The sequence below is a fragment of the Shouchella rhizosphaerae genome, assembly GCF_900142675.1.
Classification (GTDB): domain Bacteria; phylum Bacillota; class Bacilli; order Bacillales; family Bacillaceae_D; genus Shouchella; species Shouchella rhizosphaerae.
The window spans coordinates 346,030-403,700 of record NZ_FRBS01000006.1 but is presented as its reverse complement, the minus strand read 5'-3'; the positions used below and the strand labels follow the sequence as shown (position 1 = coordinate 403,700).

The 57,671-nt window shown below is 44.3% G+C and carries 56 protein-coding genes and 1 pseudogene (2 of these 57 only partly in view); 13 read left to right on the top strand and 44 right to left on the bottom strand.

Annotation, left to right across the window (positions count from 1 at the left end):
* From tcuA to BUC05_RS18235, 3 genes are all read right to left on the bottom strand, one after another.
* A protein-coding gene (gene tcuA / locus BUC05_RS18245) for an FAD-dependent tricarballylate dehydrogenase TcuA (RefSeq protein WP_035205173.1) crosses the window boundary here: on the bottom strand, positions 1 to 261 show its start. Its footprint begins 1,242 nt before the window's first position; only the first 261 of its 1,503 coding nucleotides appear in the window; its start codon is at positions 259 to 261; its stop codon lies beyond the left edge, outside the window.
* 2 nt (positions 262 to 263) lie between these two features.
* The gene (locus tag BUC05_RS18240; protein ID WP_035205174.1) at positions 264 to 1,337 is read right to left on the bottom strand and encodes an isocitrate/isopropylmalate dehydrogenase family protein; all 1,074 of its coding nucleotides are present in this window, start codon (positions 1,335 to 1,337) and stop codon (positions 264 to 266) included.
* Between the two features lie 91 nt (positions 1,338 to 1,428).
* Positions 1,429 to 2,298 carry a LysR family transcriptional regulator gene (locus tag BUC05_RS18235; protein ID WP_011245482.1) on the bottom strand — a complete coding sequence of 290 codons (870 nt, stop codon included), beginning with the start codon at positions 2,296 to 2,298 and terminating at the stop codon, positions 1,429 to 1,431.
* A gap of 143 nt (positions 2,299 to 2,441) precedes the next feature.
* Here BUC05_RS18235 and BUC05_RS18230 point away from each other — a divergent pair, with 143 nt between their 5' ends.
* From BUC05_RS18230 to BUC05_RS18200, 7 genes are all read left to right on the top strand, one after another.
* Positions 2,442 to 3,566: a Bug family tripartite tricarboxylate transporter substrate binding protein gene (locus BUC05_RS18230; protein ID WP_073305653.1), complete on the top strand. Its 1,125-nt coding sequence runs from the start codon at positions 2,442 to 2,444 to the stop codon at positions 3,564 to 3,566.
* 75 nt (positions 3,567 to 3,641) lie between these two features.
* Positions 3,642 to 5,132, top strand: coding sequence for a tripartite tricarboxylate transporter permease (locus tag BUC05_RS18225; protein ID WP_011245480.1), 1,491 nt, complete (start codon positions 3,642 to 3,644; stop codon positions 5,130 to 5,132).
* Positions 5,129 to 5,569 (top strand): tripartite tricarboxylate transporter TctB family protein, encoded by a 441-nt coding sequence (locus BUC05_RS18220; RefSeq protein ID WP_011245479.1) that lies wholly within the window; start codon positions 5,129 to 5,131, stop codon positions 5,567 to 5,569. Before BUC05_RS18225 ends, BUC05_RS18220 begins: the two co-directional genes overlap by 4 nt.
* Positions 5,570 to 5,600: 31 nt before the next feature.
* Positions 5,601 to 6,755, top strand: coding sequence for a 2-methylaconitate cis-trans isomerase PrpF family protein (locus BUC05_RS18215; RefSeq protein ID WP_035205176.1), 1,155 nt, complete (start codon positions 5,601 to 5,603; stop codon positions 6,753 to 6,755).
* Positions 6,756 to 7,041: 286 nt separating this feature from the next.
* Positions 7,042 to 7,416: a GntR family transcriptional regulator gene (locus BUC05_RS18210; protein WP_011245477.1), complete on the top strand. Its 375-nt coding sequence runs from the start codon at positions 7,042 to 7,044 to the stop codon at positions 7,414 to 7,416.
* Complete coding sequence (locus tag BUC05_RS18205; RefSeq protein WP_082369108.1) at positions 7,413 to 8,294, top strand: ATP-binding cassette domain-containing protein; 882 nt, start codon at positions 7,413 to 7,415, stop codon at positions 8,292 to 8,294. Before BUC05_RS18210 ends, BUC05_RS18205 begins: the two co-directional genes overlap by 4 nt.
* The gene (locus tag BUC05_RS18200; RefSeq protein WP_035205178.1) at positions 8,287 to 8,982 is read left to right on the top strand and encodes a hypothetical protein; all 696 of its coding nucleotides are present in this window, start codon (positions 8,287 to 8,289) and stop codon (positions 8,980 to 8,982) included. Before BUC05_RS18205 ends, BUC05_RS18200 begins: the two co-directional genes overlap by 8 nt.
* Positions 8,983 to 9,042: 60 nt before the next feature.
* Here the strand turns inward: BUC05_RS18200 and cysI are convergent, their stop codons facing one another.
* The 16 genes and pseudogenes from cysI to BUC05_RS22160 form a co-directional block, all read right to left on the bottom strand.
* Positions 9,043 to 10,764 (bottom strand): assimilatory sulfite reductase (NADPH) hemoprotein subunit, encoded by a 1,722-nt coding sequence (gene cysI / locus BUC05_RS18195; RefSeq protein WP_011245474.1) that lies wholly within the window; start codon positions 10,762 to 10,764, stop codon positions 9,043 to 9,045.
* Positions 10,765 to 10,779: 15 nt separating this feature from the next.
* Positions 10,780 to 12,603 (bottom strand): assimilatory sulfite reductase (NADPH) flavoprotein subunit, encoded by a 1,824-nt coding sequence (locus tag BUC05_RS18190; protein ID WP_035205180.1) that lies wholly within the window; start codon positions 12,601 to 12,603, stop codon positions 10,780 to 10,782.
* 24 nt (positions 12,604 to 12,627) lie between these two features.
* On the bottom strand, positions 12,628 to 13,257 hold the full coding sequence (locus tag BUC05_RS18185) for an NAD(P)-dependent oxidoreductase (protein WP_035205182.1): 630 nt from the start codon (positions 13,255 to 13,257) through the stop codon (positions 12,628 to 12,630).
* Positions 13,254 to 14,033 carry a sirohydrochlorin chelatase gene (locus BUC05_RS18180; protein WP_035205183.1) on the bottom strand — a complete coding sequence of 260 codons (780 nt, stop codon included), beginning with the start codon at positions 14,031 to 14,033 and terminating at the stop codon, positions 13,254 to 13,256. The genes BUC05_RS18185 and BUC05_RS18180 overlap by 4 nt, the downstream gene beginning before the upstream one ends.
* A complete protein-coding gene (cobA, locus tag BUC05_RS18175; protein ID WP_035205185.1) occupies positions 14,002 to 15,432 on the bottom strand; it encodes a uroporphyrinogen-III C-methyltransferase in 1,431 nt (476 codons plus the stop codon). The genes BUC05_RS18180 and cobA overlap by 32 nt, the downstream gene beginning before the upstream one ends.
* A 36-nt stretch (positions 15,433 to 15,468) precedes the next feature.
* Positions 15,469 to 16,077, bottom strand: a complete 609-nt coding sequence (gene cysC / locus BUC05_RS18170) for an adenylyl-sulfate kinase (protein ID WP_011245469.1) — start codon at positions 16,075 to 16,077, stop codon at positions 15,469 to 15,471.
* A gap of 25 nt (positions 16,078 to 16,102) precedes the next feature.
* Positions 16,103 to 17,179 carry a sulfate permease gene (locus BUC05_RS18165; protein WP_035205188.1) on the bottom strand — a complete coding sequence of 359 codons (1,077 nt, stop codon included), beginning with the start codon at positions 17,177 to 17,179 and terminating at the stop codon, positions 16,103 to 16,105.
* A gap of 33 nt (positions 17,180 to 17,212) precedes the next feature.
* The gene (gene sat / locus BUC05_RS18160) at positions 17,213 to 18,331 is read right to left on the bottom strand and encodes a sulfate adenylyltransferase (protein ID WP_011245467.1); all 1,119 of its coding nucleotides are present in this window, start codon (positions 18,329 to 18,331) and stop codon (positions 17,213 to 17,215) included.
* Positions 18,332 to 19,057: a phosphoadenylyl-sulfate reductase gene (locus BUC05_RS18155; protein ID WP_035205190.1), complete on the bottom strand. Its 726-nt coding sequence runs from the start codon at positions 19,055 to 19,057 to the stop codon at positions 18,332 to 18,334. It lies immediately after the preceding gene.
* Between the two features lie 310 nt (positions 19,058 to 19,367).
* The gene (locus BUC05_RS18150; RefSeq protein WP_011245465.1) at positions 19,368 to 20,672 is read right to left on the bottom strand and encodes a TRAP transporter large permease; all 1,305 of its coding nucleotides are present in this window, start codon (positions 20,670 to 20,672) and stop codon (positions 19,368 to 19,370) included.
* Positions 20,673 to 20,724: 52 nt separating this feature from the next.
* Positions 20,725 to 21,219 carry a TRAP transporter small permease gene (locus tag BUC05_RS18145; protein ID WP_035205191.1) on the bottom strand — a complete coding sequence of 165 codons (495 nt, stop codon included), beginning with the start codon at positions 21,217 to 21,219 and terminating at the stop codon, positions 20,725 to 20,727.
* Between the two features lie 22 nt (positions 21,220 to 21,241).
* A complete protein-coding gene (locus BUC05_RS18140) occupies positions 21,242 to 22,252 on the bottom strand; it encodes a TRAP transporter substrate-binding protein (RefSeq protein ID WP_073305651.1) in 1,011 nt (336 codons plus the stop codon).
* 455 nt (positions 22,253 to 22,707) lie between these two features.
* On the bottom strand, positions 22,708 to 23,805 hold the full coding sequence (locus BUC05_RS18135; RefSeq protein ID WP_035205192.1) for a Gfo/Idh/MocA family protein: 1,098 nt from the start codon (positions 23,803 to 23,805) through the stop codon (positions 22,708 to 22,710).
* A 58-nt stretch (positions 23,806 to 23,863) separates the two neighbouring features.
* The gene (locus BUC05_RS18130) at positions 23,864 to 25,018 is read right to left on the bottom strand and encodes a Gfo/Idh/MocA family protein (RefSeq protein WP_011245462.1); all 1,155 of its coding nucleotides are present in this window, start codon (positions 25,016 to 25,018) and stop codon (positions 23,864 to 23,866) included.
* Between the two features lie 154 nt (positions 25,019 to 25,172).
* Complete coding sequence (locus BUC05_RS18125) at positions 25,173 to 25,856, bottom strand: GntR family transcriptional regulator (protein ID WP_082369109.1); 684 nt, start codon at positions 25,854 to 25,856, stop codon at positions 25,173 to 25,175.
* A 287-nt stretch (positions 25,857 to 26,143) separates the two neighbouring features.
* A pseudogene (locus tag BUC05_RS22160) lies at positions 26,144 to 26,281 on the bottom strand (IS3-like element IS655 family transposase); the annotation flags it as partial.
* 117 nt (positions 26,282 to 26,398) lie between these two features.
* Between BUC05_RS22160 and BUC05_RS18115 the strand changes: the two are divergent.
* Both BUC05_RS18115 and BUC05_RS18110 read left to right on the top strand, forming a co-directional pair.
* Positions 26,399 to 27,250: a sialate O-acetylesterase gene (locus tag BUC05_RS18115; RefSeq protein ID WP_035205198.1), complete on the top strand. Its 852-nt coding sequence runs from the start codon at positions 26,399 to 26,401 to the stop codon at positions 27,248 to 27,250.
* 4 nt (positions 27,251 to 27,254) lie between these two features.
* A complete protein-coding gene (locus tag BUC05_RS18110; RefSeq protein ID WP_035205200.1) occupies positions 27,255 to 27,803 on the top strand; it encodes a PadR family transcriptional regulator in 549 nt (182 codons plus the stop codon).
* Positions 27,804 to 28,035: 232 nt separating this feature from the next.
* On the opposite strand, the gene BUC05_RS18105 is transcribed toward BUC05_RS18110, so the two are convergent.
* The 8 genes from BUC05_RS18105 to BUC05_RS18070 form a co-directional block, all read right to left on the bottom strand.
* On the bottom strand, positions 28,036 to 28,779 hold the full coding sequence (locus BUC05_RS18105; protein WP_011245458.1) for an ABC transporter ATP-binding protein: 744 nt from the start codon (positions 28,777 to 28,779) through the stop codon (positions 28,036 to 28,038).
* Between the two features lie 12 nt (positions 28,780 to 28,791).
* Positions 28,792 to 29,559 carry an ABC transporter permease subunit gene (locus tag BUC05_RS18100; RefSeq protein ID WP_011245457.1) on the bottom strand — a complete coding sequence of 256 codons (768 nt, stop codon included), beginning with the start codon at positions 29,557 to 29,559 and terminating at the stop codon, positions 28,792 to 28,794.
* Positions 29,560 to 29,572: 13 nt separating this feature from the next.
* Positions 29,573 to 30,682 carry an FMNH2-dependent alkanesulfonate monooxygenase gene (ssuD, locus tag BUC05_RS18095; RefSeq protein ID WP_035205211.1) on the bottom strand — a complete coding sequence of 370 codons (1,110 nt, stop codon included), beginning with the start codon at positions 30,680 to 30,682 and terminating at the stop codon, positions 29,573 to 29,575.
* A complete protein-coding gene (locus BUC05_RS18090) occupies positions 30,682 to 31,665 on the bottom strand; it encodes a sulfonate ABC transporter substrate-binding protein (protein ID WP_035205218.1) in 984 nt (327 codons plus the stop codon). The genes ssuD and BUC05_RS18090 overlap by 1 nt, the downstream gene beginning before the upstream one ends.
* Entirely contained in the window at positions 31,655 to 32,200 is a 546-nt protein-coding gene (gene ssuE / locus BUC05_RS18085; RefSeq protein WP_011245454.1) for an NADPH-dependent FMN reductase, read from the bottom strand. Before ssuE ends, BUC05_RS18090 begins: the two co-directional genes overlap by 11 nt.
* A 94-nt stretch (positions 32,201 to 32,294) precedes the next feature.
* Positions 32,295 to 32,456 carry a YezD family protein gene (locus tag BUC05_RS18080; RefSeq protein ID WP_073305650.1) on the bottom strand — a complete coding sequence of 54 codons (162 nt, stop codon included), beginning with the start codon at positions 32,454 to 32,456 and terminating at the stop codon, positions 32,295 to 32,297.
* Positions 32,457 to 33,008: 552 nt separating this feature from the next.
* Positions 33,009 to 33,440: a DUF4871 domain-containing protein gene (locus BUC05_RS18075; protein ID WP_011245452.1), complete on the bottom strand. Its 432-nt coding sequence runs from the start codon at positions 33,438 to 33,440 to the stop codon at positions 33,009 to 33,011.
* Between the two features lie 75 nt (positions 33,441 to 33,515).
* The gene (locus tag BUC05_RS18070; protein ID WP_011245451.1) at positions 33,516 to 34,172 is read right to left on the bottom strand and encodes an MOSC domain-containing protein; all 657 of its coding nucleotides are present in this window, start codon (positions 34,170 to 34,172) and stop codon (positions 33,516 to 33,518) included.
* A 245-nt stretch (positions 34,173 to 34,417) separates the two neighbouring features.
* Between BUC05_RS18070 and BUC05_RS18065 the strand changes: the two genes are divergently transcribed.
* Entirely contained in the window at positions 34,418 to 35,323 is a 906-nt protein-coding gene (locus BUC05_RS18065) for a tetratricopeptide repeat protein (protein ID WP_073305647.1), read from the top strand.
* 43 nt (positions 35,324 to 35,366) lie between these two features.
* Here BUC05_RS18065 and BUC05_RS18060 read toward each other — a convergent pair whose 3' ends face one another.
* Positions 35,367 to 36,539, bottom strand: coding sequence for a hypothetical protein (locus BUC05_RS18060; protein WP_142237585.1), 1,173 nt, complete (start codon positions 36,537 to 36,539; stop codon positions 35,367 to 35,369).
* Between the two features lie 506 nt (positions 36,540 to 37,045).
* Here BUC05_RS18060 and BUC05_RS18055 point away from each other — a divergent pair.
* Complete coding sequence (locus BUC05_RS18055; protein ID WP_011245448.1) at positions 37,046 to 37,810, top strand: hypothetical protein; 765 nt, start codon at positions 37,046 to 37,048, stop codon at positions 37,808 to 37,810.
* 87 nt (positions 37,811 to 37,897) lie between these two features.
* Here the strand turns inward: BUC05_RS18055 and BUC05_RS18050 are convergent, their stop codons facing one another.
* Positions 37,898 to 39,268, bottom strand: coding sequence for a DUF6612 family protein (locus BUC05_RS18050; protein WP_011245447.1), 1,371 nt, complete (start codon positions 39,266 to 39,268; stop codon positions 37,898 to 37,900).
* A 397-nt stretch (positions 39,269 to 39,665) separates the two neighbouring features.
* Between BUC05_RS18050 and BUC05_RS18045 the strand changes: the two genes are divergently transcribed.
* A complete protein-coding gene (locus tag BUC05_RS18045) occupies positions 39,666 to 41,303 on the top strand; it encodes an AMP-binding protein (protein ID WP_437183784.1) in 1,638 nt (545 codons plus the stop codon).
* A 161-nt stretch (positions 41,304 to 41,464) separates the two neighbouring features.
* On the opposite strand, the gene BUC05_RS18040 is transcribed toward BUC05_RS18045, so the two are convergent.
* From BUC05_RS18040 to BUC05_RS17980, 13 genes are all read right to left on the bottom strand, one after another.
* Positions 41,465 to 41,746, bottom strand: a complete 282-nt coding sequence (locus BUC05_RS18040) for a thiamine-binding protein (protein ID WP_011245445.1) — start codon at positions 41,744 to 41,746, stop codon at positions 41,465 to 41,467.
* A gap of 292 nt (positions 41,747 to 42,038) precedes the next feature.
* Positions 42,039 to 43,214: a chromate efflux transporter gene (chrA, locus tag BUC05_RS18035; protein WP_073305646.1), complete on the bottom strand. Its 1,176-nt coding sequence runs from the start codon at positions 43,212 to 43,214 to the stop codon at positions 42,039 to 42,041.
* Between the two features lie 206 nt (positions 43,215 to 43,420).
* Positions 43,421 to 43,630: a 2-hydroxymuconate tautomerase family protein gene (locus tag BUC05_RS18030; RefSeq protein ID WP_035205228.1), complete on the bottom strand. Its 210-nt coding sequence runs from the start codon at positions 43,628 to 43,630 to the stop codon at positions 43,421 to 43,423.
* Positions 43,602 to 44,813 (bottom strand): YbfB/YjiJ family MFS transporter, encoded by a 1,212-nt coding sequence (locus BUC05_RS18025; RefSeq protein ID WP_244153324.1) that lies wholly within the window; start codon positions 44,811 to 44,813, stop codon positions 43,602 to 43,604. The genes BUC05_RS18030 and BUC05_RS18025 overlap by 29 nt, the downstream gene beginning before the upstream one ends.
* A 175-nt stretch (positions 44,814 to 44,988) precedes the next feature.
* On the bottom strand, positions 44,989 to 45,939 hold the full coding sequence (locus BUC05_RS18020; protein WP_073305643.1) for an aminopeptidase: 951 nt from the start codon (positions 45,937 to 45,939) through the stop codon (positions 44,989 to 44,991).
* A 72-nt stretch (positions 45,940 to 46,011) separates the two neighbouring features.
* The gene (locus BUC05_RS18015) at positions 46,012 to 46,665 is read right to left on the bottom strand and encodes an AroM family protein (protein WP_073305641.1); all 654 of its coding nucleotides are present in this window, start codon (positions 46,663 to 46,665) and stop codon (positions 46,012 to 46,014) included.
* Position 46,666: 1 nt separating this feature from the next.
* Positions 46,667 to 47,605, bottom strand: a complete 939-nt coding sequence (locus BUC05_RS18010; protein ID WP_073305639.1) for a DUF1177 domain-containing protein — start codon at positions 47,603 to 47,605, stop codon at positions 46,667 to 46,669.
* Between the two features lie 39 nt (positions 47,606 to 47,644).
* Complete coding sequence (locus BUC05_RS18005; RefSeq protein ID WP_073305637.1) at positions 47,645 to 48,694, bottom strand: S-methyl thiohydantoin desulfurase family protein; 1,050 nt, start codon at positions 48,692 to 48,694, stop codon at positions 47,645 to 47,647.
* 18 nt (positions 48,695 to 48,712) lie between these two features.
* On the bottom strand, positions 48,713 to 50,293 hold the full coding sequence (locus BUC05_RS18000) for an OPT/YSL family transporter (protein WP_073305634.1): 1,581 nt from the start codon (positions 50,291 to 50,293) through the stop codon (positions 48,713 to 48,715).
* 7 nt (positions 50,294 to 50,300) lie between these two features.
* On the bottom strand, positions 50,301 to 50,942 hold the full coding sequence (locus BUC05_RS17995; protein ID WP_073305632.1) for an aspartate/glutamate racemase family protein: 642 nt from the start codon (positions 50,940 to 50,942) through the stop codon (positions 50,301 to 50,303).
* 168 nt (positions 50,943 to 51,110) lie between these two features.
* Positions 51,111 to 52,643 (bottom strand): PucR family transcriptional regulator, encoded by a 1,533-nt coding sequence (locus BUC05_RS17990; RefSeq protein WP_073305630.1) that lies wholly within the window; start codon positions 52,641 to 52,643, stop codon positions 51,111 to 51,113.
* Between the two features lie 181 nt (positions 52,644 to 52,824).
* Complete coding sequence (locus BUC05_RS17985) at positions 52,825 to 54,000, bottom strand: Gfo/Idh/MocA family protein (RefSeq protein ID WP_035205243.1); 1,176 nt, start codon at positions 53,998 to 54,000, stop codon at positions 52,825 to 52,827.
* A 79-nt stretch (positions 54,001 to 54,079) separates the two neighbouring features.
* On the bottom strand, positions 54,080 to 54,730 hold the full coding sequence (locus tag BUC05_RS17980; protein ID WP_011245433.1) for a ThuA domain-containing protein: 651 nt from the start codon (positions 54,728 to 54,730) through the stop codon (positions 54,080 to 54,082).
* A 126-nt stretch (positions 54,731 to 54,856) separates the two neighbouring features.
* Here BUC05_RS17980 and BUC05_RS17975 point away from each other — a divergent pair, with 126 nt between their 5' ends.
* The gene (locus BUC05_RS17975; RefSeq protein ID WP_011245432.1) at positions 54,857 to 56,032 is read left to right on the top strand and encodes an ROK family transcriptional regulator; all 1,176 of its coding nucleotides are present in this window, start codon (positions 54,857 to 54,859) and stop codon (positions 56,030 to 56,032) included.
* A gap of 14 nt (positions 56,033 to 56,046) precedes the next feature.
* Here BUC05_RS17975 and BUC05_RS17970 read toward each other — a convergent pair whose 3' ends face one another.
* Together BUC05_RS17970 and xylB are read right to left on the bottom strand one after the other, a co-directional pair.
* On the bottom strand, positions 56,047 to 57,081 hold the full coding sequence (locus BUC05_RS17970; protein ID WP_073305627.1) for an aldose epimerase family protein: 1,035 nt from the start codon (positions 57,079 to 57,081) through the stop codon (positions 56,047 to 56,049).
* Between the two features lie 13 nt (positions 57,082 to 57,094).
* Positions 57,095 to 57,671, bottom strand: the final stretch of a protein-coding gene (xylB, locus tag BUC05_RS17965; RefSeq protein WP_073305625.1) for a xylulokinase. It continues 923 nt past the right edge of the window; 577 of the gene's 1,500 nt are visible here — the last part of the coding sequence; its start codon lies beyond the right edge, outside the window; the stop codon is at positions 57,095 to 57,097.

The window sequence follows — 57,671 nt, the reverse complement described above, 5'->3', positions numbered from 1 at the left end:
CGCTTCTTCTCCATAGTCAGGCATGCTGATTTGCTGGATCTGCTCCTCATCCAAATCCGGGAGAACAGCCCGTAAATCTTGAAAACGACCATATGCACAACGAATGGCCCCGTCGGTAAAATACGAATTTCCGCCTCTCTTGCTCTTTGGCGCCCGTTCCAACATACATACGCTGGCCCCTTGCTCTTTTGCAGCAATCGCTGCACAAAGGGCGGCATTTCCTGTCCCTAACACAACCACATCGACGTCTGTTTTTTTCATACTCATTCCGCCTCCTCGATCTTCTCGCAAACAACATCTGTAAATTGCTGTGTGCTTGCTGTTCCGCCTAGATCCTTGGTACATACTCCACTTGCCAATGTGTCGGCAACCCCTTGGTTAATTCGTCTCTCGACAGTGCTGCATAATTGGCTTTTATGTTTTTTGCCAATCCAACCTAACAACATTGCACTGGAACGAATCATTCCAATCGGATTGGCCAAACCTAGGCCAGCAATATCAGGCGCTGAGCCGTGTGCCGCTTGTGCCATTGCTTTGCTTTCACTTGCATTGATCGAGCCGGCAAGCCCTAAACTTCCAACAAGTTCTCCAGTAAGATCCGATAAAATATCGCCGAACATATTTTCTGCAACAATGACATCAAACTCAGCAGCGCGCCTAACCAAATGGGCACACATGGCATCGATGTGGTAATCATCAACAGACACATCTGGATAGTGGTGGCCGACCTCTTTGCAAACGTTTAAAAACAAACCAGATCCTAGGGAAATCACATTCGCCTTATGGACAATTGACACTTTTTTTCGTCGTTCCCGAGCAGCACGAAACGCAGCATGGGCAATACGTTCAATCGCTTTGCGCGTAAAGACACCGGCTGTTACAGCAACGTCTGCTGTTACCATCCATTCGCCGATTCCTTTATACATATTGCGGTCAACATAAAACCCTTCTGTATTTTCTCTGTATATAACCAAATCTGCGCGTTCCACCACTCCTTTTACATACGGCTCCGACTTAGCTGGCCTAATGTTGGCATACAAATCGAAATGGTGCCGCAATTCTCCGCTTGGGTTGCGTACGTTTTGTAGCTGTTTTGGGTACGACTGTGAATCATGGGGGCCCATTAGCCACCCATCGAGTTTGTCGAGTGCTTGTACCGTCTCCGCTGGCATGCTTGAACCTGTCTGTTTGATTGCGTCCAGTCCCATTGGCAACACATGCCAGTCAATAGCCAAACCTGATTTTGCGGCGGCAGCGCTTACAATTTTTACAGAAGCACTTACGATTTCATAGCCGATTCCATCCCCGTATAATACGCCTAGCTCTAATGGCTCCATGGCACCCTCCTTAACAAGACTTACCTTTAGGCTACTAGGAAAATGTTATAGAGGGAAATATTGATTTTCTTTGACATTTCATAAAAATTTTTTATGATCGCTCTTGTTGCCACTGGCAGATGTAATCGATAAAATGCCTTACGACTGCCAGCTTTGCTGCCTCCCTGCTCGCTAATAGCCATGTCCGACGCAAAAGTGGCGACCCGTCCAAATAGTAGAGTGGCTCTATGTAAAGCTGGTCTTTTTCTGAAAGGGAAATTCCCGGCACAATCGCGTAGCCTAGCCCGTGTTTGACCATTTCCTTGCATGTTTCAAACCGATCTAAATCCATTTCCGTGTATGGTGGCTCCTCAAATCGGTCGTTCCACCAATGCTGAATCGTATCTTTAAGTGAACTGTCTGTCCGGTAACTTAAATACGGCTTCTCAGGCAATGTACCTAGTTCAAGCTTTTCCTTCGAAATGAGCGCCAGCTGTTCTTCCCCCAGTAGATGCTTTTCTCCTGGCCATGTAAAGTCACTTCGCAAAATGCCGACATGAACAGAAGCACTTTGTAAATGTTCTAATACTTGCGTACTCCACCCTGTCCGGACTTGGAAACGAACATTGGGATAGTGGCTTGAAAACCCTTTGAGCACTTTTGGCAGTAAGTATTGGGCATAATTGCTCGATGCACCAATGCGAAGCGTTCCGCTTACATGCTTTTGCATATGCAGCAACTGGTCTTTTGTTTGTTGGATTTTCTCTAGCATTTCATTTGCGCATTCTGCAAGATATTCTCCTTCTGCCGTAAACCCGATCCCCTTTTTCGTTTTGAAAAACAACTCCACTTGAAATTCTTGTTCCATTCGTTTTAATCGGTAACTCAAGGATGGCTGTGAAACAAATAGCTTTTCTGCTGTCTTGGTTAAATTTTTGTATTTATACAGCGCGTTAATTAACTCCCAATCTTTTTGGTCCATTATGGGCCCCCCTTGCCGTTTTTGTGTGCCTATTATACATGATTATTAAAAATATTTATCGGATTTTATAGAATTCTACTATTTTACTTATGTTTTGCAATCGCTTACAATTCGATTCAAGACATTGCAAAAGAGGTGAAAGAATGAGAAAAACGTTTGGGCTCGTAATAGCTTATTCTGTATTATTGTTTGCAGCTGCAGGCTGTAATACGATTCAAGCAAATGACAAGCAGGCGGACAACGAAGGAAGCGAAGGCGCACTCTATGAAAATGAAGTCATTTCGTTTGTTGTCCCCTACCAGGCCGGCGGTGGTTCCGATGTATTTGCCCGCATTATGGCCAACTACTTTCCTAAACATATTGAAGGCTCCCCACGGGTTCAAGTGGAAAATATTCCTGGAGGAGGCAGCATCACAGGGACCAATGAATATGCACTTTCGCGGCAAGCGAATGGACGAAATATTTTAACAACAAGTGCTTCCACCCATATTCCGTATATTCTCCAACAGCCGTCTGTCAAATACGACTTGTCGAAAATGACGCCAATCATTGGCGCTCCTACAGGTGGCGTTGTCTACACTTCTCCCGAATTAGCGGCATTAGGAATGGACGATCTTTCAAAACAGCAAGGGGCGCTTTTCTATGCCGGCATTTCTCCAACTGGGTTGGACCTTGTGACGCTATTGTCGTTTGAAGTCCTTGGCCTTGACGTCAAGGCTGTGCTTGGCTATGAAGGCAAGGGGCCAGCCCGTGTCGCCTTTGAACAGGGGGAAAGCAACATTGACTACCAAACAACAACGGCCTATAAACGGAATGTCATCCCTTTAGTCGAAGAAGGCAGCGCTGTCCCCCTCTACAGCCTTGGACAAATGAATGAAGACGGTGATTTGGTTAGAGATCCCCAGTTTCCTGACCTGCCCACGATTGAAGAAATCCATTACGACCTATACGGGACAGCACCAGTCGGCGAAGCATGGGAAGCCTATAAACAATTTGTAGGTGCTTCCTTTACGATGCAAAAAGTCATTTGGATCCATGAAGACGCACCAGAACAGCATCAACAACTTTTACAAGCATCGATGGAAACACTTATCCAGGACGAACAATTCATGGCCCAATCAGAGGAAATTTTGGAAAATTATCAGCCTTTGGTCGGTGACGAGCTGCAAACAAGAATTGATTCGATGTTAACGATGTCCCCTGAGACATTAGAATGGGTTTCCCAATTTCTTTTAGATACCTACGATGTAGATATTACTAAACTTTGATTTAATGGGAATGCTTGCTCTATCTATTCAACTTTCTTTTGAAACGACACCATCCATAAAAAGGAGGCGACTGCTATGCTCGAAGCTGCATGGGAAGCATTGCTTATCGTGTTGCACCCATCTAGAATCGGCTTCATGTTTCTTGGCATATTTATTGGTATTTTTGTAGGACTTCTCCCAGGTTTAAGCGGAACGGTAGGCATGTCCTTGCTGCTGCCCTTTGTGTTTGGCCTCGACCCATTTGTCGGCATGGCCTTGCTGATTGGCATGGTTGCTGTCGTCCATACGGGCGATACATTCCCGTCAATCTTGCTTGGCATTCCCGGCACTTCAGGGTCCCAAGCAACGATCATGGACGGTTTTCCTTTAGCTAAACAAGGGCAAGCCTCCCGGGCTATGGGAGCCTCATTCTTTTGTTCCATGGTAGGTGGTGTCATTGGCGGCCTTGCCCTTTATTTAACGATCCCGTTCGCCCGCCCGCTTATCTCTGCTTTTAGTTCACCAGAGTTATTTATGTTGACGATGCTAGGACTTAGCATGGCTGGGCTGCTTGCTGGCAAATCGCCGATGAAAGGGATTATATCAGGACTGCTCGGCTTGCTGATTGGCTCAATCGGCAGCGCCCCAGCTGTCGCAGAATACCGCTACACATTTGGATCACTTTATTTATCAAACGGCGTCTCTTTGCCTGTCGTGGCATTAGCGATCTTCGCTTTCCCGATTATGATCACGATGTTGACCAACAAAGGCGCTGTTTCTAACCATGGCCCTTTAAAAAGAGGCGTTTTAACAGGGGTTATGGACGCGCTGCGCAACAAATTCCTTGTATTTCGCAGCGCTGTTATCGGCACGTTGATTGGTTTTGTTCCAGGACTTGGAGGCAGTGTTGTTGACTGGATTGCTTATGGCGCTGCCCAAAAAACAGTTAAAGGAAATTCATTTGGAAAAGGCGACATTCGCGGCGTCATTGCTCCAGAGAGCGCCAACAACGCCAAAGAAGGCGGCTCCCTTGTGCCAACGCTTTTATTTGGCATCCCTGGCTCTGGGACAACAGCGATCTTGCTAGGCGGGCTTACCTTAATGGGCTTAGAAGCAGGACCAAGAATGCTTGGCGCCGATTTGCCGGTAACGTTATCGATTGTATGGACGCTCGTTTTTGCCAATATTTTTGGCGCACTGCTGTGCATGCTGCTTATCCGGCCAATCTCCAAGATTAGCATGGTGCCTGGAGAAAAAATTGTCCCGTTTCTCATCGTCCTGCTTGTACTAGGCGCTTACCAATCAAACTTCTCATGGGGCGATCTTATTGTTTTCGTCGCCATTGGCCTCCTAGGCTACGTGATGACGATTCTAGATTGGCCACGCCCGCCGCTCTTAATTGGGTTTGTCCTTGCTTTGAGTGCTGAACGCTATTATTGGATATCGATTGAGCGGTACGGTTGGTCGTGGATTAGCAATCCACTTGTCATTGCCCTTGCTCTATTTATTGTTCTATTGTTGTCAGGCGGGGCAATTATGAAAAAGTTTAGTAAATCCGTTGAGTCAGGAAAAGGGGTCTCCTCATGACAAAAGACTTACTTAATATTGGTTTTACTAGTTTCTTGATGCTTGTTTTTGGATTTGCTGTTTTTGGAGCTTTGCAATTTTCACGGTTGGCACAGTTTTTTCCACTGTATGTTTCAATTGCCGGAACCGTTTGTACAGCGATTTACTTAGTTGTTTTAATTATCCGTTATCGAAAAGAAAACGCATCAAGTTCAAGGGCGGTCGTTTCCATCGCCCGGCCACTACGCTATATGGCGTGGCTTCTTGGCTACATTGCGTTCATTTATCTTGTAGGCATGTTGATTGCCACTTCGCTGTTTCTCGTCGCTTTCTTGATGTTTGAATCGAAAATGCCATTTATCAAGACTGCCCTTTCTGTCGCAATCGTACTGATCGGGATTTCAGCCGCTAGCTCCCTGCTCGGTGTTTACTGGCCGACTAACTTGCTTGGGCTGTAAAAAAGAACAATAACCATTAGGAGTGAAAAAGATGAGAGAATATGAACGCATACGCGCTGCCATTATTCGCGGCGGCACAAGTAAAGGTGTCTTTATTTTACAAAACGAGCTGCCAGAAGACCCTAACGTACGCGACCAAGTCATCCTGTCCATCTATGGGCAGGATGCACGGCAAATTGACGGCCTTGGCGGAGCAGACGCCTTAACAAGCAAGTTTGCGATGGTCCGTCCGTCTCCTTTGTCAGCAGCTGACATTGAATATACATTCGGCCAAGTGGGGATTGGCACTGGCCATATCGATTACAATACCAATTGCGGGAACATCCTTAGCGGCGTTGGACCGTTTGCCGTCGACGAAGGGCTTGTTTGCGTGACAGAACCCTATACAAAAGTTCGTATCCATAACACCAATACAGATCGGATCATCATCGCCCATGTGCCCGTAGAAAACGGACGCGCCAAGCAAGTGGGGAACTTTCATATTGACGGCGTCCCCGGCGGCGGTGCTAAAATTATGCTTGATTTTCAAAACGCTGCTGGAGCAAAAACAGGTGCCCTGTTTCCAACAGGCGCACGAAAAGATTGGCTTGATTGCTCGCATGGCAAAATAGAAACGAGCATTGTCGATGTTACTACGCCAGTGGCTTTTATAAACGCTTCTGCAGTAGGAATGACAGGAGTAGAACTTCCTGAGCAGCTGACTCAAGAGCAACTGTTTCTGCTTGAGGAAATACGGGGAGCAGCGGCAACGAAATTAGGTTTTGTCGCCCAACCGTCAGACGCTGCCCACTTGACACCTGCAAGCCCGAAATTAATCATCGTTTCTGAAGCACAAGAATACCAAGCAGCTGCCGGACAGTCTGTTCATAAGGCAAATATTGCTTTCGTTGGCCGAGCAATGTCGATGCAACAGATGCATAAAACATTTCCTGTCACAGGCGGGCTGTGCACGGCTGTTGCTTCTAAACTACAGGGCACTGTCGTCCACGACTGCTGTTCTGATCATGCTCAAATGGAGGAAACCGTCCGTGTGGGACACCCTTCTGGCACAATGGAGTTTCATGTGTCCGTCAAAGAAGCAAACGGCATCGAACCAACGATTGAAAAAGCAGCTGTCGCCAGGACAGCACGGCGTATAATGGAAGGATTTGCGTACGCACCAGCTGCTTTGTTTTGGGGGCACTGATCTGTAAAGGGATTTAGAGATAAATAGACGCTGAAGCAAATCAATTAGACAAATCACATCATCTCTCCCCCATGAGGGAGAGAACACTACTCCAACAAAGATAACGGCAAGCAATCAAGCACCTAAAGCATTACGCTTTGGGTGCTTTCCCTTTCATTTGAGCTTTTTACCCACTTGACAATTAGCCCCTTCTCATATATGGTTAACTACATAACCAACTAACCAAATAACAAACTCCTACTGCCCATCTTCATGCTCTCTACCATTCCAAGAAAGGAGGGGTCACATGAAATCTTCACTGGATGAAAACAAACCTATCTTTCAACAAATACGGGAGATGATTGAAGATGACATTGTGAATGGCACACTGACAGAAGAAGCACAAGTCCCGTCAACGAACCAGCTAGTGGCTGCTTATCAAATCAATCCAGCAACGGTTTTAAAAGGATTTAACCAATTGGTTGACAATGGCATTTTGTACAAGAAAAGAGGCGTTGGCATGTTCGTCAAAAGCGGAGCTAGAAGCACGCTTATTAAAAAGCGAAAACAGGCGTTTAAAGAAAGTTATGTCCGCAGCATGCTGCAAGAAGCACGAAAACTTGGCATTACTGACGGAGAGTTACAAGAAATGATTAAGTCGATAGGAGGCGAAATAGAATGATTGACCCTGTGATTGAAGCGAAACAGCTGACGCTACGTCTTTCGGACAAAACGATTATTGACAATGTCTCGTTTACACTTGAACAGAACAAAATCTATGGATTGCTTGGTCGGAATGGCGCGGGAAAAACGACGCTATTGTCCTTATTGGCGGGATTCCGAAACCCGACAAGTGGAGCGATTACTGTGAATGGCGAGGACGTGTTTGAGAACAGAGCAGTTGTTGAGAACATCAGCTTTATTCGCGATGTCAAAATGGATTCAGATTCAGATCGATTAGAAGATTATTTAAAAGGCGTTGCCCTCTTTCGTCCCCATTTTGATTGGGAATATGCAATGACGCTTGTAGAACGGTTTAAACTGCCTATTGATTCGCCAATGAATAAATTGTCACGGGGGATGCAGTCTGCCGCCCATGTCATCATCGGACTAGCAAGCCGGGCACCCATTACGATATTTGACGAAGCTTATTTAGGGATGGACGCGCCAGCTCGGGATATTTTCTATAAAGAAGTACTCAATGAATATATGGAACGTCCGAGGACGATCATCCTGTCCACACACCTTATTTCCGAAGTAGCTTCGATGCTAGAAGACGTTCTCATTCTTCATCAAGGTTCCCTCATGCTCCATGATCGTACAGAGTCATTGTTGTCGAGGGGAACGACGATTACGGGCGATGCCGCAGCAGTTGATGGATTTACACGAGAAAAGAAAGTACTAAATGAACAGATACTAGGACAGACAAAGTCGGCAATGGTCTATGGAGAGTTAACTGAAACAGAGCGATTACAGGCCGAACGACAAGGTTTGCAAATTGGCCCAGTTGCTTTGCAAGAACTATTTATCCATTTGACAGGGGAGAAGCATAATGAATAAAAGCACACTTGTTGCTAAGGCGACATTGCATACGTTTGTGAAATGGAGTAAATGGTATACGGCAATGTTTATTGGCATCTTTCTCGTTATTGTCGTTTTGCTCAATCATCTATCAACCTATGACTGGTCCCTTCTGCAAGGCTATTTGCAATCAACGCGGATTTTCTTTTTGATTCTTGGTTTGATGTCTATGAGGGGCTTCTTAGAATATTTTGTATCGAACGGCGTTACGCGCAAAGACTACTTTAAAGGCATGGCGTCAGCCAGCGCGCGCTTGGCCATTGTTATGACCATAGCTGGACTTATCTTGTACGGCCTGGAACGGCTCGTCTACTTCGTTGCCGGTTGGGAACTCAGTCATACGTGGCCCTTTATGGAACAATCGCTTTTCATCCAAACTGTAGCGATGCTTTCGACTTTTTTCCTGTTCTACTTGTTAGGTTGGTTCATTAGCGCCGGGTACTATAAATTTAACCCTTATGCTGGTTTTGGCATGGTCATGCTTTGTGTTGCAGTCGTCATTGTCCACAATCGCTTTTGGGGCTTAGACGTGCCAGATCCCGTGGTTACTTGGAGCGATGGCCTCGCGTCTTCTCCCTTTTTGTCGATTCTTCTCACTGCAGCGTTCATTGCTGGTTTGCTATGGTTGCTGCGGCAGATGACGAAAAATATGGAAATCACCGCTTGACTTCTCTCTGGCATAAAAAGAAGCCGCCACTAAGCTCAGTGCTTATGGCAGCTTCTCTTTTTATTGATGGAAATCGGTTCCCGACTCGACTGCTTTTACATAGCCTTTGCGGATGACAAAATCGCCAAAATGCTCGCCTTCTTCTCGTTCTTTCGCATAAGCAAATAGGATCGGTTCCAATGTTTCTAAAATTTCCGCCTCGCCGATATTTTCTTTGTACATTTTGCTCAAGCGTTCCCCAGCAAATCCCCCGCCAAGATAAAGGTTATACTTACCTGGCGCTTTACCAATAAAACCGATTTCGGCTAATGCAGCACGTGAGCAGCCATTAGGACAGCCAGCCATGCGGATGACGATGTCTTCTTCGCGGATGCCCGCTTCATCGAGGATAAATTCCAGTTTATCAATGAGCGAAGGCAAATACCGTTCTGATTCAGCCATTGCTAAGCCACATGTCGGAAAAGCAACGCAAGCCATCGAGTTTCGGCGCAATGCTGAGACATGTTGGCCGTCTGTCAGCCGATAGGTTTCGACAATGGCTTGAATCGCTTTTTTCTTCGCGGCCGTTATGTTGCTAATGATCACATTTTGATTGCCAGTCAAACGAAATTCTCCTGTATGAATTTTAGCAATCTCGCGCAAGCCAGTCATTAGTTGGTAATCGTCTGTATCTTGAATCCGGCCATTTTGGATAAATAACGTCAAGTGCCAACGCCCTTTTACTCCTTTCGTCCAGCCATAGCGATCACCGTTATGATCAAACTGAAAGGGGCGTGCTTCTCCTAGCTCCCAGCCAAGGCGTGCGTGCAACTCGTTTTTTAACCAGTCTAAGCCACGGCGATCAATCGTGTACTTAAATCGGGCATACTTCCGAACGGAACGGTTGCCATAATCCCGTTGAATCGTAATCAATTTTTCAGCAACATCCATGATTTGCTGAGGCTCGCAAAAGCCAATAATACGGCCAAGTTGCGGGTAGGTTTTTGTATCGCCGTGTGTCATGCCCATTCCTCCACCGCACGCAACATTAAAACCGGTTAGCTTGCCTTCTTCCAAAATGGCTATAAAACCAATGTCTTGTGAAAAGATATCCACATCATTTGCAGGTGGAACGGCAACGCCAATTTTAAATTTTCTTGGCAAATAAAGAGGTCCGTACATCGGTTCTACTTCATCTTGCTGAGGCGTGCCCGCGACTTTTTCTTCGTCAAGCCAAATTTCATGATAAGCCCTTGTTTTTGGCAATAGCGCTTCACTCAATTTTTTCGCCCAGTCGTAGACTTCACCATGGACTTCAGATTGGTACGGATTGGGCGTGCTCATCACATTTCGATTGACGTCGCCGCAAGCAGCAATCGTATCCATTAAAGCAGCATTAATGCCTTGGATGTTTTTCTTCATATTCCATTTTAAAATGCCATGCATTTGGAACGTTTGCCGTGTCGTTAGCCGAAGCGTGCCATTGCCGTATCGATGGGCTAGATCATCCATAGCCAGCCATTGTTTCGGTGTGGCGACCCCTCCAGGAAGACGGACGCGCACCATAAATTGATAGGCCGGCTCAAGCTTTTGTCGGCGCCGCTCTTCACGCAAATCACGGTCATCTTGCAAATAACTGCCATGGAATTTCATTAACCGGTTATCGTCGTCTGGGATGCCGGCGCTTAATGGTTCGTTTAATGATTCTGCTAAAGTGCCACGTAAATAATTGCTTTCTTCTTTAATGCGTTCGACATCACTAGGAGGTCCATCTTGTGTCGGTGCAAATTTTTGGTCTGCCATTATTTTCTCCCTCCATTAATACACGTCGCGCTGGTAACGGTTATTTTGCTGTAAGTGACTGAGATAGGCTTCTGCTTCTTCTTCGCTGCGGTTGCCTTGTTGGGCGATAATCGAAACGAGCGTTTTATGGACATCTTTCGCCATTTGTTTTTCATCGCCACAAATATAAAGAACAGCGCCATCTTCTAGCCATTGGAACACTTCATCGGCTTTTTCTAACATTTTGTGCTGCACATAGACTTTTTCGTCCTGGTCACGGGAGAAAGCGACATCCATTTTCGTTAATACGCCTTCTTTCATCCAGCGCTGCCAATCCGTTTGGTATAGAAAGTCAGTCGAAAAATGCTGATCTCCAAAAAATAGCCAAGCGGGCCCCTCTGCCCCCGTCTCTTCCCGTTCTTCCAAAAAGGCTCGAAAAGGGGCTACTCCTGTTCCTGGACCGACCATTAAAATCGGTGTGCTCCCATTCTCAGGCAAGCGAAAATTCGGATTACGCTGAATAAAAATGGGTAATGTCTCCCCTGGCGCTTTGCGCTCAGCGCATTGTACGGAGCAAACACCTGCCCGTTTACGCCCATGAGCGTCATAGCGGACAGCGCCAACAGTTAAATGGACTTCGTCTTCATTTGCACGGTAGCTGCTAGCAATCGAATACAGACGTGGCGGGATTTTGCGGAGAATAGCGGTAAAGTCTCCTGCTGTTCCTTCCCATGGAGCGAAATCCCTAACCAAATCAAGAATGTCCCGTCCTTCTAGGTAAGCTCGAAGCTGCTGTTCATTGCCAGCTGCCACTAATTCCTTTAAAGCATTGTTTTTGGAAAGCAGCGACGCTTTTTCGAGCAAAGGCTTTGTTAAAACCGTTATTTCAAAATGACGGATTAGCGCCTCCCGCAATGGCAACACATCGCCTTGCTTGCCAATTGGCACCGATTCATCACCGTTCCAACCCATTTCGGCAATCAACTGATCAGCCAATTCACTGTCATTTTCCGGAAAAATACCAACCGAGTCGCCAGGCTCAAATGTAAATCCCGACCCTTCAAGAGAAAGCTCCAAGTGGCGCGTCTCCTTGTTTGAACCACGGCCATTTAAATTGATATTTTCAAGTATTTCTGCTTGATAAGGATTTGTACGGCTGTAAGCAGTAGCCGTGGTATCTGGTGATAGCAGAGCTGTGGAACTCGCCGACGATTTACCCGTTGCTTTTTCAAGGCCAGCAAGAACACCTGCCATCCATTCAGCTGCATCCTCGTCAAAATCAATGTCACAATCAACACGAGGATACAAGCGCGTTCCTCCAAGCTCCTCTAAGCGTTGGTCCAACTCTTTGCCTGTTTGACAGAAAAATTCATAAGATGAGTCCCCTAAAGCGAGCACTGAAAAATGCAAATCCGCCAATTTCGGCGCCTTGCGCCCAAGCAGAAATTCGTGGAAAGCAATAGCGTTATCTGGCGGTTCGCCTTCACCATGCGTACTAACAATAAGAAGTAAATTCGTAACGTCTTTTATGTTTTTTGGCTTATATGTATGCATCGATGCCAATGTCACATGATACGCTTTGTCTTCCAGTTTGCGGCTAATTTCTTCAGCAAGCTGTTGGCTATTTCCTGTTTGTGAACCGTATAACACAGTCACTTCTTTGTTTTCCTGGGCAGCTTCGCTCGGTGCGCTAAGTTCAGCTGGTACCGTTGTCGCTGCTTCACTAAGAACCGTGTTTGCTGTTGCTGCCAAATAACCGCTTATCCAGCTTTTCTGCGTAGCGGTTAGCGTTGGCAGCAACTTATTTAAAAGCTCTATTTGTTCTTGGCTGAATGGGCTGTTTGTCGTCTGGAGCTGCACCACAATCCACCTCTCGTATCGTCTTCATTTTTGGTTATCTTCGGCTATCCGTCGCAGTTGGTCATCTAGCCATTGCTCGCGCCTTTCATCTTGCAGGCGTTCTGGTGAAGCAAGCTCTTGCAAAAGCGCGCGTTTTTCCCCGTTTCCACCATTGCTCGCTAATACAAGCTCCCGTGCTTTCTGGAGAAATGCAAGTTCTTCGGCAGCATGCTCTGGCAACATGTTCGCGATTTGCCCCTTTATTCGTTTGGTGTAACTTGGGCTTGCTCCTGCTGTTGAGATGCTAACAGTGAGCAACCCTTTTTCAATTTTAGCTGGCACATAAACATGGCCTGCTTGTGCTTGGTCGCCAACATAAACGAGCTGACGCGGGGCACGGTTTTGCAACAACTGTTGGTGCAAAAGTGGCTGATCGGTACAGAGGAAAAGCAAATCAGCGAGAAAGCATTCATCTCCACTTACATAACGTGCTTCCCAACGCAGTTTTTCGGCTAACGCTAACGCGTGTAGCTGCGGATGAAGTGTGGGCGCCACAACAGTTACATGTCCGCCTGCTTCAATGATGCTTAACGCCCGCTTATAAGCAAGCTGCCCCCCGCCGACTATGACGGTATTTAACATGCTTAGCTCGAGCATAAACGGCAACGCACTCATCCGCATCCCCCTTTTATTTCACGAAGCGCCTCATTGACGCGGCCTACCAGAACAGGGGCCAGCCCGTCATCGCTCCCAAGGAATTCGCATAACACATAAGCAGTGTCTGTGTTTCCTTTTCTGTCTGCCAACGTATCCGCCAATTCGTTCATTAAAATGCCGGTAAAGAGCAAATACGGAAGCACATAAACACGCTGCGCACCAAGTTTCTCCACTTTGGCTAACCCTTGGGCCACTGTCGGCGTTGTTGCTGCCATAAAACACGTTTCGACATTGTCACATGCTGTTTTCTCATAGAGCAAACGGGCAATTTTAGCGACATCACTTGGTTGATTGCCGTCACTCGATCCTCTGCCGACCACAAGAACAGTCGTACCTTCTTGCCGTTTGCCTTCCTCCGCAAGCAGTGGCAGCCCTGCATCAGCAAGCCGCTTTAAAGCAACATCAACGACATCCGCTTGAATGCCAAACGGTTTGCCATAGGCAAATACAATGTCGGGATATTTCCTCTTAGCCGCTTGTATTTCCTGTGGGATGTCCATATTCGCATGGTTGGCCGTCAATAACAATACAGGAATGACGGCAATTGCCGTTGCCCCGTTTTGTACACACCGATCAATCCCTTCGGCAATCGTCGGTTTACTCAATTCAATAAACGCTTCCGTTTGGAAATAATCGCCGGAAAAATCGCTTTTGGCTTTTTTAATAAAAGCACGAAACTGGTCATTTCCCTCTTTGACTCGGCTACCGTGGCCCACATATAAAATCGCCTGCATAGTTCCCCTCCATCCATGCCGACAGTACCGATTGCTTAATTTGCGGCGACAAACCATAGGAAATCGCTGCTTTTTCCGCTTCATCGCTTAAACAAAGCACAGTTAACTCGCTTATCTCCTTCTCTCTGCCAATCGCAGCAAACGCTTCACAAAAACATTCAACGGACTCACGGCTTAAAAAGACAAGATCAGTCAAGTGCCCTTCATCGAGTAGACGGTTTATCGTCGTTTGCGTGGATGGGGCAACGGTTCGCTCCCGTGTTTGAATGTGTTTCCAGCCAGGCTTGCCACCTAAGCCCCCTCGGCTTAAAAAGAGTCGGTCTGACCCTATTGGTCTGCTCCCCTGAACAGGGGCAAGCCCACGTTGTTGAAGAGCCTGCACCGCCGAATCCGTTTCACCGCTAAATTGGGCAGAGAGGGTACGGATATCAAGTCCTCTTTTTTGGAGCCATCGAAAAAAGACAATGACATCCTTCTCATCATAGAAGGCAATGTCTGTAGCCGTTTCCCAATGAATAAGCGGGGCTTCCTCCTCTACCTCATGGAAACGGGGGTATACAAACGTTTCAGCCCCTTCTTCTTTTAATAAAGATGCAAGCTGGGCAGCACCGTCACTATTGGCAATTAGCGGAAACGAACCAAACAATGGTTTACGCTCAAACCAACTTTTTCCTTGGTTAAGGCCTGCAACATCACCAATGAGGGCAATCGCCGGATTCGTGAACTGTTCCGCTTCTGCTTTTCGGGCAATCGTGCCTAAGTCGGCGGTAAGAGTCCGCTGTTTGCTCGTTGTCCCCCATTGAATTAACAACACTTTTTCGTCCTTTGGGCGGCCATGTGTGATTAAATTTTCTGCAATGGTGGGCAAGTGTTTAATGCCCATATAAAAAGCAACCGTGTCGATGGAGGCAAGCCCATTCCAATCGATTTCAGGCAAGCCGGTGTCTCTGCGGCTATGCCCTGTCGCAATGGCAAAGTTGGCGCCGTGAAGGCGATGGGTTACGGGAACGCCTGCATAAGCCGGCGCCGCAATTCCTGCTGTCACCCCAGGAACGATTTCGTAAGGTATGGCGTATTCGTCGAGAAAGGCTGCTTCTTCGCCAACGCGCCCAAATACGCTTGGATCGCCGCCTTTTAAACGGACGACGCATTTTCCTTTTTGGGCATGGCGCACCATTTCGTCATGAATCGCTTCTTGGCGAAGAATATGGCGGTTCGGCAGCTTGCCTGCATACAGCAGCTCAGCCCCTGGTTTGGTTTCTTCTAGCAAAAGTGGGTTGACAAGACGGTCGTATAATAAAACGTCCGCCTGGCGAAGAATGTCAAGCCCCTTTGCCGTCAATAAACCACAATCGCCCGGCCCTGCACCAATTAAATAAACCGTTCCCTTTTGTGCCATTGCTATCACTGCCTTCCGTTTACTTTGCCTGCCTGTTCACCGAGTGAGAATATGATGCTTTTCTAGCCAGCCAATGATTTGTTCTACTGATTCTTCCACTGTTTGTACGCTCGTATCGACGGTAATTTCAGGCGTTTCCGGCTCCTCATAAGGGGAACTAATGCCAGTAAATTGAGGTATTTCCCCATTACGCGCTTTTTTATAAAGTCCTTTGACATCACGGCGCTCACACTCTTCAAGGGGGCATTTCACGTACACTTCTACAAATTCGCCGTCTGCCAGTAGAGCCCTTGCCTGGTCTCTATCCGATTGAAACGGCGAAATAAAGGCTGTCGATACAATTGTACCAGCATCAACAAACAATTTGGCAACTTCTCCAATACGGCGGATGTTTTCCTGCCGATCTCTATCGGAAAAACCTAAGTCCTTATTTAAGCCATGGCGGATGTTGTCGCCGTCTAGTACGTATGTTGACAGCCCTGCATCAAACAATGAACGGTCTAAAGCGTTGGCGAGCGTCGATTTTCCTGAGCCTGAAAGTCCTGTAAACCAAAGCACGCAGCCTTTATGGTTATGGCGTGCATGCCTTTCCTGTTTGCTGACACTTGCTTCATGCCAAACAAGATTTGAATTCGTTTTTGTCATTGCTAAGTCCCCTTATGTAAAATGTTTATATGCCTTCCCCATCACGCATCGTTTGTTCTTTGTCTTGGCGGACGGAACGGTATAAGCTGATTGCGCCTACTGTCGCGATAAAAACGCTGACAATTACAACAAGCGTATAATAGTCTTGCGAGCGGAAAAGCAAAATCAAGCTATAGGAAACAGCCAACGCAAACAAAGGTGATACAATCCAAACTTTAATAATCCGTCTTATGACAGACTTCTGCCATAAGACAAATCCGTTTTCCGCTGTGCCGATGCCGACAATGGCCGCAGTCGTAATTTGCGTCAGGGGCACAGGAAGACCAAAAATCGAAGCAATGATCACAAGCGCTCCACCCGTAAAGGAGACTGTACTTCCTTGCAGCAGCGAAAGATTGGTAATGTGTTTGCCATTGGTCTCGAGCACTTTTCCGCCGAGCAACAAGGCGCCAAGGGCAACAAAAAATCCACCAGCAATAACAGCCGTTGTCACATCTAGCGCCCCTACCCCGACAAGAGGGCCGACAGCATTGGCCACATTGTTCATCCCAGCTGAGAAAGCTTCAAGGCAACCACAAGCAATTAAAATGAAGGTGAGAGGCTTATGCCATTTTCCATCGCCACGCAAAAAGGGCAAATGGGCTTGATACTTTTTGATCGTTTTTCCAGCCCCGAATGCGAGAAAAAACGCGGCAAACGGGATGACAATCCAAAAGCTCACAATCACAAGCAAGTACTGCCAATATAGAGCTTGGTACGCAAGGCCAGCCCCAACAAGGGAGCCGACAACGACTTCGCTCGTTGACAAGGGAATGCCAATTAGGTTGGCAAAAAATAAGGTAAAACAAGCCGCAGCTAACACAATAACAACGACTTCCATTTGCATCACGGTAGGCGGCAGAATCCCTTCGCCGATCGTACGCACGACTTCGCCACCTGCTAGCGCGCCAAGCCAAGCGCAAGCGCCCACAAGAAGCATCGCCACTCGTTTCCTTTTAATCGCTCCACTTCCGTAAGCAGGGCCCATCGCTGCCGCTGTTCCGCTTGCGCCGATATTCATTGCGAAGAAAAAAGCAATCGCAAATGCTGCCGCCTCTATCATTGACGCTCCCTCTTTCTCTATTTTTCTATCGCCCTATCCACGCATCAACACTTCAACCACTTCTTTGCGGCTGAATTCTTGTGGAGGAAGCACGCCTTCTTTTAACATTTGCCGCACTTTGGTCCCCGATAAAATAACATGGTGCTCAGAATCATGAGGGCATGTTTTTTGCGAAGCCATGTTGCCGCAAGCTTTGCAATAAAAACTATGTTCAAAAAACAACGGCTTAATGCCAAGCTCGCCTTCTTCAAATTCTTTGAAAATCTCTTGTGCGTCGTAAGTACCATAATAATTGCCGACACCTGCATGGTCGCGGCCAACAATAAAATGAGTACAACCGTAATTTTTACGAACTAACGCATGAAAAATAGCTTCCCGGGGACCGGCATAACGCATCGCTGCCGGGAACACCGATAAATGGACACGGTTTTTTGGATAATAGTTTTTAAGCAACACTTCATAGCTTTCCATGCGCACATCGGCTGGAATGTCCCCTGCCTTTGTTTCCCCGACAAGTGGATTCAAGAACAGTCCGTCAACCGTTTCAAGGGCTGCTTTTTGAATGTATTCATGGGCGCGGTGCACCGGATTTCGCGTTTGGAAGCCAACGACCGTCTTCCAGCCCTTTTCAGCAAAAATCCGCCGCGTGTCGATTGGATCGATATAGTAAGAGGCAAAGCGTTCATAATTGACACGTTTTGTTAATACAATCGGCCCGCCTACATAAATCGGAGGACGTGCATACATCTTCGCTACCCCAGGGTGGGCTTCGTCGGTCGTACGGTATACTTCCTGAGCTTCGACTTTCTTATCAGGTGTATAAATTGATTCGATTTCAATGACGCCGTAAATGTCATTCTTGTAAACGAGCTTTGCACGTTCGCCAACGCGCAAGGCAGAAGCCTGGTCGGCGCTAACAGGCAGTGAAATCGGAATGCTCCAAGGCGCTCCATTCGCTAATCTCATTGACTTGACAACAGAATGGTAATCGTCTTCGTTTAAAAAGCCTGTTAGCGGCGTAAAACCACCAATGCCAAGCAACTCCAAGTCAGAGAGAGCAAAACCATCGAGTGCAATCTCGTTTGTGATGCCCGTTGTATCATACGCCGGATCATATCGGTGAACCAGTTCTGTTTCTTTTACTGCTTCCATTCATGAATCTCCTTTCGTTGGTGCATGCAACCCGCATTCCGTTTTTCCTGTTCCCGCCCAGCGGCCGCTTCGAGTATCTTCCCCAGGCATGACCGCTTTCGTGCAGTACGTACAGCCAATGCTCGGATAGTGCTGGTCGTGCAACTCATTGTAGGGCAATTGATGCAATTTGATGTACATCCATATTTCTTCTTCCGTCCAATGAATCAACGGACAAACCTTCACCTTTTTAAAGCGCTTATCCTGATTAACAAACTCGGTATTTGCTCGTGTTGGAGACTGCTCACGCCTTAAGCCTGAAAGCCAAGCATCGTAAGGCTCAAGCTCACGGGCCAGCACATCCAATTTTCGAATTTGACAGCACTGGTCTGGATTTTTAAGCCATAGTTCATCGCCGTAACGTTCCGCTTGTTCCTCTGGAGACAAAGCAGGTTTAGCCATGTTAATACGAAATGTCGGGTATCGTTCTTTTACACGTTCGATCAATTCGTACGTTTCGGCAAAATGAAAATCTGTATCTAAAAACAAAATGTGGGCTTCTTTTTGTATTTTTGACAACAAGTCAAGCAGCACCATGGCCTCGGCTCCAAAACTGCAAGCATACACGAGCTTTTCACCATACGTTTGATTCGCCCAGCGCAAAATATCCAGGCTATCCCGATTTTTCAACTTGGTATTTACCTTTTCATAGTCGGTAGCCTCCATTTGCTCAAAAACGTAAGCCATTACTCTCCCCTTTCTCCTCTACAGACAAACCCATGTAAGTTGATATGATTTATAAAAATTCTAACTGTGTTCGAATAGACTGTCAATGGCAGATTTTCAATCCTAGAACTGCTTTAAACATGAAATAAGCGCCAACGCCTTCTGATTGTACGTGTTTTTTAAATAATGGATACGAAACAGGGGCATAAAAATAGCCAGCAAAAAAACCGCCTTGTAGAAAAACAAAACGGTTTTTGGCTATGACCCATTTGTAGGTACGAGAGAAACAACCATCGGCAAGAGAAAAAATGCTTTGTTTATCCTTTTATGTTTATAACAGGTTAAAAAGTTTAGGGATAATTAGACTAATGGAAGGGATATAAACCACTATAAATAATGCTGCAACAAGCGCTATAAAGAAATAGCTCAAAGGTTTTATCACTTCTTCAATGGACACTTTCCCTACGCTACAACCTATAAATAAAACACTCCCTACCGGTGGTGTCATAGCACCAATAGCCAGATTAAATACAAGCATGATTCCAAAATGGACAGGGTCTACCCCCATTTGCACAACAATCGGCAAGAAAATAGGTGTGAAAATGAGTACTGCTGGCGTGAGGTCCATAAAAATGCCAACGACTAATAAAATCAACATCATAATCAACAATACAATATAGCGATTATCTGAAATACTTAAAAGCCCGTTACTAATAGCTGCCGGCATGCCTGTTAATGCCATTGCCCATGACATGATAGAAGAGACAGCAACTAAAAATAAAACAATTCCTGTCATCACAATTGTTTCTTTGAAAATTTTAGGAATATGGGCCCACGTTAAGGAGCGATAAATCAATGAAAGAATTAAAGAATATAGAACCGCAACTGCGGCACCTTCTGTAGCAGTAAAAATGCCTGCTACAATTCCACCAATCACAATAACAATCAATAGTAAACTAGGAATTGATTGTATGATGATTCTGTTTGCCTCTTTTAGACCTATTTTTTCAGAAATCGTATAATGATTTTTTTTAGCAATAAAGTAAGCAACGATCATAACTGTTAATCCCATCAAAATGCCAGGCAAATATCCAGCCATGAATAATGCAGAAACAGAAGTTCCTCCACTGACTAATGAATAGAGGATTAATACACCACTAGGGGGGATCAAAATGCCCACTGGTGAAGAAGTTATATTTACAGCTGCCGAAAAACCTTTGTCATAGCCTTCTTTCTTCTGCAAAGGAGCCATAACACTGCCAATTGCTGCCGCAGAAGCCACTGCTGACCCTGAAATAGAGCCAAAAAGCATATTCCCAACTACATTTGTATGTGCCAATGATCCAGGTAACCTTCCTGCAATCAACTTTGCTAAATTAATTAATCGTAATGCGATTCCTCCATTATTCATAATGCTTCCTGACATAATAAAAAAGACGATAGCTAATAACGCAAAACTGTTCATTCCAGAAAATAAACGTTGCGCACTCGTATAAAGGATCACGTCTAACGGCGTAGCTACCATAACAGATACAATAGAGGATAGACCAATGCTTATTGATATTGGAACACCTATCGCAAGAAGAAAGAAGAATATTCCAAAAAGAAGCAATACCGATAATATTGCTATATCCATTTTGAATACGCCCCCTAAATTTACTCGTACGAGACGAAACAGAAGGATTTATCTACTGTTCCGAAGATTCATTCTGCCCTCGCCTTTCCGCTAGGCTTAATAATTGATAGATGATTATTAATACCCCTGTTACAGGAAGAATCGCATAAACATAGCCCATTGGAATACCAAGGATAGGGGAAGTTTGGCTTAATGTCTGAGAAGCAAGATTGTAGCCGCCTTTAATTAAAACCGATCCTGCAAACATAATAATGGTGACGTCAATAAAAATCTCAACTAATTTCTTTTTTAAACCGCTTAATTTTGATTTCAGAAAAACGATTGCTAATTGTTCTTTTGAACCGAATGCATAGGCGGCTCCTAGCATTGCTGCCCATATAAGAAGAAAACGGGATAACTCTTCCGTAATAATGCTAGGGGAACTTAACACATACCTGCTTAATATCTGCCATAATGCACAACAAACTAATACAACAGTTAGCATAGAGGCAACGGTCATAATCAACCGGTTTAAGAAAGTCTTCACACTTTTGACTGTTAAAAGCATTGGAATCCCCACTCCTTCCTTTTTAACGCATTTCATTAAAAGCATCTAGTAATGCTGCGAGCCTTTCATCTTTACGATATTCCTTGTATATTGGACTTGCGGCTTCGCGGAACGGACCTTTTTCAGGATAGTAAAATTCTACTCCCAAGTTCTCTGCTTCTTTCTTTGCTGCTTCTAAAGCTTCAGCCCAAATTTCTTTTTGATATTCAGTCGATTCCTCCGCAGCCTCTTTTAATATGTTTCGTTGCGTTTCTGTCAGATTATTCCACGCACTACTGCTAATAACAACAATATCTGGAATACGAGTATGTTCATCAAAAGAGAACGCCTTTGCTACCTCACCATGTTTCCCAGTTGTTAGTGCTGTTGGGTTACTTTCAGCACCATCGATTACGCCAGATTGCAGAGCAGTATAAATTTCACCATATGGCATTGGTGTAGGTGCACCGCCTAATGTTTTCACCATTTCAATTTGTGTTCGACTATCTATTACACGAATTTTTAACCCCTTTAAATCATCTGGATGCATAATTGGTTTATCTGCCGTGTAAAAATTACGAGAACCAGAATCATACCAAGTTAGTCCTAGAAATCCCTCGTCTTCTGTAGAAGCAAATAAATCACTTACTGCATCAGATTCCATTGACCGAAAAAAATGTTCTTCATCATCAAAAACATACGGCAAGCTAAATATTGAATATGATGAAGCAAAACTTTCAAGTGAAGCCGCACTTACTTTCGTAATATCTATTCCCCCGCCTTGTATTTGTTCCAGCATTTCACGTTCATTTCCCAATACTCCGTTAGAAAAAATTTCAACTTTCATTTGGCCTTCTGAGCTTTCTTCAACGGTTTTAGCAAACTTTGTTAACGCTAGATGGACGGGATGATCCTCCCCTAAATCGTGAGCTAATTTTAGTGTCTTGCTGCCACCTTCTGTATTCGTTGCTCCTGAGGTTACTACCGTTTCCCCACATGCAGCTAATAATACTAGTAGACTACCAATCATTAGACTATCCATTATTTTTTTCAATGATGTTCCTCCTTAGCTGTCAGTATGAGTTCAATAGCCTCAACCTCGTAAACCCCTTCATTGCGTGATGAACGCTCCAAAAATAATACTGAACAGTAATACGTACAGACATGTTTTTATCAAGTAACAAGATACGTATTCCTATTATATCTTTCAAAATGTGCAATCTTTTCTAAACACTGTTTCGTTTTGTTAAGAAAAAAGCCTAAAGCTATGCATTGACTTGTATACAATACTAATTCATATGCACAGCTAACGTTGGCGTAAAAATAGTACTGCGAGCTTTGGCTATTTAAATCTTCAACATTAAGATTAAAGGTCTCTTCTTCAATTCCCTCAAGATGATTTCTGTCTATCTTCACACTTTGTTTTAGAACGCTATTGCCATCCACTAATACTTGTTATTCCCGCAACTTTTCCTTTTCGATTTTCATTATCGATAACGACTTTTGTATTTACTTTGCAACAACGCTATTTGCTGCCTCCACTTGTATCGCCATATTCTGCGCTTCAATACATAATTCAGCGGCTTTAAATGCATGTTCCTGTGTCATCGCATTTTCTGTTCCGTTCAAACAATCTAAAATAAATGCCCCAAAAAATGGATACCCTATGTTCCCTTGGCACTCGTAATGCTTTTCTCCTTCATGATTTACTAAATAGACATGATCCCCACTACCACTACGGGCAATATCAATATATTTACGCACCTCAATATACCCATCTGTCCCTAAAATAATAACGCGCCCATCGCCCCAAGTGCCCAAACCATCAGGAGTCAACCAATCGACCCGAAAATAAAAAGTAGCACCGTTATCAGCAACGAGAGTGGCATCGCCAAAATCTTCAAATTTAGGATGCTCTTTAAAGTTGTAATTTGCTACTTTACTATGGAGTACTTTTGCGTCCTTGGCTCCAGCATAATGGAGAAACTGTTCAATTTGATGGCTCCCAATATCACATAAAATGCCTCCAACATAGTCCCTATCGAAAAACCAGTCAGGTCTAGCTGACGGACTTGCACGGTGTGGCCCTGTTCCAATCATCTGTACTACCCTGCCAATCGCTCCCTCTTCTATTAACTGCCCCGCAAAAACAGCCCCTTCTACATGAAGTCGCTCACTGTAATAAATTCCCCATCGTAAACCAGTCTCTTCCGTCTTCTTTTTAGCCTTTTCCAACTGTTCTTTTGTTGTAAATGCAGGTTTATCAACAAAATAGTGCTTTCCATGATCTAAAACCCTAAGTCCTAAGTCACAGCGCATAGATGGAATACTAGCACCCGCAACAAGTTTTATGGAAGGGTCTCCTAATATTTCTTCTTCTGAATCGGCTATTCGGGTATTAGGAAATTTCTCCACAAAAGCTTTTACCTTCTTTGGATCAGAATCATAAACAGCTGCTAACTCTCCCCCTGCTTCTAATAATCCGTTGCACATTGCATAAATATGCCCATGATCTAAACCAATTGCGGCAAAGAAAAATTCTCCTTCTTCTACTACGCGATTGGGTTTTCCTTTTGGAGCATAATTCATTCCATCGTTTTTATTCATTTTTAACCCCTCCATGAAGTGATTCCCGCTAATGTAACCGCTTTAATTTTTTGGCAACTTACTCGTATTTTCCACCTGTTGTAATCTCGTTTACTTTGAAATTTTCGATACTCGTTTTTTTCTCATAAAAATATGTCGCATTCTCAATAATTCCTTCTCTTGAATAAAATGGACTCGTTTCATCTAAAGGGAGTTTTACCGTCTTTCCCAAACTTGCAGATTCGAAAATGGCAGTAATCAATTCGAGTGTCTCCCTTCCCTCATTTCCATCTACTAGTACCTCTTTTTTCCCCTCAATCGCGTGCAATACATCTTCTATTTGCCCAGCATGTCCTTCATACTCTAAATCATTTATAGACTCATACTCTTTCTGCAGCTTTTCCTGTAATTCTTTATCCTCTACAGGGAACCCATTATCAAGCGATTTAGATGCCTTCAATTTCCACGGTACAGAGACACGGGCATTTTTCCCTTGGAAAATAAGCTGTTGCTCTTCTCCATGATGAACAACTGAACTTGTAATTTGTGCAAGACTTCCATTTTCATAGCGCCCTATCGCGATAGATATATCTTCTACTTCTGCATTATCATGAGCAACATTACTCATTACTGCTGTGATTTCTGAAGGCATTCCATTCATCCAGCGAAAAATATCAATATGGTGAACTGCATGGTTTAATGTACAGCCGCCGCCTTCTTTTTCCCAAGTTCCTCGCCACCATAAATCGTAATAACAATGGCCTCTCCACCAAAAAGAGTCTACTTGAGTATGTACAATGGGACCCATTAATTTCGTATCTAATACATGTTTTAATTTCATCATTGGTGAAGTAAATCGATTTTGGGCAACAACTGACAAGATTTTCCCAGACCTTTTAGCAGCTTCATTCATTGCGTCACATTCTTTTAAAGATGAGGCCATTGGTTTTTCTACAATTACATTCTTGCCTTGATTTAGAGCTTCTATTGTAATAGCCGCATGCGTATAAGGCGGGGTGCAAACAGATACAAGATCAATATTCTCTTGCCTGAGTAGTTCTTTATAGTCACTATAAATAGCTACGTTTAAATCAAATTCTTTTGCTTGCGCCTCTGCTTTTTCAGGATAAATATCGCATAAAGCCGTAATTTTGCACCTATCTTGAAATTCTAAATACCCTTTGATATGGGATGGACAGATTGCTCCTGTCCCTATAATGGCCACGTTCATCATCTCTACCTACCCTTTCCTTATTTTATCTACTTACATCATTATTAAAAACGATCTTACATTACTGAAAATAGAAAGCGCTATCATTTTTATCTTGACTAAACCATCAAGAAGTCGGCCTCTGTCACTTGTTCAAACAAAGTGAAACCAGAAAATACTAATTAAAGTATTCCGGGTTTTTGGCCTTTAATTCTTTCGATTCTACAAACACAAGTTTCATATGCTTTTCCATAATCGCTTCTGCTTTATCAGGATTTTTTTCAGAAATACATTCAAAAATTTCTTTATGCTGGCCTACAATTACTTCAAAATCATGGTTTTTCGCCAGCCTCAGCATTCTTAATCGATCAAAATGACTATTCATTTTTCTAATATTGTTCCAGGTTCTGATCTTAGTGCATATTTCAAATAATAATTGATGAAATTCTTCATCTAATTGAAATAATTGATTGTGCGAGCCTTTTTTTAAGCAAAGCTCTTGCATCAAAAGGTTCGTTTCTAATTGAAATAACTGATCATCACTAATTTTTGTACAAACCTCTCGGACAATCGCCTTCTCAATATGCTCCCTTACAAATCGGCCTTCTTCAACTAAGCTTAAATCTACCTTGGAAACAATAGTCCCTTTTTGAGGAATAATGATTAAAAGCTCTTCTTGCGCTAGTTGTAAAAAAGCTTCTCTGACAGGTGTCCGACTCACATTAAGGTTTTGGGCAACTTCCTTTTCAGAAATTTTTGTACCTGGTTTTAAATCCCAGTTTATAATTTGTTCTTTAATGTGATTGTAGACAAAATCACGTGTCGATCCTTTTATTTCAACATCGATGCTAATCTGAATCACCTCCCGTTTTCTACTTATACTAGTATGGTAGATATACAAGCATTGTAAGATTGTTCTGTTATTTTTGTCAAGTGGCCTATCGAGCATGTATGAGATGGATTTCAAGAAGCGTTTAATAGAATCAACTGAATGACCAAAAATGAAAGATTGGAATGTCAACATAAATTGGACAAATTTCTAAAGGTGTAAGGCTTTGTAGTCAACGGGTGATAGATAGTTGAGTGAACGGTCGATGCGTATATGGTTGAATCAGTAAAAAAAGCAAGTTTTAGTTCGTGTTACATTCTCGATTTAAAGGTGGCTTCTGCGACGGCGTTGTCATACGGGGTGTCTATGTTGCTGAGCGAATGGGCGATCCCAAAGGTCGCTAGTATCTCGTCTATCTTGTGGTTGATAAACGCTCTACCACAATCGGTATGAAACAAAGCAACAATGGAGATCAGCCAAATCGAACAATTTGTCTTGACAAAAATCTAATTAGACCTCACACTCAATGCCTAAAGTCTAATTAGACTATCACAATTAGAAAAGAAGGTTTTACGATGAAATCGATATTATTAATCGGACAATCAAATATGGCTGGAAGAGGATTTGTTAAAGATGTACCGCCTATTTATAATGAGCATATTCATATGTTGCGGAATGGCAGATGGCAAATGATGGCTGAACCGCTCAATTTTGATCGTCATGTATCTGGTATTGGGCCGGCTGCTTCTTTTGCTCAGGCTTGGACAACGGATCATCCAGGGGAATCCATTGGGTTAATACCATGTGCGGAAGGTGGCAGCTCTATTGATGAGTGGGCAATGGACAGTCCATTAACAAGACATGCGATCTCTGAAGCCACGTTCGCTACGGAAACAAGTGAATTAATAGCAATTTTATGGCACCAAGGAGAAAGTGACAGTTTCGGAGAACGTTTTAAGACATATGAGAATAAGTTGCTCTCATTATTTACACATTTGAGAGAAGAATTGAATGTACCAGATACCCCAATTATTATCGGTGAATTAGGGCACTACCTTGGAGAGAGCGGATTTGGAGAAAATGCTGTAGAGTTTAAGCAAATAAACCAGATTTTGTATAAAATTGCTTATAATGAAGAAAACTGCTACTTTGTAACATCGAAAGGCTTAACAGCAAATCCAGACGGCATTCACATTGATGCGATTTCCCAAAGGAAATTTGGATTACGGTATTATGAAGCTTTTTCAAAACAAAAACACGTTTTAGATCCTTTGGGCATCGAGGATGAATGGATTGCTAAGGAAGCAAAGCGTGAACTCACTAAAAATGAAGCTATATTTGTTCAAAGTACGAAGTTTGCTTTAGGACAATTAAGTTTTAAAGAATTTTCTTCTCATGTTTCCAAAATCCATCAAAGCGAGGAGTGATCGATTGATCCCACTTTTAATTTTAGGTTTGTTAAAAGAAAAACCAGGTTCCTACGGGTATGAGCTTCTAGCCATTATGAATGAGAGACATTACAAATTTGTTGTCAATTACACCAAAGGATCCTTTTATTACAATATTCAACAGTTAGAGGAAAAACGAATGATTCAACGCATTGTTGAAGAAAGAGAAGCTGAATCAAGAGAAAAAAACAAATACATTCTTACTGATTTAGGAGTGGAGGAGTTTAATCGTTTAATGACAACGTACGGGTCAAAAACAGATTATATAAATCTATCTTTTTATAGCGCAATGCTTTTCGAAGGGGCATACGACAAAGAAAAAATGAAAGAACTCGTCCTTGTTCAAATTAAACAAACAGAGAAAAAAATTGCTCTCTTAGAAGACACTTTGAAAAATCGGACAGATCTTATGAAAAATTTCCGCCGCATGTTAGAAAATTCCCTTTCACACCATAAAGTGAACGTGGACTGGTTTCATGAAATTTTAAAGGAAATCGATACAGAAATCACGGAGAACAGGTTATCACATTAGACCTTTGAACCAATTTTTTCTATACCTACGCTGATGTGGTGAATTATCAATGTTATACGACGCTGCTCTAAAAAAGAAAGAAGTACTCCCCAAACAGTTAAATGGGCTTACCCAGGAAACTAAATGGGGACTACTTCATGGCTACGAGTGTGTTTCCTTTTTCAATTCCTATAGAATTTAGCCCCATCACACAGGAGAGGCGCTACTCTAGTGTCTAATCAAGAAAACCACTTTACTTGATATTTGATAACGAAACAAGATGGCCGTTCGTTGCATTTACACCTAGCACCCGGTTTAAAATTTCTTCTGCTGTTTCGACAAATTCGTAAGAGGATCGTTTTCTTGGGCGTGGAAGATTAATATCATATGTGTTAGCGATGCTCCCGTTTTCAATCACATAGACCCTATCCGCTAATGTGACTGCCTCATCAATATCGTGTGTAACAAGGACAACACTAAAGCCACGCTGTAGCCATATTTTTTCTATTAATTGCTGCATTTCACGTCTTGTTAGTGCGTCAAGTGCTCCTAACGGTTCATCTAAAAGCAAGACATGAGGAGAGTGGACAAGGGTACGGGCCAAAGCGACGCGTTGTTTCTGTCCACCTGATAATGCCCGTGGCCACTCATTTTCTTTGCCTTCGAGCTGAACGCTTTTGATCGCTTCCAGCGCCTTTCGTTTCCGGTCGTGCTTTAAACCTAACATGACATTTTGCAAGACCGTCTTCCAAGGGAGCAGGCGCCCTTCTTGAAACATCATCCGGACAATGTCTCCGTTCGGGATGTATACTTCTCCAGCGGTGGGCTGCTCCAAGCGGGCTAACAAGCGCAATAAAGTACTTTTTCCACAGCCGCTTTTGCCGACAATGGCAATACATTCACCTTTTGTTAATGAAAATTCTACGTTTTTCAATACACTCGTTGTGCCAAACGATTTATGGACGCCTGATAAAGAGAGAGCCATCTGTGCGCTCATCGGATCCTCCTTTTACTTCTGATAGCTGAGATGCCATTTTAAAAAGCGAAATTCTAGCGCTTTGGCCATCATGTCGGAAAGTTTGCCTAATAAGGCATATAAAATGATCGATAGCACGACAACATCCATTTGCATAAATTCTCTTGCATCCATCGCCAAAAAGCCAATCCCGTCTTTAGCGGCAATGGTTTCGGCGACGATCAACGTCACCCACATGATACCAAGCGCATAACGCAGGCCTACTAAAATAGAAGGAAGGGCTCCAGGGAGAATAATGTGCCAAAAGGCCGCCATATTCGATAGCCCATAGTTGTTGCCCATCTCTATATAGTCTTTGTCGACAGAACGAATGCCGTGAAACGTGTTTAAATAGATAGGGAACATGACCCCAAGGGCAATTAAGAAAATTTTCCCTTCCTCTCCGATTCCAAACCATAAAATGATTAATGGAATCAAAGCCAAGTGGGGGATATTCCGCAACATTTGAATGGAAGAATCGAAAAACATAGCTGAAATTTTCGATACCCCATTGATCAAACCAAACATAAAACCAATGCCTCCACCAATGAACAAGCCGATTACTGCTCTGTTTGTACTTGCCCATAAGTGCGGCCATATTTCACCGGAGTGAACAAGGGTATAGGCTGCCGCGGCAATTTCCGAAGGCGCTGGCAGTATACGTGTTGGCAAAATCTCAAATTGGGAGGCCAATTGCCAAATGAGGAGCAGCAAAAGCGGGATCACCCATGGAATGACTTGAATGACCATTCGTTTACTCATGTCATCACCCTTTCTATCTCGCTGCGATGCCGCCAAAAGGACTGGTCCACTGCTTTTCCGGCACGGCTTCTTTCTCCTCCTGGAAGTAAGGGAAAACCAGCTCCGCAAACCGATAGGCTTCTTCCAAATGGGGGTAGCCTGACATAATAAATGTTTCGATTCCTAAGTCTTTGTATTCTTGAATGCGGGCAGCCACACTTTCTGGGCCTCCTACAAGAGCCGTCCCAGCGCCACCCCTGACTAATCCGACGCCAGCCCATAAATTCGGACTGATTTCTAATGATTCTCTGCTGCCTTTATGGAGCGCAGCCATTCGTCTTTGGCCTTGTGAATCAAAGCGCGCAAATACTTTCTGTGCCTCATCAATATCTTTCTGCGATAAATGTTGGATTAGCCGGTCAGCTTCTTGCCATGCCTCTCCTTCTGTCTCTCTGACAATGACATGGAGGCGGATGCCAAATTTGATTGATCTTCCCGTTTTCCTTGCGTATTGCCTTACTTTAGCGATTTTTTCTTTGACTTGTGCAGGTGTCTCCCCCCACGTTAAATAAACGTCAATGTGCTTGGCCGTTACTTCCATTGCTCCGATGGAGGAGCCACCTAAATAAAGGGGTGGGTATGGTGTTTGAACAGGCGGGAAATTCGTTTTCGCCTCTTTAATATTGACATGCTTCCCTGCAAATGTAGTGGGATTTCCAGTCACAATAGACCGCCACGCTTCCAAGAACTCATCAGTTAATTGATAGCGCTCTTCATGGTTTAAATGAATGCCATCTCCGCCTAATTCGAGTGGATCTCCTCCAGTCACCACGTTTAATAGCAGCCTTCCATGGGATAAACGATCAAATGTAACCGCCATTCGCGCTGCTGCAGTTGGACTGATAACACCTGGCCGTAAAGCAACAAGAAACTTTAATTGTTCTGTTGCGGAAATGAGGGAAGAGGCTGTTACCCATGCGTCTTCACACGACTGTCCTGTAGGAAGCAATACGCCTTTGTACCCTAATTGATCGGCAGCTTGTGCTACTTGCCGGGCATAGTCAAACGTAACAGGCCTCCCACCAACGGTTGACCCTAAATATCTGCCGTCCCCGTGTGTTGGTATAAACCAAAAAAAACTCATTATTCGCCCTCCTCTAAGGTCGCTTCTTTAATCGAAACTTCTTCCGGAATTAGCCCAAGGTTATAAAATGTATTGGCGATGCTCTGCTGAGCTTCTAACACTTCTTCGTCTATCGGATCCATTCCAAATTCGTACCGTGTGAGCACTTTCTTTAATGTTTCTTCATCGATCCCGACTTGCGGCGACAAAAATTGGGCAGTCTCTTCGATATTTGTTTTAATGTTTTGCTCAACTTTTTCCAATTCCTCTAAAACAATGTCAATAATCTCCGGATTTTCTTCCGCAAAGGCACGGTCTGCCAACAAAAATTCTCGATTTGCAGCCAGCCCTTCTGCATCCCTAATAATACGGGCGCCTATATCATCTTCTGCCGCCTGTAAAAACGGGTCCCAAATGACCCAAGCATCCACGTCTCCTCGCTCAAATGCGGTTCTCGCTTCTGCAGGGGGGAGGTATATTGTTTCAATGTCTTCATTAATGGATAGTCCCGCTTCTTCCAGTGCTTTTACAAGCAAATAATGAACGTTTGAGCCTCTGTTTAAAACAACTTTCTTTCCTTTCAATTCGTGAACATGTTCAATTGGCGAATTCTCCTGCACAACAATAGCCTCACTTTTAGGCCGAGGTGGACCATTCCCTACATAAACGATTGGAGCGCCTGCCGCTTGAGAAAAAATTGGTGGCGCTTCGCCAGTATGGCCAAAATCAATGCTGCCTCCATTTACTGCTTCTAACAGTTGCGGCCCAGCCGGAAATTCTGTCCATTCAACATTAACGCCAATAGCCTCCAATGCACCTTCCAGCGTATTTTCTGCTTTCAGAATATTTAACGTTCCAAATTTTTGATAGCCAATATGGATTGTGTCTGCCCCGTTCTCCTTTCGGTCCTTTCCTGTACTCGCCGTTTGCGCTCCTCCTGTGCAAGCAGTGAGTAGCAAAAATACGCTTAAGATAATGCTTAATTCCTGCCATTTAAGATTCATAGCTTGACGCCCACACTTTGTTTAACAGGTGTTCAATCGCTTTGTCAATTCGCTCTTTCCCTTCTTTACTAACAATCTCTACTCCTATTTCTGTTCGTTTCAAATGGGTATCAAGGATAAAAATCGATTTTAAAATCGTTGTAGCACCCAATGTTTGTAAAACAGGTGTAAACGAATAGTCCAAAGCGAGATAATGGGCCAGCGTTCCCCCTGTAGCAATTGGCAAGATTGTTTTTCCTGCAAATGAACGTTCAGGAAATAAATCAATCAAAGATTTAAGCACGCCAGTGACAGAAGCCTTATAAATCGGGCTGCCAATTACAATGACGTCAGCTACCTCTACTTTTTTAATAATAGAAGCAACTGCTTGTGAGTTAAAATGGGCAAACACCAAATCGGCTGGCGGCACATCCGTGACCGAATAAAAAAACGTGTTCGCGCCTTTATTTTGGAACGCTTCCTCGATCTGTCGCAAAAGTTTATCCGTCTTTGAAGAAAAAGAGGGGCTTCCTGATAAAAATAAAACGGTAGTCATAATGAATCTCCTTTCTGTCACTTTGGCTCTTTCCTGCAATCACAGAAAAGCCCGTTATTCCTAAGAATAACGGGCTTTCAGTCGTCTGATCAGCCTATTTTACTTTTTGCTTTTTTACATTTTCAAATCGTTTTTTCTCCGTCCTCTCAATTTGCGTGATCTGGCCATTATGGATCGTAATGTGCAAGGAACCAAAATCAATTTCCTCAATAAACTGAACAATTGCTTGTATCTTTTCCTCTTCAATTGCGCCCATATTCACCCTCTCCTTCCCTCAACTTATCATCACTTCGACAATTCCAATGTGTTAAGTTGGTTTTAATGCAAAAATTTAATCATTTTTTGACGCCATGTTTCCTTTGTACATCAAATGGATTATCGGTTTTCCTCAAGGACACATAGGATCAACCCTTCCTATAATGCATATTGACAGAAAAAAGCGCAACCTAATCTTACGAGTAAATTGCGCTTTCGGTTTTCCGATCAGCTGTTTTTATTTCCCCTTATATTATTCTGATTTATCTTATATGTCAAGAAGGTTTTAATTATGTACCGGTTAATGTGCTTTAGCATTTATTAGGAAAAAGAACAGGATCAATTGTTAATGACACCCATAATAAAGCACAAGAAATAAAATTGGCCAGTAAAAAAACCGCCTTGTAGAAAAACAAAACGGCTTTCGGCCATGGCCTAATTTGTAGTTAAGCAAACATTTGTGTTTGCGACATTTTCGTTATTGGAAAAGGCGGAAATGTCTCACTAGAACTTAGAGGCAGCTTATTATCTTTTTAGACTAATATGCCGTGGCTTATGGAAACACTTCAACAACAAACTCTTCAAAAAACTCATCATCTACATAAGCTTTGACTTTCCAAATACCCTCCGACGGAAACATTACTTGTGAGGGGGAATGACTAATTAAGCCATCTTCTGTAGGAATTAGCATTTCATAATCTATTTTAATAGGATCAATTTCTTCATTGGTTCCTATGTTTATAGCAACGGCACTAAATTCTTTGTATTGAACCTCTTCCCCCCAAAAGTGCCACATCCATTTTTGATCTTCACCTGCAGTAACCTGGCCGCCAATGATACCGATTTTTTCCTTAACCCCAAACATTTCACCAAACTCATTATCAAACGAAGGACTCACCTCAATTTGCTCATTACTGTCAAAATTTGAGCATCCAGCCAGTGCATTAGAAATTACGAAAATAGAAAGAAAACAAAACCATTTCACGCCACTACCCCCTCTAATCCATAATTATAAAGAGAAAGTGCACTTATATTTTGATTATCCTTCAGGGCTATTTCGTCACGCTTCCAACTTTTCCAACCTTTTTCGCATTTTCCCTTTCCACTCATCTGCTAGGGCATCGACTGCTAAAATTCGTTCCATCGCCTGCTTGTCTGTTGGCTTGCGGAAATACGTGTCACAGACATATAACACCGACACTTTGTCAGGGTGTGGGTCAAGAAGGGCTACTTCCCCATCTGCTCGTACAATCCCTTCATGGAGCACACGCGCTAAATAACCAGTATATCCTGTTTCGACAATTCGTTTTAATAGCGAGTGAAACCCTGTATGTTTGTCGATTGTACTGCATGGGTTGCGTGCTTGTGTAATTTGAATGATCGCCTCTCCTAATTGAAAAATATCTCCTATGTGAACATCTTTTTCTAGCATATTCGTCACCGTCACGTTTTCACCAAAAGCTGCTGGTGGGAGAGGCTTTCCAAATTCTTTCTCCCATTTTGCATAATGTTCGTATGGATATAGGCAGACAGCTCGATCTGGGCCGCCGTGGTTTTTCTTATCGGCAACATCATCGCTGTCAAAGCCATGTTTAGACAAAAACACCGCTTCTGTTTGCTGTTTCTGGATGCCGCTAATCATCTGTTTGCCGTCACCATACTCGAGCGTGTTTGGCTTTCCAATCGACAGCCTCTTTATTTTTATCGAACTTGTCATCCATTACACTCCTTTTCAAGACGAAATGTCGTTTTTTCGTTTGCTCCATTATCGCATGATTTCTCGTTTTATACATGTTTTCTCTCCTTGTTTGTATAGAGGGTAAAGTATATTTTCCTTCTGCGGTTTTAGTCTTGCCCATTTTTTCAACATTATCGTCAGATTGCTATTGAAATATATGAAAAATAAGGTTATAAACTAGTATAAAAGGTCTATTCCTTTATTCTTACGAAGGAGGTGCACGAATGTCAGAAGACGCCTTTATAACAAAACGCAATGGAGGAGAAGAAAGCTCGGTTTCTATCAACCAAGCCAAGAGTGAAGAAGGCAATTGCCGCGAGTCATTACGTCCAATTGAAAGAGAGGGCAGTAAACATTCGTTGTCTACCTACCCTATCTTGGCCGATGTACTAAGCTTAAAGCTAGATGAATTGCCGTTAGAAACGGAAAAACCAGTCGATGATTGGGTTTCCTTCATTCTGGAAGAGATTAGGCATGCGATCCGTCGTGATGACTTTGCAGCAGTGAAAGCTCTTATCGTAGAGCACTTAAATAACCCGGCTTTTCAGTCACCTAAACTACGGCAGTTTCTACTCTGGCATCAAGCTATCCTTGTTTACTATGTAGACCATAATCAACACAAAGCGATGCATATGCTCAACAGCGCGTTAAACGCTACAGGATATGCGACTAAATCAACGCCTAGCGCCCAAGAGCTAGGGATTCTAATCAGTTTAGCGCTTCTTCATTCCGAAGAAGGCAACAATGGCCGAGCAATTGGCCTTTTCAAGCAAGCCTTAAAAAAAGCAACTTGTCCAAAAACTGTCCGTACAAACCTCACCTTCTATTTACGCATATACGACCATTTGGTGCAGTTGTTGTTTGAAAGCAACGATTTTCATCAAGCGATTGAATATGCAGAAAAAGGATTGAAGCTCACAAGTGAGGACGACTATTTGCCTATAAAAGGAGACTTCCATTACATGCGCGGCCAATCGTTTCATCGCCTTGGCCAACAAGAAAAAGCGCAATTAGAGTTGCACCTGTCCTTTTCACTCTTTCAAACCGTTGGCCTGAAAAGCAAGGCTGAAATGGTGCAAAAACAGTTAGCACTTCTTCAAGAAGGGAAGGAACTGCCTTTTCACTGTTAACATTGCCTAAACGTATATGTACGCAAGAAGCACTACCATGTATTCATGCAATCATCAGGCTACATGCATAGGCGATCACAACGATAAACAACAAATAGCTAAAAGCAAATGCAAAGTTCTTGCGAATAATGCTATACGGATTGGCATTTAGCTGCATTGCCAAGATTGTTGGCGTAACATTAAATGGGCCTATCATGACTGTGCCAAGTCCAACGCCAATGAGCAATAGGCTGATGCCGTAAGGATAGGCTGCAACTTGTTCTTGTAAAAACGGTGATAGAATCGCAATTGAAATAAGCGGATGAAAGCCGACAAGGGCAAAGCCAAAAATGCATAATCCAACGAGCAAATAAAACAAAAACAACGATCCTTCTTGATAAGTAAAAGCAAACAAGGCATTCATATGCTCAAACCAAACCGTGTAAGGGAACACTTCAACAAAAAAGCCTGCCGCCAAGAACAAGAAAAACAAGCTGTGCAGCTGTGTCGTATTGCCTTTTAAATAGAGAAAAGCAAGTTTTTTAAAGCGCCTTGGCCTTTTAATCACCAGTGCCCATAAAAACGTGAAAGGAATAATGAGCACGGTTACGGAAAATAAAAATGATTGCGGGATACACGCATTTACAGCAAGAAGCAAAACGATAAAACTCATAATCGCGATTGCGAGCTGCATTAATTTCCGCCGCAATAATTTAGGGTTCCCGATTGGTTCCTGCTGTACGATAAGCTCTCCCCCTTTTAATTGGCGGTTGTGCAACAACCAATCAATTGAGAGAAACAGGACGCTTGTCACAAGTAGTGTCGGCAACAACGCTACATAACTTGTACCTGTCAAATCAATCGTGGAAGCGACGAGAATTTCCGTAGGGCTCCATAACAAAACAAGGGCATATGCCCGCAATATACTGTGGGCAAAAAAGCGTTGGATGACCGCAGAGCTGAGTTGGCTAAGTTTGCTCTTGACCGTCGCCACAACAACGGGGACAGTGGCCACATTTAAAAACAGCGTTAGCATATACGACATCACCGATGTGCGTCGATATAGCCGAACCATGTTTAATGTAGGAGGCTTGCTAATCATTTGCCCAAGTGCGCGGTCGTACTTGCCTGCTGCTATAATGGTACTCATAAACGGTAAAACGAACAAAAGTGCCAACAACCCGGTCATTGAGCCAAACAAGTTAAAAAAACCAACGTCTTTTGGAACATAAATCAAATAAAAAAGAAACCCTAACAAAAAGAAAGAAAGGCCAGCCCATAAGTATAGCTGACGAGCTCTTCGAATATTAACGACTATCACAATAAATGCGAGAATACCACTCACTGTTTGAACCACTGGAGTGTGGTATATCTGGTCAGTTATATAGAGAAGGACGATTAGAAAATATAAATAAAAAATGGCCCGCACCTCCCTCTGTTATCATTCTACTCAGTATAGCACCAATGATTGCACCACTTGAACCTATCTATGGCTAATCGAAAAAAAATCATCCTCTTATGAATGGACATCAAAGCGCAAATTCCAAAGCAAAGATTGAATCGGCATTCGTTATTGTCAATTAATGAGAAGTATGATATATATGTAAAAAGACTTTGTGAAAACGTTTTCTTCTAAATATTCCACATCGATTAATTGTTTGTTTATGGTCTACTTATTCTTTAAAGCATTTGGAAGGATGGACAAGCCTTGAAAATCGCTATTATAAAGGAGACTACTTTGCCATGCCATTTCCTACTTATGATGAATTCATGAGCATGAAAACAGCAGACCAACGCCGCTTGTTGGAAGAAGAGCGTAAGCAGTACGGAAACACGCGCATCATTACAGTCGAAGGTTGGAATACAGCAAACTTAGCAAATGTCCTCAACATTCTTGGCTTGCCGAAATTAGACAGAAAACCCCCTACTGGCGAAAATCATTCAAGCAAAATTAGGCAACTGCCCTTTTTGCCAAAAGACCACTTGGAAGAGTACAAACATAATTACAAGAGAATGAAAGACTTCACAGAATGGGAAAAAATTAATATTACAGACCGCAAGGAATTAATTACTGCCTGGATTGAAAAGAAAATCAAACCTGCTGATTTAGCAAAGCATTTCGGAAAAAGCCCAAGCTATTGGTATAACTACATGCACCGTGTGAGACAATCACCGGCTTTGCGCCCTTCCGCCACCGAGAAACAAGTTTCAGCTACCATTGAAGAGGCAGGGGAAATCATTCATTCAGAACATAAGCTAGACAGCCAACAAACCCAGTTAGAAGCGATCCCATCCAAAAAAAGTGGCCTCCATTATCACATCGAAGGCGAGTACTTTGCCAGTGAGGCGAGGCGGCGGATCCAAAGCCTCGACGCCCTTCTCGCAAGTTTGGATAGCAAATTTAAGCTGACCCTTTCTTTAGAAGAAATCGATACAGACGAAAAGGACCCTGAATTTTCCGAGCAGGAAATTTTAGAGATCGCGCGCTTGCTCAAACGAAAACGGTAACGCCTTGAACAGACAGCAAAAACCAAGTTGGGTATACGACTCAACTTGGTTTTTGCTTATATGAGACCACTTTATTCGCTATACGATTTATTGGATAAACGCATCTAAGTATTGGTCTTGATCTAAGATCATATAGCTACCGCCAGCGCGGTTTACTTCCACACTTACTTCGCGCGCTTCTGCCAAGTGGTCTTCAGCAGCCACTTTTTCAAGCACGCTTACCATCGCCTGAACGAGCTCTTCTTCTGATGATTCTTCACTAATGCTGCCGCTACTCAATTCATTTTGCAACAACAAGTCAATTTCGCGCTGAATGTTATCAAGCATAATGCCTTCTACGCTTACTACGACTTCAAACGTGTCCTCGCTTTGGGCATTTGATTCTAGCATTAAGTAATTGGAGCCTTGTAGCAACTTCAAGTAAGCTGCAGACGCTTCCTCGATGACGTCTTCATTAACGTTCAACTCTTCCAAACCTAACCCAAAAAACATTTTGAATAAGTCGCCAAATTCATCCTTTTGCTTTGCCCCTTCTTCCTTTTTCTCATCCTCTGATTGATCTCCAGGAGCACGGGCGGCATACTCTTCTTCATTTTGGAAAACAGTTGCTTGAATCACAGCATCGACATAATCGGATGCCTCTTGTTCATACTGTTCTTGCTGCTCGTAAGACAAGTTCCCAACAGCTGTTAAATCTTTGTCTGGCTTTTCAATTGCTGCTACTTCGTCGAACGCAGAAAAGATATAACTGTCATCTGCTTCAAATTCACGTTCGTAGCCGTCGATGTCAATTGCATAATCAGCCTTTATTTTGTAGCTCATAATACGGTTTGTATCTTTATCAATATCAAAAGACAACTCAAATGAATCAGCAGTGACTTCATCAAATTCAATGTCTTCTGGGTCCTCTTCCCACATTCTTGCATTGTAGTCTACATATGATTGCGCCAAACTTTCAATCAACAATAGCTGGTCGTCCTCACTACCGTTATACGTTAACAAATAAGAACCATCCTTTTCTTCGAGTTCAAATTTGTCGAAAAGGTTTTCATCATACTCCTTGAAGTGAGCAAGCGGATTTTTATGTTGGCTTGTCATTCTGTCTAAAAGGCTTTCGTATTTCGCTTTTTCGTCCCGCGTATAAGTAGAAATATCGCTAATAAACAAAAACTCTTCGCTGTCTTTAAACAGCGTCAATTTAGGCGACTTTGTTTCGATATGAGTAACGTTTTCAGCAAAATCATAGGAAGCAACACCCTCTTCTTCCCAGCCATAATCATCCATTTGTGAAAAGGACACTTCAACCGATTGCAGGTCTTGATGGGCCTTTTCAGCTGCTGTTAGAACCGATGAGGCTGTAAGTTCCTCCTCTTTTGCCTTTTCCTCTTCTCCTCCGGCGCCTTGATTACATGCTGCTAACATACTAACTCCGATCAATACAGCTAACTGCTTTTTCATATCCTCTCTCCTTTTTACCATGACAATAGTCCTTATTTTCACTAAATTTCACCTAGTGGTCTGACCCTGCTATTCCTTTTGTTTCCTTTTCAAACCTCCCGTTGCAAAAAAATGCCGCTACACTGCTTTTTGATTTGCCACAACCCATATTGTGCCTCTTTAATCGTAACGAATCATTGTTTTTTTCGCAACTACATATTTTATAAAGGAACGTGCTCTGAAGGGGCCTTTCTTTCTTTTAGGTGTTTTTTCAACGTAGCTCCTAAATCATCTGTTATGATATACTTTCCAACGTCCTAATAGGTTTCACCCTTTATGAGGCCCGGGAAGGATTTGCCTTCCTATTAGCGAACTTTACCAGACAATCAATTGCTCGATTTTGACAAGGAGGGACAACATGTTAATGAGAGAAGAGACAATCGGAAGTTTATTAGAAAGAATGGCTGAGGAGTCCCCTTCGACCGAAGCGCTAGTTTATCCTGACCGTCATTTACGCCTTTCCTACAAAGACTTTAATCACTCGTGTAGACAGTTAGCAAAAGGGTTTATGCAATTAGGCATCCAACGTGGGGAGCATATGGCCGTTTGGGCGACAAATTGTCCAGAATGGGTGACCACTCAGTTTGCTACAGGGAAGATGGGGGCTGTCCTTGTTACCGTCAATACGAATTATCAGCAATCTGAGCTTGCTTACTTGTTAAAACAATCGGATACGACCACATTGCTCGTCATGGAAGGATATAAAGGGACTTCCTATTTAGAAATGCTTTACCGGCTAATTCCTGAACTACAGACGGCCGAACCTGGAAAACTAGAATCAGCTGAATTTCCATATCTTAAGCATATTGTTTACTTAGGAAAAGAACGCAAGCCTGGCATGTGGCTTTATGACGATATTGTCAAAATGGGCGACCAAGTAACCGATGCCGCCCTTGACCGCTTAATGAGTGAGCTGGATGTCGATGATGCCATTAATATGCAGTACACTTCTGGCACAACAGGCTTTCCTAAAGGCGTCATGCTGACACATCGCAATTTAATCCATAACGCAAGCAATATCGCTGCTTGCATGGAACTTTCTCAGCAAGACCGCCTCTGTATACCTGTACCATTTTTCCACTGTTTTGGCTGCGTCCTTGGGACACTGGCCTGCGTTAGCGTTGCAGCGACAATGGTGCCTGTAGAAGAATTCCATCCAGAGAAAGTTTTGCATACAGTCCAAGCTGAAAAGTGCACAGCGCTTCATGGCGTACCAACAATGTTTATTGCCGAGCTGAACTTGCCGACATTCGATACGTATGACCTTTCTTCATTGCGTACTGGCATAATGGCAGGTTCAAACTGCCCTGTTGAAGTGATGAAAGATGTGATTGAGAAAATGGGCATCACCGAGATTACCATTGCCTATGGCCAAACGGAATCTTCTCCTGTCATAACGCAAACACGCGTCGATGATTCGCTAGAACGGCGGACAGACACGGTTGGGCGAGCTTTGCCAAATGTTGAGGTGAAGATTGTCGACCCTGATACACAGGAAGAAGTAGCTGCAGGCGTTCAAGGGGAACTGCTAACCAGGGGTTATCATGTCATGAAAGGCTATTACAAACAGCCTGAAGAAACAGCCAAAGTGTTAACTGGGGATGGCTGGCTTCATACAGGCGACCTTGCGATTATGGATGAAGATGGCTATTGCAAAATTACGGGCCGCTTAAAAGACATGATTATCCGTGGTGGGGAAAACATTTATCCACGTGAAATAGAGGAATTTTTATATACACATCCATCCATTTTAGATGTTCAAGTCGTAGGCTTGCCTGATCCTAAATACGGGGAAATCGTGTCTGCTTGGATTCGCCTCAAGGCAGACCACTCTCTGACAGCAGCCGAAGTCCAAGACTATTGTAAAGGGCAAATTGCCCATTTTAAAATTCCACAAGTCGTTGAATTTGTTGACCATTTTCCAATGACGGCTTCAGGGAAAGTACAGAAATTTAAGCTACGTGAACAAAAAGAAAAACAAGAAGAAAATGCTTGAGCAGTTTGCGATGTCATACCTAGGTTTATAGACCTGTCAAGGTGAAAGCTTCCGCCATTTGTCGGAAGCTTTCAGTCTGTAGATAAACGCTCGTAAACGTCGCCTGGATTCTCATCCCGTTATATTTCGTCTTCCCTCGACTGCCAAATCGATCAACCCAATTAGGTTGATTGTTTATCTTCGAGTGAGACGCCGCTTGTACGGTAATGCATTTTGACGTTGGTTAGAACTTCTTCAGCTCCTGCTTGGACGGCTTGTTGGTGAACATCGCGCAACAATGCCATTAAGGAATCGAAGTCTCCTTCAACTACCGTTTCAAGCGGGCCAACCCGGTGCCGCAAACCAGACTGTTCAATGACGTCAATCACTTTATTGGCAATGCCTCCTGTGTGGTCTTCTTTGCCATTTGGTATAAGCTGAATGCCCGCTAGCATCGTGGCCATGTAGAAAAACCTCCTCGATTTTTTATGCCGTACTACACCATTTCCTGATATCGACCGATTTAAACATTTGCGATGATTTTCAGATTCATGTTTGTAGCATGCCCCACTTGTGGCCGAACATTCGTCTCATAACCAAGGGCCTTTTCTACTGCCTGCTCGTCACCGTTTTTTCCAATCCTTAAAGCCATCTTGTTCCTGGCGCTTCACCTTGCTGTAAACAGGAGTTGACGCCTAAAATGAATGAACATGGGCGATTTAACAAAAACGAGCAATTCAATTAATAGCAAACTGCTCAGAAAAACAGCAAGCCACATCCTGCCCCGACAACAACAACGACCCATGGCGGCCATTTCCAATAAGCGAGCATAGAAAACAACACAGCGGCTAAGGCAAAGTCAGTGGGATGTTTGATCGTACTTGTCCAAATCGGTGTATAAAATGCTGCAATTAATAGACCGACAACCCCAGCATTCGCTCCCATTAACGCCGCCTTCATTTTCGCGTTTTCCCGTAATGCGCTCCAAAAAGGCAGTGTGCCATATATAAGCAAAAACGCAGGCAAGAAAATCGCTGCTGTCGCCAACAATCCTCCTGCCCATCCGTCCATGACTGCCCCCAAGTAAGCGGCAAATGTAAACAACGGTCCTGGCACAGCTTGGGCAGCCCCATAGCCAGCCAAAAACGCTTCCTCGCCTATGTAACCAGTTGGAACAAACTCCCCCTCCAATAGTGGCAAGACGACATGGCCACCGCCAAACACGAAAGAACCTGCCCGGTAAAACGAATCAACCATGGCTAGCCATTGAGAGGGCATTGCCGTTGCCAACATGGGCAAACCAACAAGCAAAATGAAAAACAAGGAAAGGGACACGACTCCAATTGTTTTCGATAACGGAAAGGCAACGGAACGATCGTGGTTCGTGTTACCCTCTTTTGCAAATATAAAATAGCCGAGCAAACCTGCCAGCAAAATAACGGCCACTTGCACAAATGCATAGGGCACAAGCAAAACGGCAAGCAAAGCAAACAAACAAATCGTTTTGCGGCGCAAGTCAGGAGTCAAGTTTTTCGCCATGCCGAGAATCGCATGTGCCACCACCGCTACAGCAACGATTTTCAGCCCGTGAATAAGGCCCATTTCGCCAACGCCAAACTTGCCGACGAACAACGCAAATCCAATTAAGGCAAGGACTGAAGGAAGAGTAAAACCAATAAATGAAACCATTCCTCCTAATGCACCTGCGCGGATAATGCCAATCCCTATCCCTACTTGACTGCTTGCCGGTCCAGGAAGAAACTGGCATAATGCAACGAGATCCGCATACCGTTCTTCATCAAGCCATTTTCGTCTTCTTACATATTCTTCGTGAAAATAGCCTAAGTGGGCAATGGGACCGCCAAAAGAAGTGAGGCCCAGCTTTGTGGAAATAAGTAGTACTTCAAGTAACGATCGTCGTCTATTTTTCATGCCAGCCCCCTTAATAGAATCATTTAATCAACATGCCAGTATGAGTATAGCAAAAAAGCGCCCTTAAAGCCTTTACATTTGACAATTGAACATTTTTGACTATTCCCCTATAAACTCTCTCCAAACAAAAAACAAAAAATCTCCCTAAAGGCCGTCGTTCTGCTTCCTTTTAGGGAGATGGCTAATTAGAAATCCCATGCTCTCTTTTATTTTCCTGCTTTTCTTCGATCAGAGATTTGCTCAGCTCCAAGTCCATAATTATCCATGTCAATTTCATCAATGACCACTACGGTTGAAGCCGGATTTTTGTTTAATGTTTCGGCCAATAAATTGGTTACACCTTTAATTAAAGTCAGCTTTTCCTCTTTTGTCAGACCTCCATTTTCTTTAGTAACTTTGATGTTTACGTACGGCATTTGACGCATCTCCTTTCCGTTCCTTTATGGAATTTATGGTGATCAAAGCAGCTACAAGCACAACTGCTGAAATCATAAATGGAATGGTAAAGTCATTTACGGAAATAATTGTTCCAGCGACAACCGGTCCTAATAATTGACCAATCGCGTAGGCTGCCGTTAACCCACTTACTAAATTGGGCCCTGCCGCCTCTAATGATTTCGCAAGAGTGAGGGTAAGCGTCGTAATCCCCATAAACGTAGCACCGAATCCTAACGCCGAAAGCAATGTCAGCAGCAAGTGGTCTGTAAACACTGGTATTAAAATACTAATGATTTGCATCATATACGCCCATTTAAGCGCACGAACCGGAGACAGCCTTGTTCCAAGCCAAGACCAGAAAAGGCAGGATGGAATGGCGCCAACGCCTACGATCGCCCACACATAAGAGGATTCAAACGCAAAAGATGGATTTTTGACCAACATAGCCGTTATAAACGTACCAAAGATAATATAGCCAAACCCTTCACCTGTGTACGAAATATATAAAGCATACTTTGCTTTTTTTGGATTTTGCACGACTTCCGGATGCCTATTTTTTCGTATTTGGCCACTTAGAGAAGCTGGTCCCGGGCTTGTCCCTTGCTTCCACATCCCCAGCATGATCGCAACCATAAAGACGCCACTGAGAAGTCCTAAACTGATCCATGTGCCTTCCCAGCCATAATTGGATTGGATGGTTGGGATCGCTGCTCCTGAAACGCATATCCCAAACCCTACCCCTCCATATAGGAAGCCAGAATAATACATTTTGCCGGTTTGGTTTAATCGAGATAAAATCAAGTTAGAGACAATGACAAATACCATGCCACTCGTCATGCCTGAAAGCAACCGCCATATAGACCAGATCATATAATTATCCAGTAAGCCCATTAATAATGTCGTTCCAATATTGACACCTAGCCCAATGTATAGCCACTTGTCGCTTCGTGGTACATATCTAGCCCCTAATGCCCCTAAAAAATAGCCTATGTAATTAAATGTTGCTAACAGCCCTGCAGAAAAAGGAGTCAGCAATTGGTCCAATTCCATATAGGGAAAGATCGGTGTATACGAAAACCTTCCTATCCCCATAACCACTGCTAAACTTAAAAAGCCTGAAAGCAATAACCGATTATGTTGATTTGCAAATGTATTCTCCATTTGTTGGCCCCTCGTTATGTCCGTCATATACTCTACACAGATCATATTGGAGTGCTGTACTGAACTTGCAAAGGAATTCCCTTCGCTTTTTCTCAGTTTACCATTTTTTAGGGGTATTGTCCCCTCCTGCCTAACAAAAAAAGCTCCTCCCTGTCTCCAGGCAGAAGCTTTTCCTTCATTGCACCATTTTTCCCTTTTCCAACACATGCTCGTCTCCAAGCCAAACACTTGGTGAAAGAGTCACACAGTCCAAGTGGACACCGGCTTCGATTGTGCCGCCGAATGTTTTACTTGAGCCAAAGGCAATGTGAATCGTACCGTATGCTTTTTCATCTTCAAGGATATTGCCAGTTACGCGGGCAGCTTCATTTGTGCCGATGCCAAATTCGGCTATGTAACGTCCGTCGCCGTCACCTAGCAATTCTAACAACTTAGCCCCTTCTGTCCCACTGGCGCTCGTAAGCCGTCCATCTTTCACTGTAAGCAATGTTGGCTCTGACAGTTTGCCAATGCCAGCGATCGAGCCGTCCACCCACAATTGGCCGTATGAGCCTTCAATTTGCGGGGCAATATAGCTTTCTCCGGAAGGCAAGTTGCCTGACGCCCCTTGTCCTGGAAATACGCCTGTGCTGCTAATGCCGTTGCGTCCGTTAAGATTTAGGAACAGTTCATATTCGCCATTTGGACCTGTCTTAATCACAGCCGAATCAATTTTATTGAGGCGTGCTGTAAATGATTCCGTCAGAGCAACCACTTTCGTGTAGTCTGCTTTCATTGCCCCTTCGGTGAACATGTCCATCGTGATCCCTGGCATTGTCAGCACTTTGGTTCCTTGGCTACTTGCCGCTTTTCGAGCGCTTGTATGTGTTAAGGAATGTTGGCAAATGCAAAAACAAATGTCCGCTGCTTTCATCATGTCGGCGACTGTGGACGGCGGCTCTTCCCCTGAACGGCTCCGTGTTTGCATTAACACAAAGTCAGTAGCGTAGCCGAGATCACATAAAGAGTCAAACACGCGCCGGCCAATTTCTTCTTTCTCTAAATCAGCAAGAACAACAACATGCTCGTCCCCTAATGCGTTTACATTTTGTACCATCATATTACTGACAATCTGTTTAAATTCCATTTCCAGTCCCCCTTTCCTTTCCATACAGTATAAAGCGAATAGGCGAAATTCGATAGCTTTTCAATCAGACGCTCATGCCAGCTCTGCCGCTGCCCGTGCGACTGCACTGCGGGCAAGAATTACAGGCAGCCCCGTCGCCGCTTGAGCCCGCTGTTTATGGGCATTTGTATACCCCATGCAGTCGAGGACGAGCAACGTAGCACCTTGTTGTTTTAGAGCTGCGGCCGCTCCTTCAATATCAGACGACGCGTAAGGCGTAGCCGCTTCTGAAACAAGAGGGAGTTCGCCCCATTTGCCGGCAAGCTGTTGTATTTGTTCTTCTAAAGGCACAATCGCGCCAAGTGTCCCGTCACCGATAACGGCTTGGACAAAATGGCAGAGGATTTTGTCAGGAAACAACAGCGGCTTTTCATGTTGAATCGTTGGGAAGTGGCCGGTGCAGACAATGATCGAGCTTGAGACGAGCTTCTCGACTTTTTGCAATTCCGCTTGCAAATGTGGAAGCAACTTCCGCTTAGAAAGTTTAGCACTGTCCCCGTTCCTGAGGCGTGAGACATACGTCTGCTCATCAGGATCGGGAGCGAGCGCTTTTATTTGCTCAGTTGATAAAGAATCAAGAGCGCCTGCTTCCACAAACTCGACGTCAGCGCCAAGAAAGGGGCGCATTTCTGGGGTCATGTCCACGCGCGGCGACTGTCCAATTGTGACAAGCGCTATTTTTTTCATGTTACTTGCCCTTCCCCATCGTTTGCAGAACGTTCATCGGTCCATACAACTGTTGCAAACGAGCGTATTCATTTTCATCGTAGAAACGCGTGGTTCCCGCCGTATATTCCTTCGCTGTCTCAATCGCAAACCGCACCGCTTGGGCAATGTCAACCTCATGGCTAGCGCCTGTGCCACAACCAGGTACAGCAGAAGTGGCTGTAATGGCGAGACCAACAACTGGCGCATTGGTCGCAACGGCAGGTTGGAGAATGGAATTGATATGGTACACATCATTGCCATAAGGCGTAATGTCCTGTGTCGTAATCGCAAATGTAGACGGAAGGTCGCCTGTCGTCATTTCCATAATCCGCAAAAGGTCATCGCTAAACTTCAGAATATATCCTTCTTTGACTGTAGGCGAGATGGCGACCCCTTTATGTTTAATGATTTTATTGCCTTTCGTCGTGTCAATCGAAAGAATCGCTTCCATTTCCGGCAGCACTTCATGTTTGTTCATTGTCAAAATGTCAACAGGAGAACCCATGAAATCAACTGGCTCATGTGGAACCGTTGGCGCATTGGGGCAAATATGTGTCGTGATCAACACATCGCCAGGAAGGCGATCGCCTTTTTCAGCCATCTCCGCTAACTTGAGTGCAGCGGCAATTGCTGCAACAGCGCCGTCTGCGTCAGAGACAAGCCCAATCCGGCTTGGACGAGCGCCAATCCCGCCAAGGCGGCCGACGATTCCAAAAGTCGGCGCATTTCCGCCAGATTGTTTTCCGTTTGTGCCTTTGATCTCGATTTTCACAAAATCAGTCGAGCCTTGCTCACCAGACACCGTTGTTGTTTCTGCTTTTGCATAAGTATAGCCGCTAAACAACGCCGCTACTTTCTTGCCATTAATAGCAGGATCGTCTAACATTTCAACTATTTGCATCGTATACGTCAATGACATCTTCGCTCTCTCCCTTGTATCTATGTTTGTAAAATGCCTTTACACGATTGTCTTTTGAATAACTGGTTCAATCGTGCGTAGCAACCGTTCATTCTTCATTGTGGAGCTAAGAAGTAGCTCCGATTGCGGCACGCAAATGACCGCCAGTTTTTGGCCGTTTTTCACTTCAGCGCTTACGACAGGCTGCCCCGTATCGGCATCAAATGTCATGATTAAATCAGGAAAAGTGCCTTTCCGTTCGCCGTTTTCTTCTAATGTCATAAATTCATTCCAAAATGTTAGTTCGATTCCGTCAACATCCAAACGGCCGACATCAAATCCGCCTTCTGTTTTCAATTCAAAGCCGCTCACATGGCCAACTTTGACCACTCGGCCATGTAAAGCTGCTGTGACAGCCTCAATTTTACTGCTGCCTTCTTTTTCTGCTAAAAAAGCTTTGCCGATTTCCATCGCTTTTGAGATGCCGCCGACTGCCCCGTGAGCCTTTACATAAGCGACACTGACTGGGTTGCGGGCAACGCCCACCATTCCACCAGCCTCAACCGACATGCGGCGAATGACATTTCCGACATAGTCAAGCGTCCCGGAGACAAATCCGCTAATCGCACGGCTGCCAAACCCGCCAGCAGCTGCCTGGTACGATACATAATCTTGTTGCTCAGACAAGTTTAGCGCCCCCATCGCCCCGGTAGGGTGTGCTCGGCCGTTGCAAGGAGCGTCAATAACAGGCAGGCCAGTCAATGCTGCTTGAAGCCAGCCATTGACTGTCGTCGCTGCGCCATTTTCGTTGGTCATAATCGCTTTAATGGTGCCTGGATAATTTTTTTGCAACAATTCAACAGTCATAAGCAATTGGTTGTCGTCAACATACTGGTCTTTGGCGGCTGGTGCACCGACGAGGGAAACGCATACGGCTTCATCATCGTCGTTCAATTCATCAATGCTAATGAGCTCTACTGTGCCTTTCGCCAGAGCGGCACGGCCTTTTTCAAGCCCTTGGGCAATCCAGCCGCCACCGCCGCCGCCCAGGATCGCCCCGCCGTAAACAGCTTGTTCCACCATCTCTGCTGTCAATACTGTTCGTGCCATTCTCTCTCCCCTTCCAAATTACCGCGCTTTAAAGACAGAGCTAAAGAAACTGTAAAGCGCATCTCCAGCAATGAATCCAGCTGCGGTTGTAAACATCGCCGATTCACCGGCTTCGCCTTTCCATTTCAAAATCACGACACGTGCTAGTATGCCCACAAGAACGGCCCAACCAGCCCAAGGGTTCATCACAAGCAACCCAGTTGCTAGCATAATGCCAAGCTGGCGTTTGGCGCCGCCAATCAATTGGATGATCGCTCCAGGAATCGCCCAAATTAGCAAGTACTTTCCTGTTTCGCCAGCAATGCCTTCTTGTATTGTTGCCGCAAATACACGGTCGACAGGAGGAACCAAGTCTTGGGCAAAGTACATCTGGTGGAAAAAGAGCACCATCACAATCGCTACAACAAGACCAATCATGCCAGCAATCAGCTGCAAGCGCCGGCCATAGAGCTCTTGTTCCCAATTGGTGCGGCCCCTGATTAGAAATCCTGTCTTTAAATCAAATCCAAAATCGGCAAAAGCTGGTCCTGTAGCAGCTGTGTAACCGGTAAGCAACGCTAAGGCGATTGGCGGAAACCCAAGCATGATCCCGATTAACAGCACGATCAGCGTAACGGCAAAAGCCGGGAACCAGCCAGAGTGCATCGCAGCAACACCGACAATCATTTCTGAAACCAATGTCGCAAAAGCAGCGAAGAGAATAAATAGCACTAATTGGCCGACTGGCAATTCAGTGTAAAGGCCAGCCATAAAAGCAACGAGCATGGCGCCAATGACATAGGCAAGAAACCCAAAGCCAAACCCTTTTGCTACGTCAAGTTCACTGCGTGTATACACATGATTGGTAGCCTGTTCTGATTTCTTTGTAATCGTCCGTTTTTTGCTCGTTTGTCCTTTGACAATGGTATAAATGAACTGAAGCAAAGCAACGAGACCAGCGCCGATCATCATCCCGTGGGGAATGTAATAATCGTTGATGTTAAAGTGAAACCATGGTTGTGAATAGCCATTGATCAACAAACCAATGCCAAACATCGACAACGCCCAAATGTTGCCAATAAAAGCAACGCCTAACGCTGACATAGGAATGCCTAACGCCGAACCGGCCAGACCGCCGGCAATGCCGATGCCAAGGAATTTTGCCTTCTTTCCGCCTTCGTCTCCTGCACGGAGTGCTTCTGCGGTCGCAACGCCAGACGGCCATGCTTCATTGGCACCAAACAGTTTGGAATCAAACACTTTGTATAAAATAAGGGCATCAATGATTAAAGCGAAACCTGCCCCGACAAGCATCGGGAAAACAAGTTCAGGCAGCCCCATTACGAAAGGGATGCCAATCGGGATAAGCAAACTGTTTGCTGCTCCAAAGGTGGCCGCTGAAATGGTCGTCTGCACCAAGTTTTGCGTTTCCAATTGGCGATAGCGTTGGAACATTTGCATCGGAATACGAGCAATTAACATCGCAATCATCGCGCCAATAATAGAAGTATTTGGCGTTACGCCAAGAGTAGTAATAATTTGCATCCCGATAATCGCTCCAAAAACGGCAATTAATACGGAAAGCAAAATTAAAGTCCAATCAAATGTGCGTTGTTTCATGTTTCCTCTACCTCCTCTGGCGTATCATTGAATACGCCATGCCCTGTGCTTCAACTAAATCAATCACAGGCACTGCGAGTTCCTTTATAATGGTTTCTTTTAAATGAATGGTCGAATAGCCTGTACAAGCAAACAAGATAGCAGTCGCGCCTTGGTTAATAAGCTGCCGGGCCGCTGAAACGGCTGCAGCTGGCGTTTCTTTTTTAACCAAATCAGTTGTATTGGTCACGCCTTCCGGGACAAGGTGGCTAACTAGCCGTTCGCCTAACACTGTTTCAATGGTCTCAGGTATTTTATTTGTTAAGCCAAGAACACCAATCTTGTCGCTGATCATGCATGCGGCATGCGCTCCTGCCTCACCAGCACCTATAACTGGAATGGATACGGCTGCCCGGCTCAAGTCAAGCGCTGGATCAGCTGCACAACTAATGGAAATCGCATCAATGTCGGCATCGGCCGCCATCTCTTTAACTAGCGCTGTTATTTTCGGCAAAGCGGCAGCTTTTGATTCCTGGTTGTAAATGCCATATGGTTGATCTGGAATGCAATCGCTTTTAGAGTGAATCCCCATCCGTTGCCGCATTAGGACAGAATGTTCTTGCAATAATTGCTCGTCTTCGGTTGTCCATACACGAACGATGCCAAGCATATTCCCCACCATCCTTTTTAGACACTATAATTTTTTGATCCGATATTAAAAATGCCCAATGTGTGCAAAATGATTAAAGCATTCATTGCACACATTGGGCAGAAGCATTGTCAAAATACGCGCTGTTGCTACGATTTAGCGCTTTTCTCATGTCATGTTTTCTTACATCTATTTTCTCATTTTTAAAACAAAATAAAGCAAAAACCGGACTTCACTATCATTAAGATCGACCATTAGTCGCTCTTCTATTTTTTCTAAACGGTATTTTAACGTACGTCGATGAACAAACAGTTTTTCCGCCGTTTTTGAATGGTTGCCATTTTCACGTAGAAACACCTCTAGCGTGTGAAGCAACGCTTCGCCTGCATAGCGGTCCGCAGATTCTAGCGGTTTTAATGTGTTCTCGGCAAAGGCCTGAACATCGTCATCATTTTTGAGCTTCGTCATGATCCGCTCAAACCCCATCTGTTCGTACAAACAAATTTTTTGTGTTTCCCCGCTCTCCTCCAAGGCAGTACGAGCTTCCAGATAAGCCTGTTTAGCCAGCGCGATCGCGTCGTAAGCGAGGCTCACCCCTATCTGAAACGAAACATCCATTTCTTCCTCAAGCTCTTTTAACATACGACCAATGGAAGATATCGTTTCTGCACGGCCTTGATCACGAGTAAACGTATACAGAATACAAACGTTTCCGTCTTTGCAAAACAAGGCGGCATTTGGGAAATAACGGTCCAATTTTTTATATAATTGATGTAAAAATAAAGCAGAAATCGGTTCTTTTTCCACGGGCGCCCCCGCTACTCTTCTCATTGCCAAAAAGCCGAAATAGCTTGTTTTGTCAATCAACATACGGATCGAGGAATGATCGGGCACAGCGTTTTTGTCAATTAGCTCCGTCATCCATGCTTTTTCTTCATCGGCGCGTTTATTCACTTGGTAAAGCCGCTTCCGCAATAAAAACCGGATTTGTTCTTCTAAAAAGGTCGCCGCTTTCTTTAATACAGATGTCCATACGTGTTCCTTTTCGTGTGGCACACCGATTACTACAGAACAGCGCAAACCTGCCTCTGCTTTTTTGAAAACAAGTCGAACTTGCCGTTTATCAAAGCGCGTTTGTTTTGCGGGTTGCGAAAAAAAGATAAACGATTGCCGCTCTGCTGTCACTCTGTTATTCGCGTAAGCAATGAGCTGCTTCTCTTCGCTTTCAAGCAACACATTCTCCCCTGTAAGCTCTCCTAGCCCTTCCAAAAAATGATGTAATCCCCGGGCTTCACCAAGCTTATAGACCGCCTCTAGAAGTTGCGCTTCCACAGACTGGGCTTCTTTAAACTTTGTCTCGAATAAGATGGTCAGTAAGCCTACGAAAGAAACTTCTACTGGAATGGCAATAATGGGCATATTATGTTCATCAGCAAGGCGCAACATTGTCTCTGGCAATGTATGAACATAACGGCCAATTTTGACAACAAGGCCGGCGCCATTTACTTCAATTAACTTCCGAAACATGCTAATTTGCGCTTCTGGATTGTCTTTGACTGAATAAAAGGTCGAAATAATTAAGATTCCTTCTGTTAGCCATTCATTAATATCCGGGACTTCCATCACTTCGGCTGCTTTAATTTTCCGATACAAACCACCTTCACCAGCAAGTACACGAGCGAGCTTTAAATCACCTAACTGTAAAGCTTCGCCTACAATCATTTCCAACACCATCCTCTATATAAATAGTATTTTACTATGGACCGACATATATCGACAAAATCTTTTGCCGGTTGTTAGCAAGATTAGCCAATTAATGAGCAATTATCTACATGCCATAACAAAAACCGCCTGTCTTGGTTTTTGCACCGAGACAGGCGGTTTTTGTCGTCATTTACATGTACTAACTCTTTACAAGCAGTTCCTCGACATTGACCCAACATTGCTGTTGAATCGATTGTTCTATGGCAGTAAGGACAGCTTGGTTGCGCAAACCGTCAGCAAAATCAGGTTTTGGCTGCTCGCCACGGGCAATGCCTTGGAGGAATTCATACAACAAATGAATAAAGGTGTGTTCATAACCAATCATATGGCCAGCGGCCCAATAGGATCCAACATAAGGATGGCTGGCTTCGGTTACGTCGATCGTCCGAAACCCTTGCAAACCTTCTTCGTCGTGAGCAAAGTACACTTCCAACTGATTCATGTTTTCCATATTCCAACGCACAGATCCATGTTCACCGTTGATTTCAAATTCATTTCGATTGCGGTTCCCGCCAGCAAAACGTGTCGCTTCAAACGTGCCAAGGGCGCCATTTTCAAATTTAGCAATAATCGCAGTGGCGTCATCAACGGTAACAGGTGCCATTTTCCCTTCGCTTACTTTCGCGCTTAGCCCTCCCGTCATAGAGCCGATTGGCCGCTCTTTAATAAATGTCTTTGCGGTGGCAACGACTTCAGTGATTTCACCAACTAAAAAACGTGCAATGTCGAGGCTATGGGCTGCAATATCGCCAAGTGCGCCAGAACCAGACACCTTTTGATCGAGACGCCATGTTAGCGGAAAGGAAGGGCTCATAATAAAGTCTTGTAAATAACGAGCACGAAAATGATAGATTTCTCCAAGCTTTCCTGACGCAACGAGCTGTTTAGCTAGCTGGACAGCAGGCACATAGCGGTAATTGTGGCACACCATATGGATCACATGATTTTCCGTAACTGCGGCATGCATACGCTGCGCTTCGTCTAAATTCATCGCTAGAGGCTTTTCGGTGATGACATGTTTGCCTGCTTTTGCTGCGGCGATTGCGATTTCTGCATGTGTGTTGTTCGGCGTCACGATGTCAATGACATCAATGTCATCACGTTCCACAACTTTGCGCCAATCCGTTTCGTAAGATTCGAATCCCATTTTTTCTGCCGCTTGTTGCACAGCTTCCTCATTGCGACCGCAAACGACCTTTAAAACCGGCTTTGCCTCCACATCGAAAAAGAAAGGAATATCACGGTATGCATGGCTATGTGCTTTCCCCATAAACTGATAGCCAATTAAACCAATGCGAAGTTCTTTTTTCTCCATTCTGTCCCCTCCAAACGATCATTTTGTTAACCAATTCCACTTATATGCGGCGATTCCCTTTTTTCATTATGAAAACGTGCTATCTAGCGGCCCAAACCATGCCTTTCCTCATCAATTCCATTACTTCAGGCATGCGGACAATTTTAGCTACGTGGCCCAGGGAGCAATAGTAGACATTGCCCTTTCCCCATTTCTTTGTCCATACAACTGGCATTTCCACGCTGCCGTTTACAGCATGGGGGCCATCAGCAATCGGAAAGGTGGTAGTCGCATGTACGGAAACGGCGGGATCAACATGCATATAATACTGCTCCGATTCTACTTCGAAATCGGCCATTCCGTTTGTTAATGGATGGTTACGGTCCTTTATCTGGACTGTATAACGAACGCCGTCATTGCCAGGATGAGCGACCCACTGCCCTCCTACCATAAACTGATAGTCCGTTGCCATGCGGAACGAGTCCCCCATTCCGCCATGCAAACCGGCAAGGCCTGTTCCTGTTTCAATTGCTGCCATTAATGCTTTAAGCTGATCGTCTTCAATTTGCCCTTGTGTCCAGTTTGGGACAATTAAGTCGTATTCAGGCAAATGTTCTTCTGTTAGCACCGCCAATGAATCGGCAACATTAACAGAAAACCCTTCTTCAATAAGAATGCCTTCAAGAATAGAGGCGACTTGCTCTGGTTCATGTCCATCCCAACCACCTTGAAAGATCAATGCTTTTTTCACGTGTACACCCCTTTATTAAAATTGTTTGTCACTTGAATAGGCAGCGCTAAAAAATCAACTGCTTGTTGTAGACGCTTCCATTGCTTATAATGTTTATTATCTAAACAAAGTCAAGGAGTCCAATGGATGATTACCATCGACCACGAAACAATGAAAGACATGAACAAATCAACGGTTTTCCGCCTCATTCAAAGGCACGCTCCCATTTCCCGGGCGGATATAGCCAAGAGAAGCGGATTAAATAAAGCCACTGTCTCTGCTCTAGTCGCACAGTTAATTGAAAACCAATTTGTCTATGAAATCGGTACTGGCGACTCAAGTGGAGGCAGAAAACCAGTGTTGTTGTATTGCAATGATCGGGCCAGCCATGCCATCAGTGTTGACATTGGCGTCAATGGCTTGCTCGGCATTATTACGGACCTCTCCGGCAAAACGATAGCCAAACGGGAAATGGCGCTAACTAGTAAAGAATTCAACATTGTTCTGGCCAACACAGAAGCAATCATTGAGCAATTGATTCACGAAGCACCTCCATCGCCGTATGGGATTTGCGGGATTACCGCTTCCGTCCCTGGCATCGTCGATTCGAAAGGCAACATATTGCTTGCCCCCAATCTAGGCTGGGAGAATGTTGATATCAAAACAGCACTTGAGCATACATTCAAACTTCCCGTTGTTGTTATTAACGAAGCAAATGCTGGAGCGCTCGGCGAAAAACAATATGGCGTCGGCAAACCTTATTCGGCGATCTCTTATATTTCCGTCAGCATTGGGATTGGCACTGGCCAAATTATTGACGGCAAGCTATTCACAGGTGCAAATGGCTTTGCAGGCGAATTTGGCCATATGTCCATTGACCGCCATGGAAAACAGTGCCGGTGCGGGAATCAAGGCTGCTGGGAGCTGTATAGTTCTGAAAAGGCGTTACTTGAAATCGCCGCCATCAACATGAACCGACGAAGCATTTCATTTGAAGAAGTGCTCGCAGCTGCCGAAACCGGAAACCAAGCTGCTCTAGATGCCTTTGCCACAGTCGGTCATTCACTTGGCATCGGCCTTGTCTCGATGATTCATTCCATGAATCCTGAGGCGATCATCATAGGCAACCGTTTTGCTAAATTAAAACCGTATATTCAAATCCCAATTGAAGAGACGCTCGCAAAACATCTTCCTTCCTATTATCAAAAAGCAGTCAAACTGTTGTTTTCAGAGCTTGGCCAGGAGGCGCCTTTACTAGGCGGATCTCTTCTTGCAACAAGCCAGTTTTTCAACCGCCACCGCATCCACTTAACGGTTCATTAGTACAGGCGACCCCTTCATTGTGTCGAGAAGCGGTACACCGTTTCATGTTTGTAAATCGTACCCGGTTCAAGCCAAATGTGCGGCAAATCGTCATATTGGAGGGAGGCAGGGGAAGCTTGTGCTTCTAAGCAAAAACCGCCATATTTTCTTGAAGGCCCGTCTGTAAGTTCTGGTTCTGAACCAAGCCCATTACCTGTATAGAGGACAAGACCAGGCTGTGTGGTTTCCATCGATAGCACACGGCCGCTTTTTGGTTCATAAACACGGACGCTTTCATGTTTAGTGTGATCAAGTAAAAAATAATGATCATAGCCATTGCCGACACACCGGTTTTGCTCTATCCCGTCTTCTAGGCCTTGCCGGAAAGCACGGCCTTGGCTGAAATCAAATAAACTGCCTTTTGCCTTTACGACGTTTCCAGTTGCAATCAACTCATTGTCGAGCTCAAGGTAGGCAGATGCATCCATTTCCAGCACATGGTCATGGATTGTTGCCCCTTTTTCTCCGGCCAAATTAAAATAGGTATGGTTGGTTAACGTAAGCGGCGTCCTCTTGTCAGTCTTCGCTGTGTATGAAAGAATCCATTCATTGTCATCGGTCAATGTGTACGTGATGTCGATGTCAACATTGCCAGGATAGCCGCCATCCCCGTCAGGAGAACGGTGATGAAACCGCACACCTGAACCCCTTGCAGATGTAAACGTTTCTGTTTCAAAGCGGATTTGGTGAAGCCCGTTAGCTCCGCCATGCAAATGGTTTGCCTCTTCATTTGCTTGCACATGTATTTGTTTCCCCTCTGCTGTAAATGAAGCGCCTGCAATCCTACCAGCAACTCTGCCTATTAACGCCCCAAAATAGGGACTGTTGTCCGTATACTCATTCATGTCCTTGTAGCCGAGGGCAACGTTTGCTAATTGCCCGCTGCGGTCAAAAGCATCTATTCTCGTTACGATGCCGCCGTAATCTAGGCAGTCAAGGCACATCCCATGTTTGTTTTGCAAACGAATTTGGTTCCAGCCATTTCTGACCATGTTTATTTTCGGTTCCATCAACTGTCTCCTCTTATTTGCGGAATGACGAGAGCGCTTTGCAAATGGCTGCTGTCGCCGGATAGACTTGTTTATACAATTCATATAACGTCTCATATGTTTTTGCCCTGTTACAGTCTGGCTCAAACACTGCATCCTGTTTAATAAATGCCTCTGCACATTCCTTCAGCGAACCAAACCAGCCAGCTCCGTATGCAGCCAGCATCGCCGCGCCCATGCCCGGCCCTTGCTCACTTGTCTGCTTCACAATTGGCGTTTGAAAAATGTCAGCTTGCATTTGTAGCCACATCTCGCTTTTTACTCCTCCGCCAATGGAAACAATTCTCTCAATCGTCTTTCCTTGTTCTCTGAACAAATCGAGTGACTCTCTTAATGAAAAAGTAATGCCTTCAAGGATCGCCCTAGTAAAGTCGGCCTTCGTATGGCTGCTATCAGCACCGATAAAACTAGCACGGATAGTAGCATCAGCATGAGGCGTCCGCTCTCCAGCAAGATAGGGGGTAAACAACAATCCATTTGCCCCTGGGGGGACTTCTGCCACTCCTGCAAGCAATTGCGGAAACGTTTCTTCAGGAGCAAATGTTTGCTTA

What these genes read in the sequence shown, in the direction of transcription:
- BUC05_RS18240 (WP_035205174.1), bottom strand. Translation starts at nt 1,337, where the DNA reads ATGGAGCCATTAGAGCTAGGCGTATTATACGGGGATGGAATCGGCTAT.
- BUC05_RS18235 (WP_011245482.1), bottom strand. Translation starts at nt 2,298, where the DNA reads ATGGACCAAAAAGATTGGGAGTTAATTAACGCGCTGTATAAATACAAA.
- BUC05_RS18230 (WP_073305653.1), top strand. Translation starts at nt 2,442, where the DNA reads ATGAGAAAAACGTTTGGGCTCGTAATAGCTTATTCTGTATTATTGTTT.
- BUC05_RS18225 (WP_011245480.1), top strand. Translation starts at nt 3,642, where the DNA reads ATGCTCGAAGCTGCATGGGAAGCATTGCTTATCGTGTTGCACCCATCT.
- BUC05_RS18220 (WP_011245479.1), top strand. Translation starts at nt 5,129, where the DNA reads ATGACAAAAGACTTACTTAATATTGGTTTTACTAGTTTCTTGATGCTT.
- BUC05_RS18215 (WP_035205176.1), top strand. Translation starts at nt 5,601, where the DNA reads ATGAGAGAATATGAACGCATACGCGCTGCCATTATTCGCGGCGGCACA.
- BUC05_RS18210 (WP_011245477.1), top strand. Translation starts at nt 7,042, where the DNA reads ATGAAATCTTCACTGGATGAAAACAAACCTATCTTTCAACAAATACGG.
- BUC05_RS18205 (WP_082369108.1), top strand. Translation starts at nt 7,413, where the DNA reads ATGATTGACCCTGTGATTGAAGCGAAACAGCTGACGCTACGTCTTTCG.
- BUC05_RS18200 (WP_035205178.1), top strand. Translation starts at nt 8,287, where the DNA reads ATGAATAAAAGCACACTTGTTGCTAAGGCGACATTGCATACGTTTGTG.
- cysI (WP_011245474.1), bottom strand. Translation starts at nt 10,764, where the DNA reads ATGGCAGACCAAAAATTTGCACCGACACAAGATGGACCTCCTAGTGAT.
- BUC05_RS18185 (WP_035205182.1), bottom strand. Translation starts at nt 13,257, where the DNA reads ATGAGTGCGTTGCCGTTTATGCTCGAGCTAAGCATGTTAAATACCGTC.
- BUC05_RS18180 (WP_035205183.1), bottom strand. Translation starts at nt 14,033, where the DNA reads ATGCAGGCGATTTTATATGTGGGCCACGGTAGCCGAGTCAAAGAGGGA.
- cobA (WP_035205185.1), bottom strand. Translation starts at nt 15,432, where the DNA reads ATGGCACAAAAGGGAACGGTTTATTTAATTGGTGCAGGGCCGGGCGAT.
- cysC (WP_011245469.1), bottom strand. Translation starts at nt 16,077, where the DNA reads ATGACAAAAACGAATTCAAATCTTGTTTGGCATGAAGCAAGTGTCAGC.
- BUC05_RS18165 (WP_035205188.1), bottom strand. Translation starts at nt 17,179, where the DNA reads ATGATAGAGGCGGCAGCATTTGCGATTGCTTTTTTCTTCGCAATGAAT.
- sat (WP_011245467.1), bottom strand. Translation starts at nt 18,331, where the DNA reads ATGGAAGCAGTAAAAGAAACAGAACTGGTTCACCGATATGATCCGGCG.
- BUC05_RS18155 (WP_035205190.1), bottom strand. Translation starts at nt 19,057, where the DNA reads ATGGCTTACGTTTTTGAGCAAATGGAGGCTACCGACTATGAAAAGGTA.
- BUC05_RS18150 (WP_011245465.1), bottom strand. Translation starts at nt 20,672, where the DNA reads ATGGATATAGCAATATTATCGGTATTGCTTCTTTTTGGAATATTCTTC.
- BUC05_RS18145 (WP_035205191.1), bottom strand. Translation starts at nt 21,219, where the DNA reads ATGCTTTTAACAGTCAAAAGTGTGAAGACTTTCTTAAACCGGTTGATT.
- BUC05_RS18135 (WP_035205192.1), bottom strand. Translation starts at nt 23,805, where the DNA reads ATGAATAAAAACGATGGAATGAATTATGCTCCAAAAGGAAAACCCAAT.
- BUC05_RS18130 (WP_011245462.1), bottom strand. Translation starts at nt 25,018, where the DNA reads ATGATGAACGTGGCCATTATAGGGACAGGAGCAATCTGTCCATCCCAT.
- BUC05_RS18115 (WP_035205198.1), top strand. Translation starts at nt 26,399, where the DNA reads ATGAAATCGATATTATTAATCGGACAATCAAATATGGCTGGAAGAGGA.
- BUC05_RS18105 (WP_011245458.1), bottom strand. Translation starts at nt 28,779, where the DNA reads ATGAGCGCACAGATGGCTCTCTCTTTATCAGGCGTCCATAAATCGTTT.
- BUC05_RS18100 (WP_011245457.1), bottom strand. Translation starts at nt 29,559, where the DNA reads ATGAGTAAACGAATGGTCATTCAAGTCATTCCATGGGTGATCCCGCTT.
- ssuD (WP_035205211.1), bottom strand. Translation starts at nt 30,682, where the DNA reads ATGAGTTTTTTTTGGTTTATACCAACACACGGGGACGGCAGATATTTA.
- BUC05_RS18090 (WP_035205218.1), bottom strand. Translation starts at nt 31,665, where the DNA reads ATGAATCTTAAATGGCAGGAATTAAGCATTATCTTAAGCGTATTTTTG.
- ssuE (WP_011245454.1), bottom strand. Translation starts at nt 32,200, where the DNA reads ATGACTACCGTTTTATTTTTATCAGGAAGCCCCTCTTTTTCTTCAAAG.
- BUC05_RS18080 (WP_073305650.1), bottom strand. Translation starts at nt 32,456, where the DNA reads ATGGGCGCAATTGAAGAGGAAAAGATACAAGCAATTGTTCAGTTTATT.
- BUC05_RS18070 (WP_011245451.1), bottom strand. Translation starts at nt 34,172, where the DNA reads ATGACAAGTTCGATAAAAATAAAGAGGCTGTCGATTGGAAAGCCAAAC.
- BUC05_RS18065 (WP_073305647.1), top strand. Translation starts at nt 34,418, where the DNA reads ATGTCAGAAGACGCCTTTATAACAAAACGCAATGGAGGAGAAGAAAGC.
- BUC05_RS18055 (WP_011245448.1), top strand. Translation starts at nt 37,046, where the DNA reads ATGCCATTTCCTACTTATGATGAATTCATGAGCATGAAAACAGCAGAC.
- BUC05_RS18050 (WP_011245447.1), bottom strand. Translation starts at nt 39,268, where the DNA reads ATGAAAAAGCAGTTAGCTGTATTGATCGGAGTTAGTATGTTAGCAGCA.
- BUC05_RS18045 (WP_437183784.1), top strand. Translation starts at nt 39,666, where the DNA reads ATGTTAATGAGAGAAGAGACAATCGGAAGTTTATTAGAAAGAATGGCT.
- BUC05_RS18040 (WP_011245445.1), bottom strand. Translation starts at nt 41,746, where the DNA reads ATGGCCACGATGCTAGCGGGCATTCAGCTTATACCAAATGGCAAAGAA.
- chrA (WP_073305646.1), bottom strand. Translation starts at nt 43,214, where the DNA reads ATGAAAAATAGACGACGATCGTTACTTGAAGTACTACTTATTTCCACA.
- BUC05_RS18030 (WP_035205228.1), bottom strand. Translation starts at nt 43,630, where the DNA reads ATGCCGTACGTAAACATCAAAGTTACTAAAGAAAATGGAGGTCTGACA.
- BUC05_RS18025 (WP_244153324.1), bottom strand. Translation starts at nt 44,813, where the DNA reads ATGGAGAATACATTTGCAAATCAACATAATCGGTTATTGCTTTCAGGC.
- BUC05_RS18020 (WP_073305643.1), bottom strand. Translation starts at nt 45,939, where the DNA reads ATGGAATTTAAACAGATTGTCAGTAATATGATGGTACAAAATGTAAAC.
- BUC05_RS18015 (WP_073305641.1), bottom strand. Translation starts at nt 46,665, where the DNA reads ATGAAAAAAATAGCGCTTGTCACAATTGGACAGTCGCCGCGCGTGGAC.
- BUC05_RS18010 (WP_073305639.1), bottom strand. Translation starts at nt 47,605, where the DNA reads ATGTCATTGACGTATACGATGCAAATAGTTGAAATGTTAGACGATCCT.
- BUC05_RS18005 (WP_073305637.1), bottom strand. Translation starts at nt 48,694, where the DNA reads ATGGCACGAACAGTATTGACAGCAGAGATGGTGGAACAAGCTGTTTAC.
- BUC05_RS18000 (WP_073305634.1), bottom strand. Translation starts at nt 50,293, where the DNA reads ATGAAACAACGCACATTTGATTGGACTTTAATTTTGCTTTCCGTATTA.
- BUC05_RS17995 (WP_073305632.1), bottom strand. Translation starts at nt 50,942, where the DNA reads ATGCTTGGCATCGTTCGTGTATGGACAACCGAAGACGAGCAATTATTG.
- BUC05_RS17990 (WP_073305630.1), bottom strand. Translation starts at nt 52,643, where the DNA reads ATGATTGTAGGCGAAGCTTTACAGTTAGGTGATTTAAAGCTCGCTCGT.
- BUC05_RS17985 (WP_035205243.1), bottom strand. Translation starts at nt 54,000, where the DNA reads ATGGAGAAAAAAGAACTTCGCATTGGTTTAATTGGCTATCAGTTTATG.
- BUC05_RS17975 (WP_011245432.1), top strand. Translation starts at nt 54,857, where the DNA reads ATGATTACCATCGACCACGAAACAATGAAAGACATGAACAAATCAACG.
- BUC05_RS17970 (WP_073305627.1), bottom strand. Translation starts at nt 57,081, where the DNA reads ATGGAACCGAAAATAAACATGGTCAGAAATGGCTGGAACCAAATTCGT.